Raw genomic sequence first — 57,671 nt, 5'->3', positions numbered from 1 at the left:
TTTCGGTCAATCTTACCGTTAGAAGTTTGGGGAAAGCTGTCTTTCCTAACACATCCTGCAGGAATCATGTAGCCAGGCAACCTCTCTCTCAAGAAAGCAATCATTTTCTGTTCCTGCACCTTACCCTCAGGGCTGACATAATAAAGCGACAAGTATTTTTGTCCGTCTTCATATTCGCCCACAATTACAGCCACCTGAGCTACTCCCGGCAATGCTGCCGCAACTGCTTCAATTTCACCGGTTTCAATTCGGAAACCGCTAATTTTCACCTGATCATCAATTCTCCCCATGAAAAAAATTTCCCCGTCTCCAGTGTAATAGCCTAGATCTCCGGTTTTATAAACCATCCTGGTAGTTCCATCTTTTAATGTCAATGGAAAGAAGGATTTCAGTGTCAATTCCGGTTTATTCAAATACCCTTCCGCAATACAAACCCCTGAAAAATACAATTCACCCTCTACGTTGGGCTCAGTGATCACATTCAGCTCACTATCCAAAATCAAGCTTTCAACACCGTCGATTGCCTTGCCTATACTGGGCAGATCATCCCAGCGGACAGGATCATTAGGCAGCTCCAGCTGAGTGACAATGCAAGTACATTCTGTAGGCCCGTACTGATTAAAAAGCTTGGCCTTTTTCATTTTTGAAAAAAGAGCCCTTACTGCCCGGGTAGACTTCAACTGCTCACCACAGGTCATCACTTCCTGCAAATACTCAGGATATACTGAAGAGTTTTCCGATTCATTTGCAATCCCCTGAAGTACTACAAACGGAAGAAAGAGACGCTGTATTTTTTGCTCGTTCAGTACCTGAACAAGCGCACTGTAATCCCTAAGTACCTCTGCATCCACTATCTGTAACGTACCCCCCGAGCATAAGGTGCTGAATATCTCCTGAACTGAAATATCAAAGGTCAATCTTGTAAACTGCAGAGTTTTCATCCCCGGTCTAGAGGCAGAATTCTTCTCTTGCCAGTTAATCAGATTGATAATGCCATCATGTGGCACACACACACCCTTAGGCTTGCCGGTAGAACCTGAAGTGTATAAAATGTAGGCTAACTTTGTATAACTTTTAGCTGATATGAAAGACTGTTCATCTAGCCCCACAACATTGACAGAAATTAGATCTAAAAAATCATTGTCATTACTTTTTAGATAATACTTTACATCACAATCCTCTACTATTTGATTGATTCTTGCTTTTGGAAAACTTGGGTCAATCGGAACATAGGTTTTGCCGGCGTTTAAAACAGCAAGCATATTGATGATCAGTTGAAATCCTCTGGATGTAGTCAGCGCTATTACTTCTTCATCGGGAGCCACGGTCAAAATAAGGCTGCTCAAAGCGGTCACCTTTTTCTCCAACTCTTTAAAAGTAAGATTCTCCACACCATTATCCAGCGCAATCTCCTTAGCATATTTAGCCCAAGAATGCCTAACCACGTCAATGATTGAATGATAAGAAGAAATTGTGCTACTGTTTTCCATTTGCTTCGTCAACTAAACGTCTTGTCAAAAATTTCTATTTTAAGTTCTATGAAGGCCGCATTGACCAATGAGTTTATAAATGACCAAAAACCAGTGCCTTGCGCTCTACTATTTAATTTATTTCACCAGAATTGAGTCTTCTTTGTCCAGTTTCTCAAAAATCCCTTTTACATCTTGCGAGGAATTTTTATCCAAAACCAAGATAGCGTCAGGAGTTTCAACCAAAATAACATTGGACACCCCTACGAAAGACACAAAGCGATTACAGCCAATTGTAAAATTCCCGTTTATGTCAAGTTCCAGTTCTTTTTTGTCTGCCAAATGTTCGGCTAGCGCATCAAAGGATCCCATATCGGACCATCTGAAATCCGATGGTATAACTGCTATGTTATCCGAATTCTCCATTACAGCATAATCCACACTTATCGATGGAATCAGCGAGTTGGATTCCTTTTCCAACACACCGTCATTCATTGCGTCAAATGCCGCTTTGGTCAATAAAAACATTTCCGGCTGATACGTTTTCAGCTCATCCAAAAATGTGGAAGCTTTAAAACAGAACATTCCACTATTCCATAGAAAATCACCTGCAGCCAAAAATTCTTCAGCAAGCATTTTCCCTGGTTTTTCGCGAAAACCAACTACTTCCTCCCCGTCACACTCAATATAACCATAGGCTGTTTCCGCTCTCGAAGGCTTAATTCCGAAAGTAACTAACTTTTCTTTTTTTGCAAGTTCTATTGCCCGATATACACTAGCATGATACTGCTCTTCATTTTCTATCAAATGATCAGAAGGAGTCACTAACAAAATATCATCAGGATTAGACATAAAAGCTGCAAATGCAATAGCAGGCGCAGTGTTTTTTGGCATTGCTTCAATCACTTCCCGATATTGACTTTTCTGAATTTTGGCAAGAATGTCACGCGAAAGCTGATAATTTTCCCCGTTACCTACTATAATTAAATCAGGATCTAAAAACTCATTTCTCTCGACACATAGTTGAAACAATGATTTCCCGGAAAATAAGTCTAAATACTGTTTAGGCTTTGTCTTTCGCGATAGCGGCCACAATCTGCTGCCTACTCCACCTGAAAGTACAACATGCTTTATTTTAAAAATGTCTTTCATTCTCGATTTTTTTTAAGAAAACAAGGCATTGCTATTGACCGAATTCCCCCATCTCCTGCGTTTGCTCGGGCAAGGTAAGAAGTAATTTTCAATAGTTAAATACAAAATCCATTTTTTAGTAGCTAAAAAACATTTTTTCTTATTTAAAATGATTAAAATGTGTTTCGAAATACACAGCAAAAGAGAGAATTCATCTTCATCACCACATGTCAAAATCATCAGAACATTTCATTCGTATCCATCCGGAAAATCCCGTCTTTAATCCGTGTGATTCTCTACTTGGGGCAGTTTATGATTTTTGGATAATAGCTCGTGTATTTTCAGGATGTTGGTATCCATAATATGGTCGTAGACGTATTTGAGCCATTGCTGTGGGTTTACTTCTTCATATTTACGCATGACAAAGAAGGAGTAGATTATGGCTGCCCGCTGTGCCGCCCTGTGTGATCTTGCAAACAGGTAGTAAAGCCATTTTCTTTTTCCCTTATCCTTCAATTAACAATTACCTGACAGGTGTGTTTTTGTTTGTTAATGAAAAAATCGCATCTTATCCAATGAAAAATTTTTCATCTTATTCTTTAATAAAATCCTATGGCTACTTACTACGTCTCCGAACTCCATGGAAATGACTCTAATGATGGTCTAAGCGAACTGACCGCCTGGCAAACTTCGGGAAAAATAGCTTCCGGGTCCTTCTCCGCCGGAGATGTAATACTTCTTGAAAGCGGTGGGATTTATGCTCCCTTTGCTTTCCCTTCTTCCGGCAATACCAGCAATCCCATCACCATCAGTAGCTATGGGACCGGTGAAAAACCTTTGATATTTGCCGGGGCTAAAATTGAGACCTGGACCAATGAAGGGAATGGCATTTATAGCTACGCCAATAATGGTTTCCAGAATGAAGTCAATGTACTCGTCTTTGACGGAGAGCTAAAGGCTAAAGGAAGGTCAACCGTCTCGGACGTATTTTACCCGATCACTGCCGGTGATCCTGACGACGAATGGGTAGAAACAAGTGATGCACTGCCTGCATTTTCCACAGGTATGCAAATAGTCCTAAGAAAAGAAAGGTTCATTTATCATGTGTTTAATGTAACTGACATTACAAACGGAGACCGGGTCGAATATAGCGGTGGGTTGACCCAGTACATCCCCCTCCCCGGCTATGGTTTTTTCCTTCAAAACAGCCTTTCCTTTTTGACCGGTCTTGGGGATTGGTCGTATGACACCAACAATGAACGGATATACGTGTACTTTGGAGGGGAATCACCTTCCAACCATGAGGTAGAGGTTTCTTTGGAGCAGCACGGCATATCCCTGATCAACCGGTCTTATGTGACTATTAAGAATCTGGCAATCCATGCCACCAATAATCACGGCATTCGGCTGGACAATGTAACGCACATAAACATCAACAATTGTAACTTTAGATATATCGGTAATGATGGCATAGTACAGGAAGGGTTTGCTTCCCATTATATCACTGTCTCTTCCAGCCTGTTTGAGGATGTCCTTTGCAACGGCATCTTCACTAACTACACCTGCTCCAATATGCTGGCAGAAAACAACAGACTGAATAATATCTACATGATAATCGGTGGAGCAGGGCAATATGGAAACAGCGATAACCGTGGATTCGGGATAGGTCTGCTTTTAGGAGAAAACAATACAGTAAGAAGAAACCACCTGACCAATATAGGATTCAATGGAATCGTCTGTGACGGGAATAATTTTCTGGTTGAAGAAAACTATATCAACAACGTTTGCCTTACCAAAGATGATGGCGGGGGTATTTACTGCAGTCTCGGAGGCACAAGCTACCAGTTGTCCATTCCTGGAAGTATCAGGAGAAATATAGTACTAAACGCCAAAGGGTATTGGCAGGGATCTCCCGAAATACATAAGGGATTGGCTCTTGGAATCTATATGGATGATACGCAAAATCTGGTAACCATAGAGAAAAATCTATGTGCTTATGCCAGCGACAGTGGTGTACATCTTCACAACTGTATCAGTATTATTGTCAGAAACAACATTCTTTTTGGAAATCGTCGGGGAATTGGCTTTATACAGGATTTCGGTCATGTAATCGAGGACTGTATTGTCACAGACAATATTATTTACACAAACGGTGGTCTGAATCAAACGTTGATGGAGGCCTTTTACACTAGTGGAACAGTTGATTTTGGGGTTATTGACAACAATACCTATAGATACGTCAAGGATCTGATCGATTTATTTAGAGCAACCGCTCCACCACCTCTCCCCTGGACTTTTGCCATCAATTTTGAGGAATGGAAGCAGTTTATTGGAGGAGATGCCAACTCCACACTCGAGCCATATCAAAATTATCTACCGGACAACTATCAGGAAACTTTGTTGTTTTCAAATGATTTTCCGGATGAAAACTCTGTGACACTTTGGCCTGTAGGCGGATTTAACTGGATGGATGGTCTTGATAGAGAATGGAACCCTTCCGGTTATGTCACATTAACAAAGGAAGTTCCTGGAAAAAAAAGTGTTTTTTTTGGCATTGGTACACTTGATCTTACACAAAAATACTTGATAAAACTGAGGGTTCGAGGTGTTGTTCAAAAATTCAGTATGCAAATCGAGCTGCCAAATTTTAGTTATGGCCCTTTTTCATTAATAAGCAGCAAACAAATCTACACCCATGATGAATTTACCGATTATGAATTTGTATTGCGTGGTTATGAAATTTATGAGGGAGCCAACATAAACCAATTAATTTGGTTGGTTGAGGAAGATTTTGAAACCATTGATATCGACAGCATTTCGCTTAGTGAAGTAGAGTTTGATTTCAAGCCCAACACTGCTGTAATTTATAATGAAGAGGCACGTCCAAAAACCTTTTATTTCGGACAAAACTACAAAAGAAATGTAGAGACCGATCAAATAGGTAATCGCTTTATTCTACAGCCTTTTGAGTTTGCCGTTCTTCAGGACAGCAAAGTGATCAATGCGTTTGATGATCTCTTTATTGCCAAAGAGGTAAGAACAGCTGTAAGCACCTATTTGCAAGAGCCCAGTGCGGAACAGGAATTTGCCCTGTGGGAAAAGCCGTTTAAATGGCTGGAAGCATACTATGCCCGAAGAAATGCGGCACATATCTATTTTACAGGATTTCTTTACCAAGGAAATTCCAACAAGACGTTTACGATATCTCTTCAAATAGACAGCACGAACTATCTTCCTATCGCAATGAATCTGGGCGATGATTTCGTGTCAGGTTACCTGGAAGCCCAAATCAAAATTGCCGTCAAAAATCCAAGTACAGTGGCAGTATCCACTTCCATCAATTGGGCTGATGTTGCTCATACGGGTATGTCCAAAAGTTACAGAAGAGCTCAGGATCTAGCTATTGGATTTTCGAATGCTTTTCCGATTGTACCTGTCGCAAAATTCAATAGTGCTGCCGGAACTCCCCAGTGGACACAGGAGCAAACTATGATTTATGTATACTAAATAAGACAATTAAAAACTAAGTAAATGAACTAGTTGTCTAAACAGTAACTTGATGGAGTTAATCTCCTTATAAACAAATCTCCCACCAATACCTTAAAACTGGAAATAAATTAAAACCATTCTCCTTACCCGCAAAAAACATGATAATCATGTTGCCAGATGTAAGTACTCCCACTATTAATATACCAGTTCTGTCTTGTTCGAGTTTACCCCCAAGACAGTCCAACCTTCAGGATAAATTCCTTCACTACTTGAATTCCTAACCCAAGGGAAAGGCATAATTACTTTCTTCTGCCTATTTTCTGCAAGCCATGCACCCCACCAGCCGAAGGAGCTGTTTGCAATGATAAAATGCTTGCACAAAGTCATCAAATACATATCTAAATAACTATTTGCTCCAGTATTGTGTGACAGGAAAACAAAATTTGAACCTTTGAAATTTTCTCTAGCCCATTTTATATCATCTGAAAAAACATAAAAAACCGGATTCTCAACATATTCACGCATCAACTTAAACGCTTTATCGTAATAGTCCAATAAATCAATTACCATCCTACTTTCTGCGAGCTCAGGCTTCATGTAGTCGCCTCTTCTCACATGAACAGCTACAGCATTTTTCTTAAGTATTTCACCGGCAATAGTTAAGTTTACCGTATCTATTGGCTTATTAAAGTTAAAGACCTCCCTGATAAGCTCATTTTGTGATTCAAAATATTTAAACGATTGCCATGTCCCTACCAAAAAAGCTGAATTCTGCTCAAAAACACCTTCATCATAGCCATACTCTTCTTTTTCTTTGTATAGATTCTTCTTTTTGACGAGCATCTTCTTCACTAGAGCCCGAACGGCAGACATATTGACATCAAGCAGCATCGGGCGAACTTGATTTATGGCAAACACCCTCACCCTATCTTCAATTGGGATTGGAACATTGAAAGCTTTGAGCAGCTCAAACCCTTGGTAATGCCTATTCAGCAAATAGTCACTTACCGAAATCTTGGTAGGAATTCCGCCTGCATCCATTGCAATAGCCAATGCATACTGAAACATCTGATTCCCCAGCCCGCCGAATATTGCTACACGATTCATATTATGTAATTTACTTTTAACCGCTTGATCTAAGCCATTCCGAGATAGGATCACCTATCTGTCAATTCATAAAATCTCACCACCCGTACAGCAGAATCACAAGCCAAACTCACTGAATACACGTCATCCATTATAAAATTTCTAATACTCCAGGTCGACGTAAATCCCGATATCTCAGAAGGCACAAAATTCAACCCATCGCAAACGTTTATATCCATCAATCGATCAGTCAATCCAATCCCTACCCCTTTTAAAAGGGCTTCTTTTCGTGTCCAATGTTTATAAAAGATATCTCTCGGAAATTCACTATTCAAAATCGAGCTTATCTCTACACTTGACATAGAAGTATAAATCAGATTGTACAAATCAACCTTGGAATCCATTAACTCTACATCTACACCCACAGGGTGCCGGTTTGCGAACCCAAACACTATATAATCACCTGAGTGCGAAATATTGAAATTCAAACTATAACCTGTCGGCAAAACTGGCTTTTTAAACTCCAAGTAATCAAAACCCACCTCTTGATCTGCAATTTTCAAATACTTGGCTATTATCTTCCGGAGAAATATTTTCCCCAGCAAGAACCGATTTCTATCCTCTTCATGTAAAAACGCTTCACTTTTACTAAGTTCAGCAGCAGTTAACAACCATCTGTTTTGCTCTATTTTATCTATAAAATCGGGAATGTAAATCCGCCAGATATCGAGATTCTTCTGAAGATTAAAATCACACTCATTTCTCCATTCCAACACATTAATCTGAGAGCAATAAGCTCTTCCTAATACCATCTTTTCATATGATTATAATGTTCTTTTCAGTAGTCAATACCTGCTCTCCGAAGTTGATTCGGGAGAATCTCGCAGGATTTATAATCATACCTCTCCCGAAAAGCAAGTTGGGGACAAGTTGTGTGTCGCTTGCGCCATGCCCGTCTGCCTCAGGCAGGCTCGATTTTATATATCCCATGTGGTAGGCTATATCCATTTTTCTTGAATGTTATGAACCAAGCAATTATTGAAGTACACAGAACAACGTCTTCATGGCATAAATGCACCTCCTAATTATGGACACCTTCACAAACAGCAACCTCCTTGGACAGCCAAGGATACTCTTCAGAAGTAAGACTTGAGTACATAGTCACCAATTCACCTAGCATAAGTTGCAGTGACTCCTCACTAAAAATCAATTCATGCCCGGTTAAAGTCAATAAATAGCCTCTATCCTCCGTTTGGATCAAATCGAGAACATATAGTGGCCCCTGAATCAAATTAAACTGATAAGGTCTATTTTGCTGCAAATGCCTCTTGAGAAATGCGTCTTTTTGATTGATTGCCATCTCTCTAATATCTCTCATCCTAATAGGGACTGTATAGTCGCTAAAGACAATAAGGTAGTCGCCTTCCGAACTCACTAAAGAGCGCATCTCCTCATGTTTTTCAATCAGCTTTACGAAAGCATCTTGAAGGATTTTAACAGACAAATCACCTTGCAGGCTTAAGTGTACCAACTTATTACTTGATCTATTTGCTGCTTCATCTGCTATTTGACCGGCAAACAAGACTTCTTTCTGAACAGAAGTAGTAGGCAATTTCTTTTCTATCGTAGGAAATACCGTTATCGGAACTTTGTTTGTGCTAGACATATTTTGGCGTTTTTTGTAGAAAATTCATTTTTAAGTGAAAAATTTTTAATCCATTCCTTACAAAGTCTTTTCTGATCCGGTTTAACAAACCGAAAAAAGAATGATAGACACATTCAGGAAATTCACTACACACTTACTCAATCAGCGATGTAAGAAAAACCAGAATATCAACCACTGCTCCTGACAACCCTATCACCAAAACCTGCGACCCACCCAATAAGTAAGACTGTGTGAAAATCGGACTGTAATGTTTTTTTTTAGTCAAGAGCCCCCTGAATTAAAAATTTCAATAAGCAGGTCAAAAACATGCTAATAGCCCAAGCCAAAAGGCTTTGGTCTATTAGCTGTTTTTGACAGAAATTCATTTTAATACTCAGAATTAGAAATCACGCTGAAGCCACCTTGTATAAGACAAATATCTCTCCTCAAAAGCTGTAAATCCGAGGTAACCATATCTTCGACCAAGGCTTTAAGATCATACTTCGGCTTCCAACCTAGTTTTTTGAATGCTTTTGCGGGATCACCGATAAGCAGCTCTACTTCAGTGGGTCTGAAATACTCAGGATCCACTTTCACCATAACCTCTCCCAGATTAGGCAATTCTTCTTTAGACTTGCCTAGTTTCTCTAGCGCAACTTCGTAATCGATACCACCTAAGACGCCCATTTCACTGACTCCTTTACCAATGAAGTCCAGTTTAAATCCTATTTGTCCAAAAGCAAGGTGCAAAAAATCCCTAACGCTGATTGTAACCCCGGTCGCTACCACAAAATCTTCGGGTTCGTCTACTTGTAGCATTCTCCACATCGCCTCAACATAATCCTTGGCATGCCCCCAATCTCTCAATGCATCCAAATTCCCAAGATAAAGCACACTTTCCATCCCCATCCCGATTCTGCTTACAGCACGGGTGATTTTTCTAGTCACAAAAGTCTCTCCACGCAAAGGCGATTCATGATTAAAAAGAATACCATTACACGCAAACATATTATAAGCCTCCCGGTAATTCTTTACAATCCAAAAGCCATACAGTTTAGCCGCCGCATATGGAGATCTAGGGTAGAAAGGAGTCTCTTCTTTCTGTGGAACTTCCTGTACCAAGCCATAAAGCTCAGAGGTACTTGCCTGATAAATTCTGGTTTTCTTTTCCATACCAAGCAGCCTAACTGCTTCTAAAATCCTAAGGATTCCCAGCCCATCTGCATTTGCTGTATACTCAGGAGTATCGAAGCTGACTTTCACATGGCTCATCGCACCAAGATTATAAATCTCATCAGGCTCACACTCTTTGATAATACGTGTAATTCCCATCGAATCAGTCAAGTCTCCATAGTGGAGAATAAACTTAGGATTCGACTCATGTGGATCCTGATACAAGTGATCAATTCGCTGGGTATTAAAAGAAGACGCTCTTCTCTTAATACCATGTACAGTGTAACCCTTGCTCAGTAACAGTTCTGCTAAATAAGCACCATCTTGGCCCGTAACCCCCGTTATTAATGCGGTTTTCATAAAGTATAGTTATTTAATTAATAAAATCAGATATGCATATCCACCATCTTCAAATTGCTTGTGTTCTGCAAGTACCAGTTGTATGTTTTTGTAATCCCTTCTGTTAAGGATACGCGCGGTTCCCAGCCCATCCCTCTTATTTTACTGATATCCATGACTTTACGTAGGGTACCATCCGGTTTATCCATATCCCAAAATATCTCTCCCTCATGGCCTACTACGCTTTGAATTCTTAATGCAAGGCTTTTAATTTCAATATCATAGCCAGTCCCCACATTTAGGACAGGATATGGCGTATCATTATCCAGCAAAAAAATAACCGCATCAGCAAGATCATCTACGTAAAGAAATTCACGTAACGGCCTACCCGTACCCCAAAGCTTTACAGGCTGATTGCCATTGATTTTAGATTCATGAAATTTTCTGATCATAGCAGGCAGGACATGCGAGCTGTTTAGATCAAAATTGTCAAATGCCCCATAGAGATTTGACGGCATAATAGAAGTGAACATTCTATTCTTCTTCCGAAAGATTGCCTCACAGGCCTTAATACCGGCAATTTTGGCTATGGCATAACTTTCATTAGTAGACTCCAGCGGCCCCGAAAGAAGATACTCTTCCTTTATGGGTTGGGGAGCTTTCTTGGGATATACACATGAGCTACCGAGGAAGAGGAAACGTTTCACGTTTTCTTCCAGAGAGCTACTGATCAGATTGTTTTGAATCTGTAGGTTTTCAACCAAAAATTCATATGGATAGCTGTCATTTGCCAAAATACCCCCGACTTTGGCAGCAGCGTCAATGACGATATCAGGTTTCTCCTCTTTAAAAAATGCGGACACTTCATACTGATTTCTCAAATCCAAATCCCTACTGGACACACCTATAAGATGCTCTGCGCCCCGGGCTTGCAAAAGCCTCCATATAGCAGACCCAACCATCCCACTATGTCCCGCTACGTAAATTCTCTTTTTCAAGAAATCCATAAAAACCCAATTATTAATTCAATTACTTAAATAAACGGTTCGCCGTTTTGCCTAAAATCTTCCATTCGCTTCATACAAAATCCTAAAATCTTCTTCTGTTGAATTTTTACCCATTTCGAACTGGAAAACAGATACTTAATCCAACTCTAGAACCCTCATCACAGTGAACATCGGCTTTTGTGCCTCTGCTAATTGCGTCAAATATAAAACTTGGATGTTGAAGTAAAAAATTTTAAAATACATTTTTAATAACTTGAAATGCTTTTTTTATAGTTTGAAATATATTTCAAGAAACTTAACCATACAATATTCCTAAAAAACTGAATTAATAGACTTAAAAAATTGAATATTTATAAAAATCAAAATTTTAAATTTTCTTAAATGCTTAAAAAATAAAACAACCATATATTCCATTACTGTTTTCCGCACAATTGCGACTTATTGCACCTACTCAGTGACTTTTAGACACTACCCAAGGTAGGTGTCATCTATACCTATCAAATAGCATGAGTACCAAATGTGGAATGCGCTCAGAAGATAACACTTGCTGCCCTATTCGCTCTTTCCCGCTCCGGGTTGAAAACTGAACCGGGAATACAGTACAGTGATTACCCTTACGGATGTAGTCTTTGCAGTAGGCTATATGTATCTCCCCCTCATTTACTCTAAGCTTGGCTTCCGCAAGCCTGGCAATAACGGCTGACTTCATATGTTCCGCTCCGAATCTTTTTCAAAGTCAGTCCAGCTCTCTTCATCGATGCCGGCTGTTACCGCCCTGTCTCACCTTGCTGTAAGTCTTTGCTACTTCGTAGTACACTATAGGTGCTGTCTTCTTTACGTGTACATCCATTTCGATACCCAATTGCACAGGTTGTCAGTATGAATATCCATCTGAATAACCCGAACCCTTCGCTATTCTCTCCTTTCAGAAAGCGTCTTCACTACTATACTACTATGGTCGGTCGACTTCTGTCCCCTCCACCTCTGTGATGTAACTCCACAGGACGGAGATCCCCGGTTCCGTACCTGAACCCAGAATCCTGTATGACGGCGGGCATGTGCCAGTAGTCAGGTAACCGCTTCGCTTGTCTATACATCCCCGGCAGGATGTGATTTTGCCCTGCGGCTCAGTGGTTTCGTCACTTCGTCAACAATTCATTTGCATTCATCTCATAATCCCACACGTAACAGTTGTACCGCCTTCTCCCGGTACGTTCACCACAGCAGTTTTACAGCTTTTGCAACTCTGGTTGGTTTGATAACCCCGCCTGAACAGCGTTACCGATACTCCGACCCTTTGGAAAACGGCATGTATCATCTCAAATACCGCATGTTACAGCCAATCCAGACGGCTGCAACTTCACTGCACAAGCCAAGGCGCACAAGTTATTGCAGCCATTAATTGCTTCAAAATCAGCCATTACATTGCTGTTTTCGAGTTCACCATATCCTTCGCGGCGGACTCGCTCTCCAAGCAGGCTGATTTTCTTGAAATTAATGTCCTTCCCGCTTAAAATCGGGACAGGCTATAACGCAGCCTAATGCATAATCCGGGTTTTATCCCTAAGAAAAGGCTTAATCCAATGTTCAAGTTGAAGATAAATTGACTTGCTGTCGAATCTCACAGATAGCAGCAGATCAATCAGCTGTAAGCAGATGGTTTTTATACCAATACAACTTATACAAAAAATACACCTCAGTGCCCCCAGTCCGCAGGCAAAAAACCAACCTTTCATAAACAAATTCTCTGCATGCCGGCCTTGAATTAATCAACGATCATTTTAATCAACCTATAGATTATCAGTAAACCAGAGGAAACTCATGTTTCGACAAAACAGCAAATATAAGTATTTCAATATTTAATAAAAATATTGAAATACAATATAAAATTAATTCAAAATATTACGTCATAAATTTAATTTTACAGAAATACGAATATTTTTTTTATAACAACTTAATTGCATTTCAAATAAATATATTTGTTATTTGTTAAAATTTTGAAGACCAAATGGCTCTCACAGGATTATTTCCAAACATCTCACGAATATGAATACGACAGGATCGGAATTTTTAGGCTACCCAATGTTCAACGGTCAATTGGGCGATCTCTTTCAAAAAGGGAAAACGATTATCAATACACTAAACCAATACAGCTTTTGCATCGCAGAGGAAGACAAAGCGTTTAAGAGTGCGTTGATGAGCTCTGATGTCCTATTGCCAGATGGAATTTCGATAGTACTATCAGCTAAATTTCTAAATGGAAATCAGCTTGAAAAAATAGCAGGAGCAGATCTTCATGACTTTGTATTAAAGTACCTAAACAATGTGTATGGGAGCTGTTTCTACCTTGGTTCTAAGCAAGAAACCTTGGATGCTATCCAACAGAAGTTGGGCAGATCATATCCTAATATTTCACATGCGAGCTATTCTCCCCCATTCAGAGACGAGTTTTCTGAAGAAGAGAACGAAGAAATGATTGCCCGTATAAATGAATTTTGCCCAGACGTATTATTTGTGGGAATGACTGCGCCAAAGCAAGAGAAATGGGTTCACGCCAACAGGGATAAAATTCAGGCTACCTACATTTGTACGATCGGGGCGGTATTCGATTTTTACTCAGAAACGATAGACAGACCCTCCGATTTCTGGGTCAGAAATGGACTAGAATGGTTTGGTAGATTTATAAAAGAGCCTAAAAGGCTTTGGAGAAGATATCTTCTCTATGGAGGCATTTATGTAAAATACATCGTCTTTTCAAAGCTAACCCACAAATTACGGTTTTAATAAAATGTCGCTCACGATAGATAATTTCATCGCCGTCAAAGATTTAAGCTGGAACAAAGATTTCATCTATAAGTCCTATTCGATCAATCATCTGGACTCATTCCAAGTTGCACTAAAAAGATTCGTTGACCTTTCTATCTTTACTTTGTTTTTTGTTTTTGTTGGCTGGTGGCTTTTTGTCATTATCGCATTATGCATTTCCTTGGAATCCAAAGGACCGGTTATTTTCAAACAGCTTAGGCACGGAAAAAACAACAGACCTTTTTACTGCTATAAATTCAGAACGATGAAGCATAAGGTCAGTAGTGAATTTCTTCAGGCGCAAAAAAACGACCCAAGAATTACCCGCGTAGGATCAATTCTTCGTCGAACCAGCTTAGATGAACTACCACAGTTATTCAATATTCTGATCGGTGAAATGTCCATAGTGGGGCCAAGGCCTCACGCACTATCAATGAACAGGGATTATTCCTATAAAATAAATGATTTCATGTTCCGTCATATGGTGAAACCAGGGCTTACGGGACTTGCGCAGGCAAACGGATTCAGAGGAGAAATAAAGGATGAATCAGATATGAATCATCGGCTAGCTTATGACTTTTTTTACATTAAAAAATGGAGTTTGACTTTAGATTTCATAATAATCCTGACAACATTTAAGTGTATTTTTTTCAACAATAAAAACGCATACTAATTTTCTCTTAATTAGAATCCCGCTGTCCGCACTGTCGTTAATCAAATTCTCTGTATAGTTCCCACTTGAAGTTGACACATTTTTAATTGCTTTTTCTTGTCATAAACTTTTGATACGACACTTCAAATTCAGCACAAGTTTCGCCTTTATTTGAAGTAATAGTTCAAACCTGTCCATAGATTTAGCAAACTTCAGGATTACTTAAGCTAGGGATTGAACCCTCTAGCTGGCATACACTAAAATGCTGTTACAGGACGGAAGAATCCCATCTCTGGACACACTGGGCCATTGAGACCAGTTTCACAACAATTTTCTGAATGTGTGAAATATGTAAGATATAGTCAAGATAGTACAACAAGTCCCATCCTGCTTTTTGGAACTTTGCATTTAATCTCATTTCAAAAAGATGCTGTTGTGAAAAACTGTTTTGACACACCCAGTCCAATTAATTTTGAGTTTTTCCATATCACTCTAAGAATGACACCTATAACTACACATACTACTATCCCCGTCTAGTGGTGAAATTCCAATAGCACTCGAAGCTTATACTAGAGTAGCAAATCCAATCTTATGAGAGTTTCAGTCCAACGAAAAAGCGTAAACTTCCTACCCGACTCCAGCCGGGTAGTCGCACGTTATTTTATAAACGGAGATCTGCGGACCCGTAATTTACTAAGCCGCATATTCCTGTTGACGGAGACTCAGGTGAATCAAGCCTTGGAACAGACCTTGCGGGAATTTGCCAGCCGACACAGGAATATTTCCCGTCTCTTTTATAAGCATTGTGAAAATATCCGTGGGATTATTGAAAGTATGGGAATCACCTATAATTCCCTCTCCAATGAACAAAGAATGCTTATCGGCTCCTATTGTACCATGGAGTTTTCCTTGGAGTCGGCTGCATTTTTCAACCCTTCTATAATTGCGGATTTTGATCAGTCCTATCTGGAACAAGGGGAGACACGGGTCATCATCTCCTTTCGCGCAACAGGTGAAGGACATATTTCTTCCCTAGTATTTAGAAGAGCTATCCTGGATGCGAATAACAACCTTCATTTATATAAAATCGGAGATTATATAGACAAGGCAGAGATTTCTCATAAACAACTCTACGATAAGAAGCGGTTTATTAAGAGACTTAAGGAAATGCATATTGAAGAACAGTACACCAAGAGTATCATGAACAGTCTTCCCGACCGGTTTGAGTACTATGTGCTGAAAAGCACAATCAGCAACTTGCTTCAAGACCAAGAACTATCGGCTAGCCAACGTGTAGCTTTCGAAGAGATTACCTGGCTGGTGGATTCTTTTTATGACGTCCAGTTTCATAAAGACTCCGACCTTACCGAACGAGTGATATTTCCTATTTCCGAATCTGAAAGTAACGGGATTGAAGATGCACGCTTTGTGAGATTTGTTGAAGACGATGGATCAACCAAAGTTTATGCTACATACACCGCATATAACGGGCATACCATTTTACCCAAATTGATCTCTACGGAGGATTTCTACACATTTCGCATCATGCCCCTACATGGGAATGGTGCTCAGGGGAAAAATTTAGCACTTTTCCCCAAGAAAATAAATGGAAAATATGCCATGCTTTCCAGAGTTGATGGGGTAAACAACTACCTTATGTACTCAGATCGACCCACTCTTTGGAACAATCCCCAACTTATACAGGAACCCAAATTCACTTGGGAATTTACCCAAATAGGTAATTGTGGATCACCGCTATGGACTGAAAAAGGGTGGCTGATCATCACGCACGGAGTCGGACCGATGCGCCGCTATTGCATTGGAGCTTCTCTTTTTGATTTGGAAGATCCTTCCAAGGAAATCGGTAGATTAGAAGAACCCCTGCTGATGCCCCTGGAAGAAGAGCGAAATGGCTACGTCCCCAATGTCGTCTATTCCTGCGGATCTATAATCCATAATAATAGCCTTATCCTTCCGTATGCTGTTTCGGATTACTCCTCCACCTATGCCGTAGTGGCGATGGAAGAGCTTTTTGCCGCATTGATGAACTAATTTACGATCTTCCTTCCACTACTCTTTCATAAGCCTTTTCGTAGGATTGTATCATACAATCCCTGCTGAAATTCTTCACTGCGTGAGTTCTGCACATTTCAGGACTAAGTTGGTCAAGGTTGTTCACGGCTTCTGCCGCTTCTGCCACAGAGTGAACCAAATAGCCGGAAACACCGTCAGCTATTAACTCCGGCATGCTGCCCCGTGAAAATGCAATAACAGGGGTGCCACACATCATCGCCTCGAGAACGCTTAATCCGAAGGGCTCTTCAAATGAGATAGGATGAAGTAATGCCTTGGCGCCTCGTAAGACCAAATCCCTGTCTTCCTTGCCCAGATTACCCAAATACTGGATGGAAACTCCATTTATATGAGCTTCGATCTGTGTTTTAAAATAATGTTCATCCTGAATGAGACCCGCAATTTTTAGGGGCATGTTGGCTTTTTCAGCTATCGTGATCGCTTTATCCAAGCCTTTCTCCGGATGTATTCTGCCAAAATACAATAAATATCCTTCCTTGGTCTTTTGGAAGGTAAATAGTGACGGATCTACGCCATGATAAATGGTATCCAAATAGGTTAATTCACTACTTCTATCAGTATTTGAAATTGAAATATAGGCTGATGAAGCATTGTATTTTTTGTATACCGGGATGATTTTAGGAGAAGAGAAGCCGTGAATGGTCGTAATCATAGGCGTTTTGATCAACTTGGAATAGGTAAGCGGAAGAAAATCAAAATGATTATGGATGATGTCAAAATCATCTGCCTGCTCCATCAAGCTACTGATGTGCAGGCACTCCATAACTTTAGGATCGCAGGAGCGATCCATTTCATAAGGCAATTTACAGACTGCTTCCAACTTTGCAGCAGTAATTGAATCCCCACTCGCAAAAAGACTCACTTCGTGCCCCTTTTTCACCAAGGCTTCAGTTATCGTAGATGCTACCTGTTCCCAAGGTCCGTAGCTTTCGGGGGGTGTTCTCCAAGCTATTGGAGATAAAACAGCAATTCTCATAGCTCTTGGAATGAGGGCTCTTTCTCCCAGGTCTTTAATAAATCGGCCTGATAAAATTCCTCATAGGCCTGAAGTACTGTCAAATGAGATATAAGATAGGCCAGTGAGCTCTCCGCCCCTTGATTACGATTGATTCCGTAATTCTCAAAACCATCACAACAGCCCTTAGTCTCAAAATCATAGAGACTCATACGCAAATCATTTTCACCCAAAAACCACATAAAAGAATCAAAGAGTTTGTTCAGGTATTCCTTCGTGCCGGTAAGTAAAAAGGCCTGATGGAACATTAATACCATTGCCATGGCATCAATGGGCTGTTGGGCAAAGAAGGATCGCTCCCCGTCTTTGGCAAACCACTTATCATTTCCTATCACTGACAGTGTACCGTCTTTCAAGGTGTGTTCTTCGAGGAACTCCATGGAAGCCATAGCAACTTTAATCACCTCCCGATCCGGTATTATTTGAGCGGAATGCAACAGTGCCAGAGGTAATATCCCGTTGTCATAAGCAAGCAACAACTCAAACCACTTCCAGTTCTCCGAATGGTTCAGGTTATATTGGGCTATTAGTTTATCGGTCAAGTTCTTCAATACCCCCATCATCGGCTCGTCAGAAGAATTCGTTTTTAAGTAATAACATATCCCAATAATTGTATTGGCGATACTTCGTATGGATTTAAGTTTGTCGAAGTTAGGCAATGCATCAAAAAACACAAGTTTACCGGTTTGATAATAGGCATCGTTGGGAGCATTGCCTATCAGATATCCCAAGGACCAAATCGTTCTTCCAAAAGAATCTTCAGACCCTACTTCATCCAGAAAATTGCGGTTGAAACTCAGGAAATTTCTAAAGCTCCCATCTTTGTTTTGCATGTAGTGGATGTAACTAAGGTACACAGGCATAAACTCTAATGCCTGCTCATCTTTTTTCTGCTTATAGGTCATCGAAACCATCAATAGCGCACGTGCATTATCATCCAGGCAATAGCCCTCTTTTAGATTGGGGATCCCGAATTTTGCATGTTGGATAATCCCGGTATCATCCGTCAGTCTTTTGATATGCGTAAGTGAAAAAGCGGGAAGCAAAAGCAAATCGATCACAGTTTCCTTTTTGTCCACCGGCTGCTTTGGAAAGGAAAGCAAACTGTTGCAAAGGTGTAGGTACTTTTTACCGACTTTTGGCCAAGTAACATTTTTCCCATGTTCATAGGCATTGGACTGAATCTGCCGTAACGTTTCGGGATGATCAAATAAGTGATTTAATGTCGAGGCCAGTCCCGCTATATCGCCAAAATCAAAAAGTCTTCCCCTATCTTCCGTAAGTAATTCTGCAGCATGCCAATAAGGCGTGGAAACCACAGCGCATCCGGCTCCCATGGCATAAGAAAGAGTTCCGCTGGTAATTTGGGCTTCATTGAGATAAGGGGTGATGTAAATATCACAGGCACTCAAATACTTAAATAGCTCAATCTCACCGATAAACTCATTAAGCATCAGCACATGAGACTGAAGATTGAGGTTTTTGATAAGTAACTGCAAGTAGGTGCGGTACTCTTCACCTGCATGTCTCAATACGTTAGGATGGGTTTTGCCCAGCACGATGTAAAGTGCATCCGGATGACTGTTAATAACTTCGGGCAAGGCCTGAATGACAGTTTCAATCCCTTTGTTGCGGCCGATAAAACCAAATGTGAGAATTACTTTTTTCTTGGTCAGTTTAAAATCTCTTTTTGACTCAGCCCTGTCAAAATGTATATCCGGAACGCCGTGCTCTATCAAAACAATTTTCTCCTGAGCCACATCATAGATTGTTGTTAAAAAAAGTATGGCTTTATGGCTCATCACAACCACTTTATCAGCCATTTTGCAGATTTCCTTAAGGATTGCTTTCTCGTTATAAGAGGGTGTTTCCAAAATTGTATGAAGCGTTACAATGCAGGGTATATCCAAGCGATGCAAAAGCGGCAAAATATAAACTCCACTTAATCCCCCAAAAATCCCAAACTCATGCTCTAAAATACAAACATCCGAACCGCTTAAATTGATAAAATTTGCCGCTTCCAAGTAATCACTCTGCTGCTCCTGCTGAATTTGAAGTTTCACCTCCGTTGGATAGACGTAATTTTGGCCACTGTCATTCATTGCCACAACTACTACCTCGTTGTTTCGCCCCCCAAATTTATCAACACCCAACATGGATTTTGTCAGGTTTTGGGTAAATGTGCCTATTCCACATTCCCGTGGAGGATAAGTACCTATGTAAGCTAGTTTCATTTTAATTTGTTAAAGCACTAGTACGAAATTCCAAATTGTATTTCGAGCTGACTATGCTGTGTTTGAGTCTGATATAAAATCGATTTTCACCGTGTTTGATGGCGGAGAAAAAAAATGTCATGTACTCCCTATTTCAATCAACTGATGAATTGACGGGCAATAAAGGTATAAAAGTCACTTAGGTGTTCCGTTACATAAAACACCAAGAGGCTTACATAAATCCCACATTTACTCAGACAAAAAAGTTTTTAACTTATAATACCAATACATATTTGAGCCTAGGATGTCAGTCTAATTCCCCTGTCCGCAGCGAGATACCTATCAACCGATATCCATCTTCTGTTTTTAAAAAGTTGAAATGATCTTGGACTAATTCACCTGAAGCATTTTTTGCACTTATCACCACGTTCATCACTGGGTATTGTATTTCTTTTGCTCCACCACAGTTATTAAAATAGAGCTCAAACGCATCGCTTTGATAGATATAAGGGTTCAATCCATCGACAAAAATGCTATAATCGGCGTTGTCGCTCATTAAGTACAAAAGCTTGCTATTTATCAACTCAAAATCCCTGTCTACAACTAGCTCCCTTGTTTCCGACACCCAGCCATGTTTGTCGCTATAGTAAGCTATATTTTCATGGCAAGTTTCAGTAAGTTCTTCTTTGATAAAATCCCTCGCTATAAACCCTTTTAACACTTTCAAAATAACAAACAAAAGATACCTCCACAAAAAACTTCATTAGGGAAGACTTCTCTGTAGAGGATCAGGAGCTTCAGGCTTGCTTTAAGATGCGGCTATTCCAAAACTATAGCAATTTTGATAATCGCAGACCGAGGCTCCAAGTAGTAGATTCCCTCCGGGAAACTCCGCATATATGGACCTGGAAGAATAAGCGACAGCCGCTCCATTTACATATAGAAACAGGTATTCAACGGTTACAGTTTCCGTAGAGGCATCATAGGTTCCTTCAATGGTCACCGTCACATTACCGTCTTCATATGAGGTGAAAGTTTCATAGAAGGGTGTAACCATCTGACACGCATCAACGGATCTTTCCGGCACACTACTTCCCACCGTGGGCTGAAAACATAACACTGAAACAATTAGTGCGAATAACATTTTAAAGTTTTTCATGGAAAATAAAGTTTACGTTTGAATTAAAAATACATGCTTAAACTAAGTTATTTTTTTGTAACAACAAAGTTGTAACAGCCCTTAATCTTTAAACCCCACTTTACAATAGTCCTTGCTCTTCCAGACGTGTCCTGGTTTCGGCATTATCTGCCCAAAATTTCTTCTCTACTCCCTCCCAGATTTTTTTGAATTCCGGGTGATTTTTGATTTCATCTGCAATAGGATCCTGATTCAAAAATAAAATCACCCAATACTGGATATGATCCTCCTCAGAAAAGAGTCGAAAATGGGACAATGCTTTTTCAAAATCTCCTTCATGCACATAATACATGGTTAAGCCCAAGTTTTTATAGGCAGTTTGGTCATTATCCAGATAGTTTCGATAGCTCTCTATGAATCCTCGTCCTTCCTCCTTTTTTCCCATTTTTTCATATACCACTCCAATAAGCATATTTTCGTGGACGTATACATTCAGGTTATTGTTCTCCCTGAACCGATTGAAACGCTCATAGTAGTAATAGGCCGAATCATAATCTCTGAGATAATAACTGACTTTCCCCAGATCCTGCAGAATATCAAAGCGGGAGGTATCTTTGTCAAATTCGATTTTCAACAATCGCCGCGTGTGACCCAGATCATAATCCTGTGCATAGCTCACAAATGCCTTGACATAACGGGAATACATATTGCCTGGGAAATAGTTTAAAGATTTGTCCAGGTAATCACTGGACTCATCTACAAATCCTGTTTGGATCAAGGCATTTCCCAATCTTAAATAAAAGTAACTGGCAGCCACAGAATCACTTGATCCTGCATCCAATTGCACTCCTCTGAGTGCATACTCAAGGTACTTTTCAGTATCAGGAAGGTGATTGGCATAAAAGTCGGCAAGCAGTCCGATGAGCAGCGAAGAATTGGGTCTGTATTCCAATCCTTTTTCAAGAAATGGTAAAGCTTGACTATATTCTTTTTTGAGAAGGTAGTACATGGCTTTAGCAATCAGGCTTTCGCCCAAGGATGGATCATAAAGCATGGCTTTGTCTGCATAAGCTCCCAACTGATCCAGATGGACCTTCTCTGCTTTGAATAAATCATAATAGTAAAAAGCCATTCCGGCACAGGCATAAGCCAACGCAAAATGTTCATCCTCCCGAATTGCTTCTTCAAAGAAGCGGACGGATTCCAGCAAGTTATCATCCCCGCCTATATTCAATAGATCTAATCCCTTCATAAAAGAGTCGTAAGCTTTCAGGTTCTCTGTGGGCTCTTTTTCTATTCTGGATTTTTCTTCAGGAGTAATAACTGCCTGTATTTCCTTAGCTATGTCTTTGGAAATTTCCTGTTGAAGGGTAAAAATATCATTGACCTCTCTCCTATACTGCTTACTCCATAAATGGCGATCTCTAGCTCCATCAATAAGCTGTATATTCAGCACTATTTTGTCTCCAACTTTTTGACCACTGCCTTCCACAAAATAATTTACGTTCAGCTCATCGGCCATTTCCGGAATGGATTTATCGCTCTCTCTGTATTTTTCAGCGGAAGTCCTACTAAGCACCCTCAGGTCTTTTATTTTCTGTAGATTATTCAGCGTGGCCTCCATCAGTCCGTTAATGAGGTAAACATTCGTGGAATCAGCACTGTCATTTTTAAAGGGCAGTACGATGATGGATTTTTCCCCACTGAGTTTTTCTTCAAAAAAGTCTTGACCCATCCAAATCCCTACCATTACAAATAACAGGATAATTCCCGGCGCTGCCAGTATCCATTTTCGGTTTCTTAACGTAGAAGCCGGTTGGTCCGAACTTTTCTCAACAACAATACCGGAATGCTTGCCCACCTCCCCCGGCGGATAACCATAAAACTCCCGAAAGCACTTAATAAAATAAGAGGGACTGTTGAATCCTACTTGATGGGAGACCTCAGAAACATTCCAGGAACTGCGGCGAAGGAGCTCCATCGCCTGCTCAAGACGAACCTGATTAATAAATTGACTGACGGAAAGATTTGTTGTTTTCTTAACCTTCCTCAGCAGATTGGATCTGCTCATATGCATCTCCTCGGCCAACTCGGCCACACCAAATTCCTCTTCGGCGATATGCAAAGTTATCTTTGCTATTAACTGATCCAGAAATTCTTTTTCCCGAGGAGGTGATTCGGACATACTATTCTTTAATTATAAATCGCTATAAAAATTTAGCCAACCACGTTAAAACCCCTATCTAAGTGCTGAATTTAGGCTTTTTGCATCATTTTTTATATCGCTGCGCCATAATTGATATTCAAACGGTAAATGCTTATGCTTTTGGAAGCATGGCTGTTTAGTCCGGCCATGACCGGTTGTTTTACTTTGTGCTATTCATACAAAACAAAATTCCTATGCAAAAACTTGTATTTCAATCCCAGATTTTCACCACGTTTATCATGGCAATGCTCCTGTTAGCCTCCTGTGGTACATCTTCAAAAAAAGAAGGCGCTCCCGACATAGACTTGCACACAGCAGTAGTTACCGATAATACGGAAGCTGTAAAACAGCATATCGCAGCCGGAAGCAACCTTAATGAAAAAGATCCTTTTGGGGGCTCAAGCCCATTAATCACGGCAGCCATCTTTGGAAAAAAAGATATGGCCGTCTTGCTTTTGGATGCAGGAGCAGACATTAACTTCCAAAACAATGACGGCTCCACCGCATTAATTTCCGCGGCTTTTTTTGGACGTCCTGAGATAGTCCGGCTGTTGTTGGATAAGAATGCGGACAAAACAATCAAAAATAAATACGGTACCACAGCTTATGATAATGTAGCGTCGCCATTTGCCGATGTAAAAGAAGTCTATGACGTCATGGGCGGAATGTTGGAACCCATGGGTCTCAAACTGGACTATGCCTATCTTGAGAAAATCAGACCGGAAATCGCAAAAATGCTGAGCTGATCTCATGGAAAACCCAACGCAAAATAGTGGTAGACGATACGATATTGATTGGTTGAGGGTGATAGCAATCGGCCTGCTCCTGATCTATCATGTTTCCATAGGATTTCAGTCCTGGGGCAGAATGATCGGCTTCATTACTTCAAAAGAACCTTGGGCTGCCTTGTGGTGGCCCATGGCTCTTCTGAACATCTGGAGAATCCCACTCCTGTTTTTCGTTTCAGGAATGGGGCTATATTTTGCCATGCAGTCCCGCAATTGGAGCCAGCTGATATGGGAACGAACCAGAAGAATTCTATTACCCTATGTGTTTGGCATGTTCGCAATTGTCCCTCTACACCTACTTGTTTGGCGTTTGTACTATGGGATGGATCTAAAGTATTCATGGAATCCGGGGCACCTTTGGTTTTTGGGAAACATCTTTAGCTATGTGATTCTTTTATCTCCGGTCTTCTACCTGATCAAAAAAAATGAATCAGGTAAGCTAATATCTTGGCTCAAAAAAGCTCTTAGCAAACCTTGGGGACTTGTGCCTGTGTTAGCTGCTTTCGTGGCAGAATCAGTTTTGATCAATCCCTTTCCTTTCGAACTCTATGCGATGACCTTGCACGGATTTGTTTTGGGGCTTCTCGCATTCTTTTTTGGTTTTTGCTTTGTCCTCAGTGGAGACGGTTTTTGGAAAATGATCCAAACGTATCGATGGGTATTCCTACTAGCTGGATTGCTGTTGTTTGTAGCCAGAATAATCCCCCTCATTACCAGCTTCCCTCCTGCCTATTTATTGTCGATTGAATCATTTTTTTGGATTTTAACTGTTTTCGCCTTTGGTAGTCTCTACCTTAAAGGACCAAGCAAGACCCTGTCCTATCTGAGTGAAGCTGCCTATCCCATATATATACTGCATATGCTGTTCTTGTATTTGGGATCCCTTTGGGTATTTCCGTTGGTAATTCCTGTTCAATTACAGGTTGGATTGGTTTTATTGGTGACGTTTGCAGGTAGTTTTGGCGCATTCGAATTGATACGAAGGATACCTTTTATCAGGCCTCTATTTGGAATAAAGTACTATTCCATCCCTCATAAAAGATAAATTATGAATTGACAAAAGTAAAACCTGGGGAAATTTCTTCACAGGTTTTTTAGGCGTAGGGAAATAGAAATCCTTTCTTCTTAAGAGAAGTAACTCGAATGGTTAGAAAATACTCCAATCTATACCACCCACAGCTTTACCTTTCAATCCCTTACCGTATGAGCACTACTAAAATTCCAAAATTCACATCATATTACCCTTCAATCTCCTGAAGCAATTCCGCATACCAAGCCTCGCCATATTTTCTGGTCAGAGCATCTTTCAAGAATTTGTAGATCGGGATTTTCAGGCTGGAACCGAGCTGGCATGCTGGATCACAAATATGCCAGCGATCATAATTCAGCGCTTCAAACTGATCATATTTGGTGACACGGATTGGGTACATGTGGCAGCTAATTGGTTTTTTCCAAGAGATTTTTCCATCCAGATAAGCCTGCTCTATGCCACATTTCAGAATCCCACGATCATCATAAAGGGCGTAAGCACATTCCCGATTGTCTCCTATGGTGGGTGTACCTTTATCACCGTCCTTGTCAATCACCCACGTTCCTTGCTTAGCAATTGCCTGTCGACCTTCTTCTGTAATGTAATCTTTGACAATCGGGTAAATATCCTCGATGATCTTAGTTTCCTCATCTTCCAAAGGAGCTCCTGCATCGCCTTCCACACAGCAAGCGCCCTTGCAAGCCTCTAGATCACAGACGAAAAAATTCTCTTTAATATCGTCCGAAAGCACAGTATCCCCTACTATTATCATGGTTTTCTTTTTTAGCCTGCAAAGTTAAGCAATCAAACCCTAGTCATTGGAAAAAGATGGACGAAATGACACAGAAAAAGAAGTACTTAAATAATCACCTGTCTTGCTTTGCTATCTTTAAGGATATTTATCAAAACCGATAACCGGAATTTACCGTACTTTGCAACGTGCAAGTCGTCTTGTCGCTGTCCCATTTATAGGAGAGAGGAAAGTCCGGGCTACATAGAGCACCATACTTCCTAACGGGAAGGGGGCTGATCGGTGACGGTCAGTTTACAGCCAGTGCCACAGAAAATATACCGCCATTCGGCTTCGGGGCTTGCCCTGATCTTGTCGAAGGTAAGGGTGAAATGGTGGGGTAAGAGCCCACCGTCCCGATGGTGACATCGGGAGCAAGGCAAACCTTATGGGTTGAAAGATCAAATAGGTTCCGCGCCGGATTTAGTTCCGGGAAAAGTTGCTCGCTTTTATGCGGAATGGGTAGATCGATGGATCCCGATTGCAAAGTCGGGGCTAGATAAATGACAGGAAACCAATCCCGGAAACGGAAGAGGAAACAGAACCCGGCTTATAGACTTGCACTTTTTTGTTTTATATTAGAACTATGTCAAAAATACTGATCATTGATGACGAGAAAGTCATCCGCGCTACATTACGTGAAATTCTAGAATACGAGAAATACAGTGTTACCGAAGCCCAAGATGGCGAAGAAGGCTTAGCCAAATTGCAGGAAGAAGACTTTGATCTGGTACTCTGTGATGTAAAAATGCCCAAAATGGACGGCATAGAAGTATTGGAAAAGGCCAAAGCACTGGAGAAATCGCCGCAATTCATTATGATCTCGGCACATGGAAGTATAGAAACTGCTGTAGAAGCTACCAAAAAAGGCGCATTTGACTTCATACCCAAACCACCGGATCTTAACCGTCTTCTATTGACTGTCCGTAATGCGCTGGACAAGAAAAATCTCGTTACAGAAACAAAAGTATTGAAAAAGAAGCTTTCCAAGAAGCTGGATATGGTAGGAGAATCTGCCGCCATACATCAAGTCAAAGAAACCATCGAGAAAGTAGCTCCTACGGATGCCAGAGTTCTAATCACCGGTCCAAATGGTACAGGCAAGGAACTTGTAGCTCACTGGGTGCATGCGAAAAGCAATAGATCCTCTGAGCCCTTTGTAGCCGTGAACTGTGCAGCTATCCCTTCAGAACTAATTGAAAGTGAACTTTTTGGACATGAAAAAGGAGCTTTTACCTCAGCTCATAAGCTGCGTCAGGGAAAATTTGAACAGGCACAGGGAGGCACGCTGTTTCTAGACGAAATCGGTGATATGTCCCTTTCCGCCCAATCTAAAGTACTTCGCGCACTTCAGGAAAACCTGATCAATCGCGTAGGTTCAGATAAAGATATCAAAGTAGATGTTCGTGTGTTGGCAGCGACCAATAAGGACTTAAAAAAAGAGATTGAGGAGAACAGATTCCGTGAGGATTTGTACCATAGACTAAGTGTAATTTTGATACAAGTTCCCGCGTTGAAAGATCGAAAAGATGATATTCCTTTGCTAGTAAATAAATTTTTGGACGACATATCCCAAGAGAATGGAGATGCTAAAAAAAGCATAAGCAAAGCTGCACTGGCAAAATTGCAAGAGTATCCCTGGACTGGAAATATCCGTGAACTTCGAAACGTAGTAGAAAGACTGGTGATTTTGGGAGAGCCCGAGATCAGCTTAGAGGATATAAAAAAATACGCTGACTATTAAGTCAGCGTATTTTTTCAGCTATTGGCATCCTGAGATGTGGGTGCCTTCGCATATGCAGGGCAGGGTTTGCTGGAAGCGCAAGCCCCTAAAGCTAAAACCCCAATTAACAATGCTGCAGTGGCTAGTTTTTTCATGTGCTTATAATTTGTTTTTAGGTCACAGTAATCTTGCAAGCTGGATAATCATCCATCTGTGTCGCTTTCGACATGCTCGATTTCATGGTTATTTAAGATATGCAGTTCAAATATGTTCAATTAATCCTTAGATAGCAATTATTGCACCAAGAGGTTACACCCTCTTATTTCACTGTTGTCAAACCTCCCCAAAACTTCCAGCATTCCATTTTCGTCAAATCTTCCCAAATCCTGGGTTTCCAGAAATGCACAGGAATGGAAATTTGCCAAGTCGATCACATTGATTCCTCCCTGAGATCGCTGCGAAATGGAAAGTGGATCATTCACATCCCTAAGCATAATACGCATAGAATTAGGAAGTATATATTTTCCTTGGCCCTTAGAATAGGCCTGCGACATCAATTCCGTCATTCCGTATTCAGAATGTATGACATCTACACCGAAAAAAGGCCTCAGAATATCGTGTACCTCCTCCCGGATCATTTCCTTTCTCCTTCCCTTCATTCCACCTGTTTCCATGACAATAAGATTTGGTGGTGAAGTAAAATCCTTTCCCGATTCGGCTAAATCCAACAGGGCAAAAGTCACACCGAGCAATAGAATTTTTCGATCATCTTTTGCCAGCATTTGCATTTTATTCAGCAATTCATCCTGATTGTAGAGATAAAACCCAGAATGCCCAGAATTGCTTTCCCGAATAAAATGATCTGACATACTGACTAGGCTACTGCCTTTTCTTTCCAGATATGCAGGCAAAAGTGCCAATACATGAAACTCTTTCAACTTCCCGAAATTGCTTTCAAATATGTGCTGGGCATGAGCCAAATACCACTCCTCTGACCAGATATAATGACGGCTGGTGATCATACCTGTAGTTCCGCTGCTGGAGAAAAAATCAGTATAACCTTCTTCATTTCCAGATACAACTTTATGATCTTTAAAAAACCGAATGGGTAAGAAAGGGATTTGATCCAAAGTTTTCACAGACTCCGTATCTATTCGCCTGGCCTTAATATATTTCTTGTAAATTGGATTAGCTTGTGACTGGTATTGAAAAAGTTCAAGCGCAAGATTTTCGAATTCATCCGATTTCAACTTACTTAGCTTATCCGAAAAACTTTTAAAATCCTGCATCGTTTTATATTTTGCAACAACCAACCAAAGTATTGGTTTAATTTGGTGGTAAATTTACTTTCGCCCTATGCGTTTAAAAAGCTATTTAGGAATATTCTTTTTGCTGATTCTTGCAGCTGCCTGTATCAATCCTCCGGACAATTTTCCCTCAGTCCCTAAAATCACCTTTGAATCAATCGAATACGCACCTACTTCAGGTTCTGATTCATTGATTATTGGAATTGATTTCGAAGATGCAGAGGGAGATTTGGGTTTATCGGGTACAGATAATGCCCCTCCCTTTCATGAATTTGATTTCCAGCGAACTTCAGCAGGAGAATTGATCACTTATAGCACGAGGCCTCCCGATGCTCCATCTTACAACCAGCTGGATTGGTTGGTAAACCCTTTGGTAGGAAATGTCAAAGTAAATGACACTATTTGGGTAAAGCAAAACCCTAACCAATTCAACATTTTCATAAAGTTCTTTATTAAGAGAAACGGACAATTTACAGAGTTCAGATGGCAAGACCCCCCTTTTTACACTACATTTAATGGACGTTTTCCCAGAATACTCACCACTGAAGAAGGTCAAGCCGTAGAGGGGAATATAAAATATGGAATGCTTTCTTCCGGTTGGGAGTCTATATTTAGAAATGATACGCTACAAATTGCTGTGGAAATTCAAGACAGGGCTCTAAACAAAAGTAATGAAGTATTTAGCCCAGAAGTCACGCTTAGCCAAATTACACGACCGTCTAACTAAAAAACCCTATTCCAAGGACTTTTGAATTTTGATTAACCGGAAACGTGCGCTATACTAAACCTAGGTCAATCTCAAACCCTTCTTGCAAACCTGGAGGCAATAAAACTGCCTAGGATAAGCTGCTGAATATGGTAAAGCATCACAGGAAGCAAAACCAATCCCAAGATGGCTGGGTCCGGGAAAACCACTTTTCCTATCACCACTCCTTGGACTAAAGATTTTTTAGAACCGCAAAACAACGCAGTCACACGGTCTTCCCAGCTGAAGCCCAACAATCTGCATAATCCCTCGATAACTAACCAAACCAGAACAAAGAGTCCCAACATGGTAGCTCCCACTTCCAATAAGACACTCATCTTATAAGGAGAGAAAATCTGCCGGGAAAAGGATTCTGCAAAAGATGTAAATACGATGATCATAATCACGGTCTGATCTATGTATTTGAGTGCCGGGAGATGCTTTTTGATTTTCGGAAAAAGCCACTTATGAGATACAATCCCAAATACCACAGGAAGCAATACCTTGACCGACAATTCCCCTAAAGTAGGAATAAAATCCATCTCAATATCAGCAGAATCTGCCAAAATCCCCATCCAAGCGGGAGTAATCACCACACCGAGCAGGCTGGAAATACTTGCATTGAATATAGCTCCTGGAATATTCCCATGAGCAATGGAAACCATAACCACAGATGCGCTCACCGTAGACGGAAGTACTGAAAGGTAAGTGATCCCCAACTGGAAATCCTTGTCGATCCAGCTCATAAAAGGTACGATCGCAAGCACAAGCAGTGGAAATATCACAAAGGTAGTCAGCTGAATAAGTACATGCAGCTTCCAATTTCTCAAACCTGCTTTCAGCTGAACAGGATCAAGTTTCACACCATACAGAAAGAATACTAACCCAATCCCTACATTGATAATAGGCTTCCAGGGTACGGGAGATTGATTAGAACCTACAAAAGGAAATATCCAGGCCAGTAAAATCGCCGCAAATAAACCTAACAAAAAACCGTTAATACCTACTTTATTCAGCGTTTTCGCTAATTTTTGAACCATCCGAGTGTTAACTGTTTATTGCTAATCGTTTGAAATTGTCACAAAGAATAGCAGTTGCAATAGCCACATTTAAAGACTCCGCTTGGCCAAATCCCGGAATCGTCACTTTATCAGTCACAAGTTCACCCAACTCCTCCGAAATGCCATTTGACTCATTCCCCATTAGAATAACTCCGGCAGAGATTTGCGGCAATTGATGGACATTCTTACCGTGGAGAAATGCGCCATAGATGGGAACATTCCATTGGCGAAAAACTTTATCCAGATCTGCATAGAAAAAATTAACCCTTGTAAATGACCCCATGCTGGATTGAATCACCTTAGGATTATAAAAATCTGCAGTTTGCGGTGAAAACACAAGATTTTTGATGCCATACCAATCCGCAATTCTAATAATTGTCCCAAGATTGCCGGGATCGCGTACATCATCAAGCCCAATTACAAATTCATTTCCCGGAAAATCAAAAGGACTGTTAGACTTCATGTGTACAACAGCTAAGGCACTATCATTGCTTTGATATTGACCAAGGTTTTCCAGTTGGTTTTGCGTAGCCAAAATCACTTGGGGGCACGAGTTCTCAATTAGGATTCTATTCCTTTCGAAAAAAGATTCTGTTGCAATAAGTAACTCTACTCCAAAACTGGAGCTAAGTACTTCTAAAACACTCTTTTCGCCTTCCACAAAGAACTTTTGCTCCTGATTTCGGATTTTCTTTTGATGTAAGGATTTAATAAACTTAACTGTATTTTTGCTAAGCATTCGGATTGACTCTGCCATTTTGAAATTCTCCAAATATATACTTTTTATCTGTGTCCTCTGGGGCATGTATGCTTGCTCATTGAGCAAAAACTTACCTGAAGGAAAATACGTCCTAAGAAGCAACAAGCTGAAAGGTGTAGAAAAAGCAAATCACTTAGAGATTCAAGGATTGTTTTTTCAAGAACCCAATACTACAATCCCTCTTACAAATTCATCTCTCGGTGTAAGTATTTATCGGTTGGGTAAGGTGTTTTATGACAGCACAAAAGTAAGCGAGAAACTAATCTTAACTAATTCTGAGCTTCAAGAAGCCAAAGATAGTCTTAACGAAAATCCGGAGGAACGAAAACTCCTCAAAAAACGGGACAAGCTCCAGACAAAAACACAAGACTTAGAAAAAATGGCGGAGTACGGAAATTTTCTGATGAGGACAGGAAATCCCGTTACCATTCTCGACAGTGCACTTACTGAAAAAACGGTCACAGAAATAGACAATTACCTGTACAACAAAGGTTTTTTGGATGCTCAAGTCGCCTATGAAGTAAATGTGAAGAAAAAAAAGGCCGAAGTAATCTACACCATTCAAGAAAAAGAACCCTATTTGCTTGATTCCATCTATACCAGTTCTGATAATGAAGGAATATTAAGTCTGATCGATATCTCCAAAAGTGAGTCTTATATAAGAAAAAGAGACAATTACGACCAGGGTAATTTCACAAAGGAAAGGAATCGCTTGGAAGAACTTCTCAAGAATAATGGATACTTCATGTTCACAAAGAGTTTTATCGATTACAATCTCTACTATGATACCACTTCGAAGAAAATCAACGTAGAGCAGCGAATCCTCAAGCCTTCCTTCGCAGAAAAACATGAGGTTTATAGGGTAGATTCTATCACCTTCAAAATCAGTCCTCCCAGTGATGCTTTCGTGGATGAAAAGGAGCAAAGAAATTACCGCAACATTGATTTCACATTTTACAGAGATCGTTTTTCCGCCAAATTGCTCAGTTCTAGGATTTTGTTCGATGAAGGACAAGAATATAAGAGATTAGACATAGTAGAAACCCAAAAACAGCTCAGTAACCTTGACCTTTTTAGATACATCAATATTTCATTTGACACGGTAGGAACCAGTCTTACCGCTAGGATTTCGACACAACCCAACCAAAAATATCAGCTTACCAACCAGCTGGGATTGAGTATTACCGAACAATTACCGGGACCTTTTTTTAGCATAGTTTTGAGAAACAGAAACTTCTTCAGAGCTGGAGAAATATTGGAGTTCAATACAAGGATAGGGTACGAAGGTGTTGCTTCAGCCACTGATCAAGGAGTCTATCAAAGCAAGGAATTCGGTACTTCAGCTTCCGTGATTTTCCCAAGGTTTCTAATTCCATTTTACGGGGAAAGCTTACGGAAATTCGGAAGATACAACCCTAATACGCGTGCCCAGATCGGCTATAATTACACTAATCGCCCCGAATACACCCGATCCGGATTGAATGCCCTTCTTGCATATACCTGGGTAACTAGAGGAAATAGGCAGCAATTCACGGTAAATGCGGCAGATATCAATTACATACGTACTCCAAACATTTCAAATGAATTTGCCCAAGTTCTACAGGATCTCGAAAGTCAGGGGAATAATTTAATCTGGTCTTTCTTACCCTCTTTTATAAGTAGCATTTCAGCTCAATCGATTATCAATTTCAACAACTACGGCAATTATAATTCATCTAACAAAGCCTCTTTGCTCAAATTATTTGTAGAAAGCGGTGGAACTACATTGAATTTTGGAAGACCTCCCAGCAATAGCGAAACTACTGATTTCGCCAGATTTCAATGGCTTAAGCTTCAGGCAGATTTCAGAAGATATTATCCCCTAGACCAAAAAACAACCCTGGCATACAGAGCCAACTTCGGAATTGCAAATCCCTACGGTGTAAGTAATGGGATCTTGCCATATGAGAAATATTTCTTTGCCGGTGGGGGCACAAGCATCAGAGCTTGGCAAGCCAGAAGACTTGGACCCGGCAGTTATACACCGCCCATCGGGGATAGAGGAAGATATGATTATGCCTTTGAGCAACCGGCAGAAATGATCATGGAGACCATGCTGGAATATCGGAGAAATTTAGTAGGCTATTTCGATATGGCTGTTTTTGTGGATGCGGGAAATGCGTGGGTAATTGGTGCAGACAATTCCCGGCCGGGTGCTGATTTCAGGTTTGATCGATTTTATAAAGAAATAGCTATCGGAACAGGATTGGGCTTGCGAATGGATTTTAACTTCTTGGTGGTTCGTCTCGATTTGGCCACCAAAGCTGTAGACCCGTCTATGCCGGAAGGCGAACGATGGGTGCTGGACAATATATCATTCAACCGACTTTTTGGTCTAAAAGGCCAAACTGTTCTTAACTTTGGTATAGGTTATCCATTCTAAGGAAAAAACAATCAACTATGTCGCGAAAAAGTAAAGAAGAAATAGCTGAAATTTACCGTCAGATGCAGGATTATATCTGCAAAGAACTGGAATTGGCTGATAGTGGCGGAAAATTCATAGAAGATAAGTGGCTAAGATCTGCGGGAGGTGGCGGCAGAACCAGGATTTTCAAGGATGGAAACATTATTGAAAAAGGAGGGGTTGCTTTTTCAGCAGTACATGGCCCTACTCCCGATAAAATTCTGAAAAAATTAAATCTGAAAAAAGCTGATTTTTTCGCAACCGGTGTATCTATTGTCTTGCATCCCAAAAGCCCGATGGTACCGATTATCCACATGAACATCCGATACTTTGAGATGGATAATGGAGAGCATTGGTTTGGAGGAGGAATAGATTTAACTCCTCATTATATCGATGGAAATGACGCAAAATATTTTCATCAGGAAGTAAAGAATGTCTGTGACCAATATAATTCTACTTACTATCCTAGATTTAAAGACTGGGCGGACGACTATTTCTACATCAAGCATAGAGATGAAACCCGGGGAATTGGAGGGATTTTCTACGACAGATTGAAAGCAAAAGATGACAACGAATTTGAAAACATACTTCAATTCAGTTTGTCATTAGGACGCTTGTTTCCGAAAGTATATGGATATTTTATGAAGAAAAATTCCCAAATAAACTACGGAGAAAACGAGAAATCTTGGCAAAACCTTAGAAGGGGCAGATACGTGGAATTCAACTTGGTATGGGATGCGGGCACCAAATTCGGACTGGACACCAATGGACGTACTGAGAGTATTTTGATGAGTATGCCTCCTATAGCTGAGTGGGAATACATGCATGAGCCTAAAGTAGGAACCAAGGAAGAATACACCCAAAACCACCTCAAAAAAAGAATTGACTGGTTATCTTATGTAAAATGATCGAGCAAATCAAAACTTGGGATGAGGAATTGTTCCTTTGGCTAAATTCCTTTCATACAGACTCGCTGGATGCGGTCGCTTTTCAACTATCCCAAACACTTGTTTGGGTTCCGTTTTATGCTGTCTTGATTTACTTCATCTATAGAGTAGAACCCAAGGCCAGCTGGTGGGTATTTGGAGGGATAGCGTTGACCATTCTGATTTCCGATCAAGTGACTTCAGCTTTTATGAAACCTTTTTTCGAAAGGCTAAGACCCTGCCATGATGAGCGATGGGATGAAGTGATTCACAATTATGGCAGATGTGGAGGCTTATTTGGTTTTGCTTCCTCCCATGCTGCCAATACCTTTGGGTTGGCGCTTTTCCTAAACCTTAAAATGAGAGGCAAGCTCCAGTTTCTTCCATGGCTGTTTTTATGGGCCGCAGTAATATCCTACACCAGAATTTATCTAGGAGTACACTATCCCGCTGATGTATTGGTGGGGGCAGTGGTAGGGCTCCTTGCAGCACTTTTATCTTGGATTTTAGTGGTTTTTATCAAAAGAGAGATTCTTAAAATACTACTGAAATAGTACTTGATGGAAAATGTAGGCCTTATAAATGGCTACCTGAACGGAATTAAGTTTTTTTTGCCTTTGCTTATCATGGGTTTTTCTACATATTCCCAAAGACAGTAGTTCCGAACTGTCTTTGGGACCGGCTCAGCGTATCAGGAAATACTTCCAAGACTGCACGTAAAGATATTGGATTTGTTCAGAGAGCAATTATTGCTTAATCCTGATGGAATTCGACAGGAAGGAACTTCAGAGATTCCAGAGGCATATGCCTGCAATTACATATCCATTGTATTTGCACCAACTGTATATTGAAGCGTTTGCAAAAACACCTATTTTACTCCAAAAATCCCTTCGAGTGTTCGAAACAAGATTCATATACTCAAATATGATCACTTTCTTAAAAAAGTCAACTCAGGGAAGGGTTACCCATTTCAGGATTGTTAAAGGCGATTTCCATGGGGCTATTGAGAATATTCTCGGTGCTATTCACGTTATTTGTGCCTGCGAAAAAACGTCCATCCTCTCAAAATGAGATTAAGCGAATAATCTTGCACATGAAATTATTTTATTTTCTCCTGTTCATTAGTTTTTTCACATTCATAGTATGTGGTTTTGCCCAAGAGAGTGACAGTATTCAAGCATCCCAAATGAAAAAAGAGTCTTTTCTGAATCACACTTCAAAGGGGTTTGTTCTTAAAAGTGAAGATGGAAAATATGAAATGCAGATAGGAGCCAGACTCCAGCTAAGATTTGCCTTGCCGGATGATCAAGATCCGATTACGTTTGCTGACTTTCGTAATCAGGATCAACGGGTTTTTAAAATAAACAGAGCACGATTAAAAGTCGGCGGGCATGCCTACCAGCCTTGGATTAAATACTACTTTGAATATGAGCTATCGAGAAGCTTATTGCTTGACTACCGGGTCATGATCGAAAAATGGCCTTGGCTAAACTTTAAAGCAGGTCAATGGAAAGTAGAATTTACCAGAGAGCGGTTCATAAGTAGTGGTGATCAGCAAATGGTAGATAGATCACTGTTGAACAGAAAATTCACCGTAGATAGACAGCAAGGTGTAGAGGTTTATGGGAATCTTGATGGGGGTGGAATAGCAAATTTCAACTATTGGGCAGCTGTATTTACAGGCATGGGGCGTGCAGCCACTCAAAATGACGATTCCAAAATGATGTATTTTGGTAGATTCCAATGGAATTTCCTTGGCAGGGAAGTGCCTTTCTCCGGAGGTGATCTGAAAATCTCACAAAAGCCGGCGGGGCTTGTAGCCATTGCGGCTATCACCAATACCAGCCCCTACACTCGTTTTTCTACCTCCGGAGGAGGAAATCTCTCAGGATTTGAAGGGACCAACGACGCTCAATATGTAGTAAAACAATATCAAATTGAGACAGCTTTTAACTACAAAGGCTTCTCTTGGGCTAGTGAATTCCATCGCAAAAACATCTATGATAACTTTGATGAAATCAATACTGATTTGGGCGGATTCTACTTGGCAGCAGGATATTTCCCTTCACAACTATTTAATTTTTGGCCTGACCCTTTGGAAATTGCTACAAGATATGCTGTCATACGTCCAGACTTGGCTATTGAAAGCAACAAACAACAAGAGTTGGCCTTAGCTTTCAATTGGTTTTTTGCGGGGCATAAGAATAAATTGACAACTGAAGTGACACGGTTTACATTTGAAGATAAAGATTTACCCCAAGACAACGAGTTGCGTTTCCGACTACAACTAGACATCTCATTTTAATGACCCGGATTAATGACACGGATCCTGATTTTTGCTCTGCTATTTTGGACCAGCCTGCCCTTGCTTGCACAAGATTCAATAGTCTATAGACCAAATCAGATTCGGGATTTTAAGCTGGTCCCCTTGCCTGCAATTGCTTCAAACCCTGCCAATGGCTGGTTATTTGGCATTGCCCCATCAGCTACATGGAGGATGGGAGATCCTAAAAGCACCCATCTGTCTAATCTCGTGGGAAATCTAATGTACACGACCAAAAAACAATGGCTGATCAGCTCTAGGAGTACTATTTTCCTTGCTGAGGATAGCTGGATTCTTTTAGGTGACTGGCGCTTTTTCATTACATCCCAGCCTACCTTCGGATTGGGAAGTTCTAGCCCAGCTTTAGCAGCGCTATATTTTTAGACATCACGCAAAGAATATGGACTTAGTCTTCTAAGCCATTGATGACAATGGGGATTGAATAATTGTCCTCTTTGTTACTATCTTATATCATAGATTTTTAAAAGCTATTTCCCTGTTTCCTGCATTACTATAACCTCTTGTAAAAAAGATATACATCAAACACACTATGGCTTTAATTCACTGAAAGCAATGTTTTATTTATGTCATTTATACATTTTTTTATTAGCTTACTGAGTGTTTTAACAAATCACACTAATAAACCCTGCCCAAATGACCGAAGTAAACCGCTTGGTGGAGGTTCCTGACCAAAGGAACTTATCTACCCTAAAAGACTATGACATCCCCCATCAGGAGTGCCTTTGGGATGCATTCAGGTCTGGCTGTGAATCCAGCTTCATCCGCATATATGAAATTTATGTATCTGACTTATTTGATTACGGGTGCAAGTTTTCCGATGATGAGGAATTGGTAAAGGATGCCATTCAAGACCTATTCGTAGAAATCCGGACCAACCGTCAAAAATTAGGCAAAACAGGCTCTATAAAATTCTATTTGTTTAAAGCCTTGAGAAGAAAAGTAGTCCGTGAAAAGAACACCTTGCTTCACAAAGTAATCCCGTTAGATCAAATCACCCATTTTGAGTTAACTTTTTCCCACGAACAAATTTTGATCAATCAACAGATCCAAGAAGAACAGGTTAAACAACTAAATACCGCGCTCAAAAAAATGACAACACGGCAAAGAGAAATGGTCTATTATTATTTTTTTGAGGATTTGAGCTATGAGCAGATCAAAGAAATTATGGGATTTTCCAGTCTAAAAGCTACCAGAACCCTATTGTACCGCACCATTGATTTTTTAAAATCTACGCTCATCAAAAAATAATTTAAAAATTTTCGGATTTTCGTGATGGTTTTCTTGAGGTTTCTTCCTGTTATATACGGAGGAGCACAAAAAAATCCATGAAAGACCAAGTTAGTGAACTTTTAAAGAATAAAGAATTTGTACGTTGGGTCAAAAAGCCTGATGAACATACGGACCGTTACTGGCAAAAATGGTTGGATGTGCACCCTGAGAAGCGTGAGGATTTTTTCGCCGCAAGGGAAATGGTGCTGGGTATCCAAATTACCCGTAATGAACTCCCTGACCTGGAAAAAGAGAAAATACTTTTAGAGATTTTTCGAAAAGAAAGCCAACCCACTGATAAAGAAAAAAGCAAACAGGCTTCCACATTACCTCCGTGGAGCAATCATCTTGCTTTGGGGGCAAAGGTAGCTGCTGTCTTTTTACTTGCATTTTTTTTGTTTCTTGGATTGCCTCAACCTCCTTTTTCACCGGAAAAAAGCACTAAGGAAGAATCACCTATTACTACCATTCAAAAACAGACCCTGAGAGGTCAAAAAAGTAAATTTAAACTTCCAGACGGCACCTTGGTTTGGCTCAATTCAGACAGCAAACTGGAATTCACTTCAAACTTTCCCGATTCACTGAGAAGTGTACATCTTATAGGCGAGGCTTATTTTGACGTAGCCAAAGACCCCGAACGTCCTTTTCAGGTAGTCACAGGTAGCCTATCGACTACTGCATTAGGAACCGCTTTTAACATCAATACCTTCCACAAAGACCGGTTAAATGTGGCACTTGTACACGGTAAAGTAAAAGTGGAAAACAAAGACACACAGGAAAAGATCCTGCTTTCCCCCGGACAAAGACTCCAATACATCAAAACTGAACAGAAAACTCTGGTAGACGAATTTAAAGGAGATTGGGTAACCGGTTGGAAAGATGGAATTCTACACTTTAAGGAAACTCCTTATTTAGAAGTCATCGAAGAACTGGAAAGGTGGTATGGCGTGAATATCCAAACAACAGGAAGTCCAACACAATCCTGGCATCTCACCGGAAGGTATAATAATGAGAGTTTGAAAATGGTGCTTGATCGCATGTCTTATGTAGAAAGGTTTGAATATGAGATTAATGAAAAAAAAATACAGATCAAATTTTAACCCAAATAACCATGAAAATTAACAGCTCATAAAAAAACCATCCGCCGAGGCGGATGGCCAAGTCAAAAGGGGTAGTATGAATGCAAGTACATTGGGGAATGGACGCATCCTCTACCCTGTTTTCTGAACTTTACTAAACTCAAAATTATGAATTTAAAATTACAAAGGACAATCTATATGTTGTCGAAGTATTTCCTATATGGAATATTTATCCAAATGATATTTATCTCATTGGTAACCGCCGGAGAGGTAAATGCGCAGTTGAAGTCCATCGATGAGGTGTCCATCGATCTGGGCAGCAAGGAAATGACTCTGAAACATTTCATTTCCACGGTGGAAAAACTAACTGATTTTAACTTTTCTTATGACAAAAGGCATGTAGACCGCAATGAGGTTTACCGCTTCTCGTCTTCTCAAAACACCATTGAGGACCATTTAAGGGAAATTGTCTATCAGTCAAACCTTAGCTTCAAACAGGTCAATCATAATATAGACATCAGCCAATCACCTTCAAAAACGCAACAACAGGTGGTGATCTCTGAAGCAGTAATAATAACAGGAAAAGTTACGGATTCCGAGGGTGAACCCATTCCAGGAGTCGTCGTGAGCATTCAGGGAATTTCCTCAGGCACTGTAACTGATATTGACGGTAATTATTCCATAGAAGTAGCCGAAGGGGCCACCTTGGTATTTTCATTTATAGGATATGAAACCACCACTGTGACAGTGGGCAACCAAACTGTCATTGATGTCCAATTGGATGAAAATCTTTTAGCATTGGAAGAAGTAGTGGTAATTGGATATGGCACCCAAAAGAAGGGAGATGTAACCGGTTCAGTAGCTTCTGTAAAAGCGGAAGATTTTGTCAGGGCACCGGTTAAGGATGTGGGGCAATTGATTCAAGGTAAAGTGGCAGGATTGACTATTGGATCCACCAGTGGGGACCCTACCAGCGGGGTGCAGGTATCGCTTAGGGGCAATACAACTATTTTAGGTGCCAGTTCGTCTCCTTTGATTTTAATAGATGGGATTCCCGGTGACTTCCGGACAGTTGCTCCCGAGGATATAGAATCTATTGATGTACTTAAAGATGGTTCCGCAGCGGCGATTTATGGTGTACGCGGAAACAACGGGGTGATATTGATCACCACCAAAGGTTTTGATAAGAATCAAATCAATTCTGTTGAATACAGTGTACAAATGAGCACAGATCAGGTTTACCGACAACTGGATATGCTTACGGCAGCTGATTATAGAAAGCAAATAGCAGATGGGACTCGGGATGCGAGTTGGGATAACGGTTCTGATACCGACTGGTTTAAAGAAGGAACAAGGAGCCCCTTTTCACAAATTCATAACCTGACCTATCGTGGAGGCAAAGCGCAAACCAGTTACCTCATTAATCTCAACTATCGCGATATGGAAGGCATCATGCTTAAATCTGACAACAAAACCTTTAGTGGCCGTGTTGATATCAAGCACAAAATGCTTAATGATAAACTGGTATTTAATATAGGTATACTGGGAAGACAAAATTCATTCACTACCACAGGAGATAATACCAGTTTTAGTGGTTGGACCTACCGTCAAATGACTATTCAGAACCCCACTTCTCCAATCAAAACGGAGGATGGCAGATGGTTTCAGGAAGGGATCTTTGACTATGAAAACCCCTTGTCCAGATTATACGAAAGCGATGGTCGTAAGAGAAGCCAATTTACCAGGTATAATAGTACTATAGAATATATGCCTTTAGAAGGACTAAGCCTAAAAGCGATGTTTGCCTATGATAAGTTCAATGATGCCCGGGGTTACTCTGAGACCAAGAACCATATCAGCAATATACGGGACGGCCGTAACGGTTATGCTTCAATAGGTAACAGAGATGCCTCAAATAAGTATTCAGAGCTTACTGCCAATTATTCAAAAGTATTCGGTGGACATGAATTTTCGGTACTCGGAGGATATGGTTATCAAGAAAACGAGTGGTTTGATATGTCGATGAGTAACTTTGACTTTCCAACCGATCAAGTTGGATATGCAGATATTGGGGCAGGAAAAGCCCTTGCAGATGGGTTAGCCAGCCAGAGCAGCTCCAGAGGAAAAACCAACCTGATCAGTTTTTTCGGTAGAGTCAATTACACCTACAAAGATAAATATTTGCTTTTGGCCAGCGTACGTCGTGAAGCAGCAAGCCAACTGTATGGTGCCGAAAAACCATGGGGAACTTTCCCTGCTTTATCATTAGGGTGGAGAATACATGAAGAAGGCTTTATGGATAATATCAGTGTTGTCAATAACCTGAAGCTAAGAGCTGGGTACGGTGTCACCGGAAACGCTCCGGCCGATCTTTTTTTAGGTGTTGCTACACTAGGTTTCTCAGACTATTACTTGGTCAATGGTGCCTGGGTACGCTCTTTGGTTCCTACAAGGAACCCAAATCCATATTTGAAATGGGAGGAAAAGAAGGAATTTAACGTAGGTGTTGATTTTGAATTGTTTAATAATAGGGTATATGGCACGGTGGATTATTACGTAAGACGAATTGATGGATTGTTGTACGACTACCAGGTACCTAGTCCTCCCAATATTTATCCGTCTACAAGAGCGAATGTTGGTATGATGGAAAATAAGGGGCTTGAAGTCAGTCTGTCAATAGAACCGGTAAAAACAAAGAATGTAAATTGGACTACACAGTTGTTATACTCCACCAATACCAACAAGCTTGTAAGCTTATCGAATGATTTGTACAAATTAGAGACGAATTATTTTCCGACGGGACATACCGGAGTACCTATCCAAACACATACACACCTTGTAGAAATAGGAGGTGAAATAGGTAATTTTCACGGTTACAACGTAGCAGACATATCGGATGATGGCTATTGGATTTACGAAAACAGTGTAGGAGAAGAGGTGGCGTATGGCGATTTTAACAGAAGTTTCGATGAAAAGCAAATAATAGGAAATGGTATTCCTGATTTCCATGCCGGCTGGAACAACACCGTTCACTATAAGAATTTTGATTTTGGCGTGACCATGCGAGGTTCCTTTAAGTTCCAAATTATCAACTTTCAAAGGATGTATTATGAGAACCCGGGAGATGAGCGGTACAACCGTCTGAAATCAGCATATGAACCTGTTTTTGGAAAGACGATATTAAATGAAAATGTCCCTCTGGAATATAACGATTACTATGTGGAGGATGGGGACTTCGTAAAGATCGATAATATTACTTTGGGGTATAATGTCAACCAGCTCAAATCGAAGCATATCCACTCCATAAGATTTCATGTTTCTACACTTAACACCTTCATTATCACCAAATACAAAGGTATAGACCCTGAGGTAAATTGGAACGGTTTGTCTCCAGGCATTGATGATAGGGATAAGTATCCAACTACCCGGACATTTACAATTGGAGCTAGTATAAAATTCTAAATTCAGAAAAATGAAAGCAATAAAAATATTTCTCTTATCAGCTATTCTACTGAATAGCATCGGTTGCACAGAACTGACAGATGAAAGTTACAGCACACTGATCGCTAAAGACTTTGAGGTTACAGAAAGTGAAGTAGGTTCCATAATTGCATCCGCATACGTTCCCTGGAAAGACCTTTTCGGAGGATGGGGGAGCTACTTTTGGGCACAAGATGTCAGCTCTGATGCATTGGTTATCCCAAAAAGACCATGGGGCTGGGTAGATGCCGGTGATTACAGAAGACTCCATGAGCATAAGTGGACTGCAGATGATCTGGTAATTGTTGAGTGTTGGAGGAGAGCTTATAGAGGGATTACAACCACAAACAGGATAATTTATCAAATAGATAATGATCTTGTTCCTTTGGGAGAGTTCAAAGAAAGTGCATTGGCTGAACTTAAGGTGCTAAGGGCCACCTATTATTATGTCCTCTTGGATATGTATGGAAACATACCGATTGTTACAAAATTCGATGTTCCCGAGGGATTTCTTCCTGAACAGAACACGCGAAAAGAAGTGTTTGACTTTCTGGTAAAAGATATTACTGACAATATCGATTTGCTAGTTGAGGAAACAGGCAATGCTTCATATGGTAGAGTTAATAAATGGGTGGCACATACTTTATTAGCCAAACTTTATCTGAATGCGGAAGTGTATACCGGTGAAGCCATGTGGGATAAATGTATAGAACAATGTGATATTGTAATAGCATCCAGCAAATATGAGTTGGAAAGCAATCAAAAGAATAATTTTGTTGTTTACAACGAGAATTCACAAGAGATCATCTGGTCATTGATTTTTGATGAAAACTATACAGCTGGTTGGAATGTATTTGACCATCATATGCAGACACTTCCTCAAGAGGCTCAGGACACATACAGCCTTCGATTTTCTCCTTGGGGAGGAATATGTGCCATTCCACAATTTATTGACACCTTTAACCCATTGGATGAGAGGTATACTGAAAACTGGCTAAAGGGACAACTGTATGATAGAAACGGCAATAAGCTAACGGTTCAAAATGGATCTTTAAAAGGTGAGGATTTAATTTTGATTAACGATTTGCCTGCTGTTGATACGTCTCAAGCTGTTCATGGTTTACGTCTAAGCAAATTTGAAGTAGAGCAAGGTGCCGGTGTAATACCGAACAATGACTATACATTTTTTAGATATGCCGATATTCTGATGATGAAAGCGGAAAGTTTGCTGCGTACCGGAAATGGCGGTGAGGCCGCTGCTATTGTGACACAGGTAAGAGAACGTAGCTTTAGAAATAATCCCGCGGAAGCACCTGTTACCGCAGCAGAACTCATGGGAAGTAGTAGGTATGATTATGGACGTAGGGATGTGCATGCTACTACCCATGAAGGCGGGGATGACATCCTCTATGGTCGGTTTATGGATGAGTTAGGATATGAGTTTTTTGAAGAGTGCCGACGAAGACAGGATATGATCCGCTTCGGGGTGTTCACTACCAAGTCTTGGTTTTCTCATGAACCCAATGGAGATTACAGGATCCTTTACCCCATTCCCCAGGAAGAAATCAATAAAAACAGTAATTTGACACAAAACCCTGGTTATTAATCAATGTTTAAAAGCTTATAAATAGTTGAAATTGGGTTTATTTTAGTTCAAGGTTCCCGAATATTTGGGAACCTTGAATTTTTTCCAAAGAAACGAAAAATTCACCAACTAGACAGAAATTTTCAGTGATTTTATCTAACTTTAAAATCACCCCCATCATTCTCCTTAAAATCAGATACTTAAACACACTAAAGCGCACTAGTTTTATCTGTTTTCAACCCCAATAATTCTATATTTTAATAATCGAATTCAGGTTACAAGATATGCCCTCATACCTCCAGACTTGGCTATTGAAAGCAACAAACAACAAGAATTGGCCTTAGCTTTCAATTGGTTTTTTGCCGGGCATAAGAATAAACTGACAACTGAAGTGACACGGTTTACATTTGAAGATAAAGATTTACCCCAAGACAACGAGTTGCGTTTCCGACTACAACTAGACATCTCATTTTAATGACACGGATTAATGACACGGATCCTGATTTTTGCTCTGCTATTTTGGACCAGCCTGCCCATGCTTGCACAAGATTCAATAGTCTATAGACCAAATCAGATTCGGGATTTTAAGCTGGTCCCTTTGCCTGCAATTGCTTCAAACCCTGCCAATGGCTGGTTATTTGGCATTGCCCCATCAGCTACATGGAGGATGGGAGATCCTAAAAGCGCCCATCTGTCTAATCTCGTGGGAAATCTAATGTACACGACCAAAAAACAATGGCTGATCAGCTCTAGGAGTACTATTTTCCTTGCTGAGGATAGCTGGATTCTTTTAGGTGACTGGCGCTTTTTCATTACATCCCAGCCTACCTTCGGATTGGGAAGTTCTAGCCCAAACGAACCTACCGAAAACCCAAAACAAGCAGATGTCTGGTGGGGAGAACAGCAAATGGATTACAACTGGGTACGATTGTACGAGACAGTGCTAAAGCGAATATCTACTTCCAAGTTTTATTTAGGCGTAGGCTATCATCTTGATATCTACTCGAAAATTGATAATTTTATGAAGGATGGGATCACCCAAGAGCTTACTTTCTCCAATGATTTCTACAATCATACCAAAGGGTTCAAGTTAGATAAAAACACACTTTCAGGGATTACATTGAATGCAGTAATGGAAAACCGGGATTTGGCAGTATCGCCCTATGAGACCAACTTTGCCTTAGTTTCTTACAAAATCAATCCGGAGTTTTTAGGCTCGAATCAATCTTCTTCCACCCTCCTACTCGACTATCGCCATTACTTCCCTTTAAGTGAAAAACGGAAACGTCATTTATTGGCCTTATGGAGTTATGTCAATTTCCTTGTATCGGGCGATCTACCATATATGGCCTTACCTTCGATTGGCTATGACATGTTTGGGCGTTCAGGTAGAGGATATTCGCAAGGTCGCTTCAGGGGAGAAAGCATGGTGTATTCAGAAGCAGAGTATCGGTTTCCATTACAGAAAAAAAAGGAAACTTTTGGTGGGACAATTTTCTTGAATGCAGCCAGTTTCGCAAGTAAATTCACTAATGAAAACCTATTTAAAAAAATCAACCCCGGCTATGGTCTAGGGCTTCGAGTGATGATTAACAAAGCAAACAGAACTACTATTACTGCAGACTATGCTTTTGGACAAAAAGGGAATTCAGGATTTTATCTAAATATAAACGAATCTTTCTAATCACCTAATAGATCACCGGCTACTTCATAAAAGAAGGAGGTTAAAGATCATCCTTAAGAATTTTCCAAAAGAAAAAAGCCCCAAAAGAAAAACGGTCTTTCGGGGCTTTTATAATAAGTAAGAAAAACTAAAAAATTTCCTTGGCAATTTTATATGTTGTATCTGCTTTACTCATGGTATAAAAATGTAAGGAAGGGACATTCTTTTTCACCAGTTCTTTACACTGCTGAATAGCCCATGCTATCCCCACTTCTTTGACTTCTGCGTTGGTTTTGCATTTCTCCAACTCATCCATTAAAGCATCCGGCAAGTCCAAAAAGAAAGTACGCGGGAGCATGGTGATTTGGCCCATGGTAGTAATTGGTTTGATTCCTGGAATAATAGGAACAGTGATTCCTGCCGCCCGTACCTGATCTACAAATTCGAAGTATTTATCGTTATTGAAAAACATCTGCGTCACAATGTACTCAGCACCTTTTTTAACCTTTTCCTGTAGATATTTAAGATCAAACTTCATGGAAGGAGCTTCAAAATGCTTCTCCGGATATCCCGCCACCCCCACGCAAAAATCTGTCTGAAAACCAATTTCAGTTTCCTCATGCAAATAGCGTCCTTGGTTCATTCTCATAATCTGCTCTACCAATTCACTGGCATAGCCATGGCCATCAGCTTCAGGTATAAACTTTCCCTCACTCTTAGGAGCATCTCCGCGAAGAGCAAGCACATTTTCTACTCCGATGAAATTCAAATCGATCAATGCATTTTCTGTCTCTTCCTTGGTAAATCCGCCACAAAGCAAATGCGGAACTGCATCAATCTGAAAACGATTCATGATCGCTGCGCAAATCCCTACAGTTCCCGGACGTTTTTTTGTACTGATCTTCTCTAGCAATCCATTTGGGTGTTTCTTATAAATATATTCTTCTCTATGATAAGTCACATCTACAAACGGAGGATTAAAATCCATTAAAGGTGCTATACCTTCAAGCAATTCTTTAAGACTTTGGCCTTTCAGCGGAGGCAGTATTTCAAAGGAAAACAGGGAGCTTTTAGCGTTCCCCAAGTGTTCGGTTATTTTCATGAAGTAGGTTCTACTAGGGTTAAATTAGGTTGATAAGCTAGGTTTGGAGAAAGCAATCGCTCCGCATCCTTAAGAGAAATCCCTTTGCGTTCTGCGTAGCTAGCCACTTGATCCTCTCCTATTTTTCCAAGACCAAAATATTTACTTTCGGGATTCGCAAAGAAATACCCCGAGACTGAGGAAGTGGGATACATCGCAAAACTTGAAGTCAGCTCGATCCCAATCTCATTTTCCATATCCAATAGTTGCGAAATTGTGACCTTCTCCGAATGCTCAGGACAAGCCGGATACCCGGGAGCAGGTCTGATACCCGGATATTCTTCACGTATCAAGGAGTCATTCTCCAAGTTTTCATTCTGGGAATAGCCCCAATAATCCTTTCGAACGAGTTCATGGATATATTCGGCAGCAGCTTCTGCAAGCCTGTCTGCGATAGATTTAAACAAGATATCATTGTAATCATCACCGGCTTTTTGGAATTCAGCCAACTTGGTCTCCATACCGATACCTGAGGTCACTGCAAAGCATCCGATATAATCTGTTTGGGTAGGATGTAAATAGTCCGCTAAAGAACGGTTTGGAATGCCTTTGCCCTTTTTCCCTTGCTGGCGCAAAAAATGAAAGGATGCGGCCTGAATACCATCTACACCAAAGACAATTGCATCATCATCTTTTCGCTGCACCGGATACAGACCAAATACCGCATTTGCAGATAGCCACTTTTCAGCTATTGCTTTATCCAGCATTTCATTCGCTTCATCATAGACTTTTTTTGCCTCAGCCCCAACTACGGGGTCTGAAAATATCTTAGGGAATTTCCCGCTGAGCATCCAGGTACTAAAGAAAGGTGTCCAGTCAATATACTTGCGGACAATATTCAGATCCAAATCTTTAAGGACGGTTCTACCAAGTTTATTGGGTACTACAGGCTCAAATGAATCCCAATCAATCTCTACAGGATTGGCTTTCGCCTCCTCGTAAGAAATCAATTGCTTCACAGACTGCTTGGCTTCATGCTCTACTCTGAGCTGTTGATATATTTCCTTGTATTTTATCCGGTAAGCATCTTTGGTCTCCTCAGAAATAGCCTCACCTGCGATAGGCACAGACTTACTAGCATCCATCACATGGATTACAGTTCCACTATACACCGGATCGATCTTCACTGCAGTGTGGATTCTGGAAGTAGTCGCACCCCCGATCAGAAGCGGGATTTTGATTCCCTGACGCTCCATCTCCGATGCCACATTGACCATCTCATCCAAAGAAGGAGTAATAAGACCGCTCAAGCCAATGATATCTACTTTATTCTTGACAGCTTCATCTATGATTTTCTGGGCATCCACCATCACTCCCAAATCGATGATTTGGTAGCTATTGCATGCCAGTACCACTCCTACTATATTCTTGCCTATATCGTGCACGTCTCCTTTTACAGTTGCCAAAAGAATCTTTTTCAGGGAAGATTCTTCCTGCCCTTCTTCCGGCAGCGGCATAAACGGCTCTAAATAGGCCACCGCTTTCTTCATCACACGGGCAGATTTCACTACTTGGGGAAGGAACATTTTCCCCTCTCCAAAGAGATCTCCCACCACATTCATACCATCCATCAATGGCCCTTCTATCACCTTCAGGGGGCTTTTAAGCTCAATTCTAGCTTCCTCTGTATCTTCTATTATAAAATCCAAAATACCTTTCACCAGCGCATGTTCCATTCGTTTGGAAACAGGGTCTGAGCGCCATGCCTCATTTACTACTTCCTTTTTATCCGCTGACTTTACTGTTTCTGCGAAATCAAGCATACGCTCGGTAGCATCTTCTCTACGGTCGAAAAGTACATCTTCAACCCGTTCAAGTAAGTCCTTAGGAATGTCATCATAGATTTCCAACATGGTTGGATTCACGATCCCCATATCCATCCCACTCTTGATGGCATGATATAAGAATGCCGCATGCATAGCTTCTCTCACAGGATTGTTTCCCCTGAAAGAAAAACTTACGTTACTGACTCCGCCACTTACTTTGGCTCCGGGAAGATTCTCTTTAATCCATTTGGTCGCATTAAAGAAGTCCAATGCATTCTTACGGTGCTCATCCATGCCAGTCGCAACCGGGAAAATATTAGGGTCAAAAATGATGTCTTGGGGATTAAACTTCACTTGATCCACTAGGATCCTATAGCTCCTCTCACAGATTTCCACTCTTCTATCATAGGTATCAGCCTGTCCATACTCATCGAAAGCCATCACCACCACTGCCGCACCGAATTTTTTTACCGTTTTGGCTTGTTGGATAAATTCTTCTTCCCCATTTTTCAGGGAAATAGAATTGACAATGCCTTTTCCCTGAACACACTTCAATCCCGCCACGATAATTTTCCATTTGGAACTATCGATCATGATGGGGATTCTTGAGATCTCCGGTTCAGAAGCGATCAGATTCAGGAATTTGACCATGGCAAACTCCCCATCCAACATGCCTTCATCCATGCAGACATCCAGTACTTGAGCTCCTCCACGTACCTGATCCAAGGCCACTTCAAGTGCCTCGTCATAATTTCCATTCAAAATCAATCGGGCAAATTTCTTCGAACCGGTAATATTCGTCCGTTCGCCTATATTGACAAAATTAATTTCGGGTGTAAAAACCAATGGCTCTAAGCCGGATAGTTTCATGTAATTATTTCTAGCCATCTTCTCAGTCCAACGTTTCCTCTAGTTCCACTTGTAATTTTCTCGGCTGAAAATCAGCAGCCATCTTTACCAAAGCTGAAATATGCTCAGGTGTGCTGCCGCAACAGCCCCCCAAAATATTCAGCATTCCTTCTTTCAAAAAGTCCCTTATCTGATCCGCCATTTCATCTGCCCCCTGATCATATTGTCCAAATTCATTCGGCAAGCCTGCATTCGGATAAGCACTCACATAGAACGGTGATTCCAGCGCCAACACTTTTAAATAGGGTCTTAATTCTTTGGCCCCCAAAGCACAGTTCAATCCAACTGACAGTAAGGGAACATGCGATATGGAGATCAAAAATGCTTCAGTAGTCTGACCCGAAAGTGTACGCCCGGAAGCATCGGTGATTGTACCGGAGATCATGATCGGGATACCTCCTTCTTTAGGATCCAACGGAATATTTCTTTCTTCAAACACATCCTGGATAGCATACAGAGCAGCTTTGGCGTTTAATGTATCAAAAATCGTCTCTACCAATAGGATATCTGCTCCACCATCCAACAACCCGCGAACCTGCTCTGCATAGGCTTCTGCCAACTGATCAAAAGTGATTGCACGATAGCCGGGGTCATTCACATCCGGCGAAAGCGAAGCCGTTCTGTTGGTCGGCCCTATCGCCCCCGCCACAAAGCGGGGTTTATCCGGATTCTTTGCAGTGAATTCGTCAGCTACCTCCCTTGCTAGCTTTGCAGACTCCACATTAATAGTATATGCTAAATGCGAAAGATCATAATCTGCCTGTGCAATTGTGGTGGCAGAGAAAGTATTGGTCTCAATAATATCTGCTCCCACCCTGAAATACTCAGCATGGATCTCCCTGATTATTTGGGGCTTACTCAGAGACAATAAATCATTATTCCCCTTCAGGGATTTGGGATGTTCGGCTAGCTCAGGAGTTCGAAAATCCTCCTCGGTCAGGGTATATCGTTGAATCATGGTTCCCATGGCTCCATCGAGGATTAAAATTCGCTTAGAAAGTTCTTGAAGCAGGGATTCCGTTCTGTTTTGCATACTGATTTTTTGTTAATCAAAAAGCTTGTCGAGCAAAACCGGAGAGAAGTACGATGTACTAGTCCGCTCATCTGTTCCCGATATATCGGGATGGGAGTTAGCACCTTATTTCTAGGTTGCTAAGACGTCGTTGGGCCCTTCCCTCGGTCTTTCTCGATAAGCAACCCAAAGTTAATAGCATTTTGATAATAAAACAGGAGAATCTCCTAAAAGGATTTACTAAAAGATGAATTACATTGTCAAATGAATAAATCAGGGTCTTACCCCTACCCCGAAACTCAAATAAGGTCCTGCCATATAACCCGACATACTCAAATCGCCTAGCTTATAATTTGCTAAAGGAATCTCGTATCCCGCTGCTACGGTGAGCACCAAGTCAAAAAGTTTTCGTCTGGTCATAGGAATCCCGTATTCTGCAAAGACTTCTGGCTTCAGCATCAGCCCGCTATTCCTCAAATACCCATCAAAATCTCTCTGCTCAAATAGTTCCGGAAAATCAGGCTTATCGTTAGTCAAAAGTGTATAGCGTATATTGCCATATCCAAGACCCACTAATGTCCCCAAACCAAAATTTCTATATTCAATCAAATTATATCCTATATTTCCATAGACTCTCAAGCTGTTTAGAGAATGTCTTTTTTCGTCGTTTGCCTTTCCATCCAATGCGAGATTATAAAGTTCTGCACCGTAAAGGAGACGCTCTGTATCACCCAAAATCCTTAACCCCCAGTTGGAAGGCGTAGTATTCAATGGATTCAGACCTGCTTCTTTCAACCTGGCATTAAATCTCTTCGGGATGGTGAAGTGAACTCCTCTTATCAGTGAGACACCTATGCTTGCATCTTTATAGAAGAAATTCCTATCGGGTAATGTGATACCGGCACCTAATCTTATAAATGCTCCACTCTGGGCGTTGTCAAAGTTGATTCCATTCATATTCCATTTCCCTTCCAGAGGACTGAATGAATACCCCATCTTGGTTATAATCTGTAGTGCTTCTCTTCTACCGGGCAAGTCAAAATCATAGCTAAGTTGAAAACCGATTTCAGTCAGGAAATTCCCATAATTCAACGTCCCTTTTTGTATATCTTTTTCCCTAAGCACAAATCCCTGCTCCGGTTTTGCCAAAAAAGCATCAAGATCTCTTGTGCGCTCGGTGGGTAGCATTTGAAAGTTAAGGAATCCAACTCCGATGGACATATAGTGGATTAGCTGAAATCGTGATTCTTCGGTAAATGCATAGCCTACATTTAGCAATGCCCTGGAAGTCCTGTAGTTCATAGAAAAATCATCGAGCTCACTTACTCCCCCTCTATTGTGCAATACATCCATTCCAAGCACAAAATCATTGATTCTTGCCTGATAGCCTAATCCTATTGTCTGATACCTATTTCTCAAACCGGATAAGCCACGGTCTGCCAGTATGTTGTCAAACTGATTAAGACGGGCTCCTGAAGTACCCGCTAAGGCATAGAAAGTGGAGCGTTTTGTTATTAATTGTTGTGCCTGAGTATCAACAACACCAAAAAAAACAAAAAGCAATAATATGAATCTATTAAAAAGGGGCATTGAATAGTGGATTTGTGTAAAGCTGGGCAGATTCAAACCTGTCAGGCAAAATTAATGCTAAACCTGTATTAACCGATATCTTTCGAATTAAGATATTCAGTTAATTTCCCATACAGTTCCTCAGGAGTGAATGGTTTTTCCACATAATCATTAATACCAATCTGCTCCATCTCAGCCTTGATCTCATGATAAGAACTAGCCGTTAGAACTAAAATGGGGATTTTACTTTTGAGCAAATCCTTGTTTTCCCGTATCCGTTTTGCCACTGCAAAACCATCCACTACCGGCATTTGTATATCTATGAGTACGACATCAAACTCCCCCTGTTCAAACTCGTCAATCGCCTCCTGTCCATCCGAAGCAATCACTAGTTTGCCCATATGCCATTTCTTCAAGAATTTCCTAATCAATAGCTGATTGACCATATTGTCTTCGGCCACCAATATAGACGAATAGTGCAAGTAATTCTTTCTGGACTCTAAATCACTTGTTTGGGTATACTTGTCTTCTTCCACTCTAAATGAATTTCAATATAAGATTGAAAATAGCCTCAACACTGCTCATTGATAACTCTTGGATTTTTGAAGCTTGAAGTTCACTCAATCTTTTCACAATAGCTAATCCAAGTCCACTTCCTCTTAATCCCAGACATTAAATCCTTAGGGGAGCAAATTCCAAATAGCATCTTGATAGATCAAAAGAAATAACACCAAATTTTCTGCAAACCTTTTCCCTCATATATTCGTGAACTCCGACAGTAAAACACATTTTAAAAATATAAGCAGCATATCACAATGATCGTAACAACCACTAACTCACTGGATGGCTACAGCGTGGAACAATACTTAGGAATTGTTTCAGGAGAGACCATTATAGGAGCCAATGTATTCAAGGATTTTTTCGCAAGCATCACTGACATAGTCGGAGGACGATCTTCTGCCTATGAGCGTGTTCTCAGAGAAGCAAAAGCCACTGCTATGACCGAAATGGAAATGCAGGCTCGGGCTTTCGGCGCAAATGCAATACTTGGAATTGACTTAGACTATGAAACCATCCGAGATGGAATGCTAATGGTCACAGCCAGCGGCACAGCGGTGAAAGTGCTAAAGAATTAAAGCAAAGTCCTGAAAATTCAGGACTTTTTTAGTTGCACCAAGACCTTTTCCACTGTAGTTTTTTTACAAAAATGATCTCCCACTATTACATTTGGAGCTGTTTTGCACATATCTATACACTTAGTTTTGATGAATTTGCAAGTACCTCTCAGTGGAGCTTCATCAGTGGCCTCTTTTAGTCCTTTATATAATTTTTTGGCCCCCTCTTTTTTACAATCGGATCCGTTACATATAAAGATTAGTTTTCTTGAATGTTTCATTACCCTACCGAAATAGCCTGCATCATCAATCCACAAAGGTACGCACCATACGTACCTGCAGCATAACCCAACACAGCCAAAAGTACGCCAACAGGCGCCAGCGACGCATCGAAAGCTGCAGCGACAATCGGAGCCGATGCTGCTCCTCCCACATTGGCCTGCGACCCTACCGCTACATAGAAGAACGGAGCTTTGATAAAATAGGCTACAATGAGCATAATTAGAATATGGAAGAACATCCACACAATACCTATCAGAAAAAACACAGGATTATCCAACACAGCTCCCAAATCCATCTGCATACCTACAGTAGCTACCAAGACATACAGCAAAACACTGCCCATACGAGAAGCACCTGCCCCTTCAAGATTTCGCGCTTTGGTAAAAGATAAAAGCAATCCTAGGGTAGTAGCGACTACCACTATCCAGAAAAAAGTTGAGTTAAGTGAGTACTGTTCCAATTCAGGATAATTTTCACCGATGTAAGGTGCCACAAAATCAGCAATCAAGTGAGCAACCCCGGTAACTCCAAATCCTATACCTAGAATAGCCATCGTGTCTTTCAAACTCGGAATCCGCATAATTCCCTCCCTGAATTTTTCAATTTTGTCCCTCAGTTCATAAATAGCACTACTATCAGCTTTAAATAACTTATCGATCTTATCCGGTTTAGCAGCCCAATATAGAAGTATGGCCATCCAGAGATTGGCAACCAGCACATCCACAGCGATCATCTGACTGAAAAGAACCGGGCTTGGTTCAAATACTCGTAGCATCGCTGTCTGGTTGGCACCGCCACCGATCCAAGAACCGGCAATAGTGGACAGTCCCCGCCAGATCTCATCGGGTCCGTTCCCTCCCAATAAATCCGGAAAGAAAAAGCCAACAGTCAGCAAGGCCAAGGGTCCTCCGAGCATAATACCAACCGTTCCGGACAAAAACATGACAACAGCCTTTGGTCCTAGCTTCGATATCCCTTTGATGTCAATACTTACAGTAAAAAGAACTAAAGAAGCAGGAAGAAGATACCTGCTGGCTACTCCGTACAGTTGGGAGGTTTCCCCTGAGATGATTCCAAAAGAATTGGCCAGCGCAGGAATAAAATAACATAGTAAAACTGTAGGAACGACACGGTAGAATTTCTTCCAAAACGGTTTATCACTGGCTGAGGTAACAAAAACAAGTGCCAGAATAGCCATAAGCAATCCAAAAACTACTGCATCATTTGTAAGCAAGGGGGTATTTTCTTCCATTATATCCGGGCTAATCAACTGCAACAATACCAACAATTGGCCAAAAAGCCCAAAGTCTACCTCTTTCCATTTTCGAGAATCTGCAGCAGCTCACTGAGAATCATCGCCGTCGCTCCCCAAACCATCTCCTTATCTACCTCAAAATATGGCGTGTCCAGACGGAAATTATCACTGAATTCCAAAATCTTTTGCTTACGAAAACTAGGCTCATAGAGTGTGCTGACCGCAGTTTGGATGATTTTAGATACTTCTCTTTCTTCCGGCACAAAGTCCGGTATAGCTTCAGAGTAGCCCAAAACGGGTGTTACCAAAAAATTACTCGCAGGAATGAACAATGTACTCATCCTTCCAATCAGGTTAACTTGCTCAGGATGTACACCTACTTCTTCCCAAGCTTCGCGAAGGGCCGTTTCTATTTCGTCCCCATCCTCTTTCTCCATTTTTCCGCCTGGAAAAGCAATCTGTCCACTGTGTACTCCTTCATAATCAGGTCTCTTGATCAGAGGAAAAAACGCCTTTTTTTCATTGGGATAAAGGAGTATCAACACAGCACCTCTGCGATGATTATCAGGAAGTTTTGTATCAAACCTTCTCATATCCACAGGATTTGGCGACATGAAAAGCTGCGCTTCTTTTCCGGGAAGTGGATGCTCCATTCCTTTTTCCAACAAATTCAAAACACTCCCGAAATCCATATTAAACCAAATCTAGCTGTTTGATTTTATTACTGATGTAGGATTGCGGGACATAAGACTCAGAGGCTTTTTCCAATTGAAACTGCTTCAGGATGTGGGTTTCTACATTTATAAGCCAGACCATCGGTCTAAATCCATTCATTCCCTGAAAATAACCTAACACCAAAAATTCGCTTTCATTCAGCCACATTCCATCCTCAAACATTCCTGAAGGCCCCATAAAAAGTAAACGTTCCCTCATTCCGTCTTGTCTATACCACACTACCTCCGAGTCCGGATTCAAGAAAGGCGAATCAATACTTTCGTGCGCTTCCACCTTATAACTGTAAATATCCATAGTGCCATCTCCTGATGGATGGGGAAATTGATAGGGAAATAGAGGATCTCCTTTGAGAATAGGATTTTTCTCAGGCATCTCCATAGGATCTATGGAATCAGTCATGGTCAATTGGAATTGAGAAGCTTCAAACATTCCAATTTCATTTTCCCAGTGAGAATGCCAAAGCTCATTTTGGGCTAATGCCACATCTATCTGGGATCGATTTCGTTCTAGCTCTTCTTCATCTACAGAAAAATTGTCTGCGCTTACGTCAGCTTGTTCATTTTTGCTGTCGCAGGCAAAAAAAGACAAAAAAGCTAAGCCAAAAATGGCAAGATAAACGAATGTGATTTTCGGGCTCCTCATGAAAGTTTTAATTGATAAGGTTAAGCTAAGTCAGGACGACCAAAAAACAAAAAAGGTTGGGACATTGACCCAACCTTTTCCTGCTCTCAAACCTATTAAACCTATTGTAGATATTCGTTTTATGAATACCTTCGAAAATTAGAAAATGTTTTCATATACTCCAAACAATCGATTGCGAAAGATTTTCAAAATTTTATTTTCCTTTATACTTTTTTACTATAAACCCTTAAAAATCAATGAAATTATATCTTACCTAAGACCTGAAAAAAATAGGGTCTAACTTTAGCTTTTCATTAAGTTTGAATGAATAAACTTCTATGGCTTCAACTCTCACAGCTCAACTTGCACGTAAAATAGAAACAGGCTTCATCACTTACATGGAGCTTTTCAACACCTACACCAGATTGGCTCCAAAGTATTTCAGTGAGAAAGCTTGGCATGCCACACATCTGAACAGTAAGCAGCGCCTACGTCTATACAAGGATCTACTGTTTCCACTGGCAACAGAATGTTCAGAAATGCTAGGAGATAAATCAACTGACTTCTCAAATTGGAAAGAAATAAAATCAGTGTACCAATCGCTGATTGCAGGCAGGCCTGATATAGAATTGGCAGAAACATTTTTCAACTCGGTGATCCGGAAAAGCTATCCAAAATTGACCATCAATGAAGAATTGATGTTTGTCATGGAAGGGTTCGACTCATGCGCTGTCAGAGAGTCGGATGAACTTTTAAGAACCTATCCCTCATTCTTTGGTCTGGAAAAAAATATCAGGCAAATCCTCGATGA

Annotated in this window: 48 protein-coding genes, 1 other RNA gene and 1 riboswitch (2 of these 50 running past the window's edge); of the genes, 21 read left to right on the top strand and 28 right to left on the bottom strand. The window is 40.7% G+C overall.

Annotated elements, in window-relative coordinates:
- The 3 genes from ID165_RS06340 to ID165_RS06330 all read right to left on the bottom strand — a co-directional run.
- Positions 1-1,490: the start of a polyketide synthase gene (locus tag ID165_RS06340; protein WP_192349526.1), read on the bottom strand. The gene continues 4,930 nt to the left of window position 1, outside the view; the window shows 1,490 of its 6,420 coding nt (coding positions 1-1,490); the start codon lies at positions 1,488-1,490; the stop codon falls past the left edge of the window.
- Between the two features lie 117 nt (positions 1,491-1,607).
- Complete coding sequence (locus ID165_RS06335; protein ID WP_192349525.1) at positions 1,608-2,621, bottom strand: mannose-1-phosphate guanylyltransferase; 1,014 nt, start codon at positions 2,619-2,621, stop codon at positions 1,608-1,610.
- Positions 2,622-2,879: 258 nt separating this feature from the next.
- Positions 2,880-3,116: a hypothetical protein gene (locus ID165_RS06330; protein ID WP_192349524.1), complete on the bottom strand. Its 237-nt coding sequence runs from the start codon at positions 3,114-3,116 to the stop codon at positions 2,880-2,882.
- Positions 3,117-3,212: 96 nt separating this feature from the next.
- On the opposite strand from ID165_RS06330, the gene ID165_RS06325 reads away from it, so the two are divergent.
- Positions 3,213-6,107 (top strand): right-handed parallel beta-helix repeat-containing protein, encoded by a 2,895-nt coding sequence (locus ID165_RS06325; protein ID WP_192349523.1) that lies wholly within the window; start codon positions 3,213-3,215, stop codon positions 6,105-6,107.
- Between the two features lie 177 nt (positions 6,108-6,284).
- On the opposite strand, the gene ID165_RS06320 is transcribed toward ID165_RS06325, so the two are convergent.
- The 7 genes from ID165_RS06320 to ID165_RS06290 form a co-directional block, all read right to left on the bottom strand.
- Complete coding sequence (locus tag ID165_RS06320; protein WP_225587008.1) at positions 6,285-7,250, bottom strand: alpha-1,2-fucosyltransferase; 966 nt, start codon at positions 7,248-7,250, stop codon at positions 6,285-6,287.
- Positions 7,247-7,987 (bottom strand): 4'-phosphopantetheinyl transferase superfamily protein, encoded by a 741-nt coding sequence (locus ID165_RS06315; protein WP_192349521.1) that lies wholly within the window; start codon positions 7,985-7,987, stop codon positions 7,247-7,249. The genes ID165_RS06320 and ID165_RS06315 overlap by 4 nt, the downstream gene beginning before the upstream one ends.
- A gap of 4 nt (positions 7,988-7,991) precedes the next feature.
- On the bottom strand, positions 7,992-8,183 hold the full coding sequence (locus ID165_RS06310) for a hypothetical protein (RefSeq protein WP_192349520.1): 192 nt from the start codon (positions 8,181-8,183) through the stop codon (positions 7,992-7,994).
- A gap of 73 nt (positions 8,184-8,256) precedes the next feature.
- Positions 8,257-8,841, bottom strand: a complete 585-nt coding sequence (locus ID165_RS06305; protein ID WP_192349519.1) for a condensation domain-containing protein — start codon at positions 8,839-8,841, stop codon at positions 8,257-8,259.
- 366 nt (positions 8,842-9,207) lie between these two features.
- Complete coding sequence (gene gmd / locus ID165_RS06300; protein ID WP_192349518.1) at positions 9,208-10,353, bottom strand: GDP-mannose 4,6-dehydratase; 1,146 nt, start codon at positions 10,351-10,353, stop codon at positions 9,208-9,210.
- Positions 10,354-10,379: 26 nt separating this feature from the next.
- The gene (locus ID165_RS06295) at positions 10,380-11,339 is read right to left on the bottom strand and encodes a GDP-L-fucose synthase (protein ID WP_192349517.1); all 960 of its coding nucleotides are present in this window, start codon (positions 11,337-11,339) and stop codon (positions 10,380-10,382) included.
- A 484-nt stretch (positions 11,340-11,823) separates the two neighbouring features.
- Positions 11,824-12,048: a hypothetical protein gene (locus ID165_RS06290; RefSeq protein WP_192349516.1), complete on the bottom strand. Its 225-nt coding sequence runs from the start codon at positions 12,046-12,048 to the stop codon at positions 11,824-11,826.
- Between the two features lie 1,337 nt (positions 12,049-13,385).
- On the opposite strand from ID165_RS06290, the gene ID165_RS06285 reads away from it, so the two are divergent.
- The 3 genes from ID165_RS06285 to ID165_RS06275 all read left to right on the top strand — a co-directional run bounded on the left by ID165_RS06285 (position 13,386) and on the right by ID165_RS06275 (position 16,848).
- Positions 13,386-14,123, top strand: a complete 738-nt coding sequence (locus tag ID165_RS06285) for a WecB/TagA/CpsF family glycosyltransferase (RefSeq protein ID WP_192349515.1) — start codon at positions 13,386-13,388, stop codon at positions 14,121-14,123.
- Between the two features lie 4 nt (positions 14,124-14,127).
- A complete protein-coding gene (locus ID165_RS06280) occupies positions 14,128-14,817 on the top strand; it encodes a sugar transferase (RefSeq protein WP_192349514.1) in 690 nt (229 codons plus the stop codon).
- Between the two features lie 570 nt (positions 14,818-15,387).
- Positions 15,388-16,848 carry a glycoside hydrolase family 130 protein gene (locus ID165_RS06275; protein ID WP_192349513.1) on the top strand — a complete coding sequence of 487 codons (1,461 nt, stop codon included), beginning with the start codon at positions 15,388-15,390 and terminating at the stop codon, positions 16,846-16,848.
- 1 nt (position 16,849) lies between these two features.
- Here ID165_RS06275 and ID165_RS06270 read toward each other — a convergent pair whose 3' ends face one another.
- The 5 genes from ID165_RS06270 to ID165_RS06250 form a co-directional block, all read right to left on the bottom strand.
- Complete coding sequence (locus tag ID165_RS06270) at positions 16,850-17,866, bottom strand: glycosyltransferase family 4 protein (protein ID WP_192349512.1); 1,017 nt, start codon at positions 17,864-17,866, stop codon at positions 16,850-16,852.
- Positions 17,863-20,139 carry a glycosyltransferase family 4 protein gene (locus ID165_RS06265; protein WP_192349511.1) on the bottom strand — a complete coding sequence of 759 codons (2,277 nt, stop codon included), beginning with the start codon at positions 20,137-20,139 and terminating at the stop codon, positions 17,863-17,865. The genes ID165_RS06270 and ID165_RS06265 overlap by 4 nt, the downstream gene beginning before the upstream one ends.
- Before the next feature lie 286 nt (positions 20,140-20,425).
- On the bottom strand, positions 20,426-20,845 hold the full coding sequence (locus tag ID165_RS06260; RefSeq protein ID WP_192349510.1) for a hypothetical protein: 420 nt from the start codon (positions 20,843-20,845) through the stop codon (positions 20,426-20,428).
- An 81-nt stretch (positions 20,846-20,926) separates the two neighbouring features.
- Complete coding sequence (locus ID165_RS06255) at positions 20,927-21,277, bottom strand: hypothetical protein (protein WP_192349509.1); 351 nt, start codon at positions 21,275-21,277, stop codon at positions 20,927-20,929.
- A 100-nt stretch (positions 21,278-21,377) separates the two neighbouring features.
- Positions 21,378-23,441: a helix-turn-helix domain-containing protein gene (locus tag ID165_RS06250; protein ID WP_192349508.1), complete on the bottom strand. Its 2,064-nt coding sequence runs from the start codon at positions 23,439-23,441 to the stop codon at positions 21,378-21,380.
- A gap of 215 nt (positions 23,442-23,656) precedes the next feature.
- Here ID165_RS06250 and ID165_RS06245 point away from each other — a divergent pair, with 215 nt between their 5' ends.
- Together ID165_RS06245 and ID165_RS06240 are read left to right on the top strand one after the other, a co-directional pair.
- Positions 23,657-24,208: an ankyrin repeat domain-containing protein gene (locus ID165_RS06245; protein ID WP_192349507.1), complete on the top strand. Its 552-nt coding sequence runs from the start codon at positions 23,657-23,659 to the stop codon at positions 24,206-24,208.
- Positions 24,209-24,212: 4 nt separating this feature from the next.
- Complete coding sequence (locus tag ID165_RS06240; protein WP_192349506.1) at positions 24,213-25,295, top strand: acyltransferase; 1,083 nt, start codon at positions 24,213-24,215, stop codon at positions 25,293-25,295.
- A gap of 193 nt (positions 25,296-25,488) precedes the next feature.
- Here ID165_RS06240 and ID165_RS06235 read toward each other — a convergent pair whose 3' ends face one another.
- Positions 25,489-26,052, bottom strand: a complete 564-nt coding sequence (locus tag ID165_RS06235) for a DUF3109 family protein (RefSeq protein ID WP_192349505.1) — start codon at positions 26,050-26,052, stop codon at positions 25,489-25,491.
- Between the two features lie 166 nt (positions 26,053-26,218).
- Here ID165_RS06235 and rnpB point away from each other — a divergent pair.
- Positions 26,219-26,639: RNase P RNA component class A (gene rnpB, locus ID165_RS06230), an RNA gene on the top strand.
- A 17-nt stretch (positions 26,640-26,656) separates the two neighbouring features.
- Entirely contained in the window at positions 26,657-27,814 is a 1,158-nt protein-coding gene (locus tag ID165_RS06225; protein ID WP_192349504.1) for a sigma-54 dependent transcriptional regulator, read from the top strand.
- Positions 27,815-28,086: 272 nt separating this feature from the next.
- On the opposite strand, the gene ID165_RS06220 is transcribed toward ID165_RS06225, so the two are convergent.
- Positions 28,087-29,082, bottom strand: a complete 996-nt coding sequence (locus ID165_RS06220; protein ID WP_192349503.1) for an acyl transferase — start codon at positions 29,080-29,082, stop codon at positions 28,087-28,089.
- 67 nt (positions 29,083-29,149) lie between these two features.
- On the opposite strand from ID165_RS06220, the gene ID165_RS06215 reads away from it, so the two are divergent.
- The gene (locus tag ID165_RS06215; protein WP_192349502.1) at positions 29,150-29,827 is read left to right on the top strand and encodes a hypothetical protein; all 678 of its coding nucleotides are present in this window, start codon (positions 29,150-29,152) and stop codon (positions 29,825-29,827) included.
- 71 nt (positions 29,828-29,898) lie between these two features.
- Here the strand turns inward: ID165_RS06215 and ID165_RS06210 are convergent, their stop codons facing one another.
- Positions 29,899-30,885 (bottom strand): bile acid:sodium symporter family protein, encoded by a 987-nt coding sequence (locus ID165_RS06210; protein WP_192349501.1) that lies wholly within the window; start codon positions 30,883-30,885, stop codon positions 29,899-29,901.
- Positions 30,886-30,892: 7 nt separating this feature from the next.
- Positions 30,893-31,645, bottom strand: a complete 753-nt coding sequence (locus ID165_RS06205) for an RNA methyltransferase (protein ID WP_192351340.1) — start codon at positions 31,643-31,645, stop codon at positions 30,893-30,895.
- A gap of 19 nt (positions 31,646-31,664) precedes the next feature.
- Here ID165_RS06205 and ID165_RS06200 point away from each other — a divergent pair, with 19 nt between their 5' ends.
- The 10 genes from ID165_RS06200 to ID165_RS06155 all read left to right on the top strand — a co-directional run bounded on the left by ID165_RS06200 (position 31,665) and on the right by ID165_RS06155 (position 46,476).
- On the top strand, positions 31,665-34,088 hold the full coding sequence (locus ID165_RS06200; RefSeq protein ID WP_192349500.1) for a BamA/TamA family outer membrane protein: 2,424 nt from the start codon (positions 31,665-31,667) through the stop codon (positions 34,086-34,088).
- A 17-nt stretch (positions 34,089-34,105) separates the two neighbouring features.
- Entirely contained in the window at positions 34,106-35,017 is a 912-nt protein-coding gene (gene hemF / locus ID165_RS06195; RefSeq protein WP_192349499.1) for an oxygen-dependent coproporphyrinogen oxidase, read from the top strand.
- Positions 35,014-35,589 (top strand): phosphatase PAP2 family protein, encoded by a 576-nt coding sequence (locus ID165_RS06190; protein WP_192349498.1) that lies wholly within the window; start codon positions 35,014-35,016, stop codon positions 35,587-35,589. Before hemF ends, ID165_RS06190 begins: the two co-directional genes overlap by 4 nt.
- Before the next feature lie 539 nt (positions 35,590-36,128).
- Positions 36,129-37,340: a porin gene (locus ID165_RS06185; protein WP_192349497.1), complete on the top strand. Its 1,212-nt coding sequence runs from the start codon at positions 36,129-36,131 to the stop codon at positions 37,338-37,340.
- Between the two features lie 12 nt (positions 37,341-37,352).
- The gene (locus ID165_RS06180) at positions 37,353-37,742 is read left to right on the top strand and encodes a hypothetical protein (RefSeq protein ID WP_192349496.1); all 390 of its coding nucleotides are present in this window, start codon (positions 37,353-37,355) and stop codon (positions 37,740-37,742) included.
- A gap of 270 nt (positions 37,743-38,012) precedes the next feature.
- On the top strand, positions 38,013-38,627 hold the full coding sequence (locus tag ID165_RS06175; RefSeq protein ID WP_192349495.1) for an RNA polymerase sigma factor: 615 nt from the start codon (positions 38,013-38,015) through the stop codon (positions 38,625-38,627).
- A 77-nt stretch (positions 38,628-38,704) separates the two neighbouring features.
- Positions 38,705-39,748, top strand: coding sequence for a FecR family protein (locus ID165_RS06170; protein ID WP_192349494.1), 1,044 nt, complete (start codon positions 38,705-38,707; stop codon positions 39,746-39,748).
- Between the two features lie 147 nt (positions 39,749-39,895).
- Positions 39,896-43,189 carry a SusC/RagA family TonB-linked outer membrane protein gene (locus ID165_RS06165; protein ID WP_192349493.1) on the top strand — a complete coding sequence of 1,098 codons (3,294 nt, stop codon included), beginning with the start codon at positions 39,896-39,898 and terminating at the stop codon, positions 43,187-43,189.
- Positions 43,190-43,199: 10 nt separating this feature from the next.
- Complete coding sequence (locus ID165_RS06160) at positions 43,200-44,813, top strand: RagB/SusD family nutrient uptake outer membrane protein (RefSeq protein ID WP_192349492.1); 1,614 nt, start codon at positions 43,200-43,202, stop codon at positions 44,811-44,813.
- Between the two features lie 514 nt (positions 44,814-45,327).
- Positions 45,328-46,476: a BamA/TamA family outer membrane protein gene (locus ID165_RS06155; protein WP_225587007.1), complete on the top strand. Its 1,149-nt coding sequence runs from the start codon at positions 45,328-45,330 to the stop codon at positions 46,474-46,476.
- A gap of 127 nt (positions 46,477-46,603) precedes the next feature.
- On the opposite strand, the gene metF is transcribed toward ID165_RS06155, so the two are convergent.
- The 5 genes from metF to ID165_RS06130 all read right to left on the bottom strand — a co-directional run bounded on the left by metF (position 46,604) and on the right by ID165_RS06130 (position 53,388).
- On the bottom strand, positions 46,604-47,557 hold the full coding sequence (gene metF, locus ID165_RS06150; protein WP_192349490.1) for a methylenetetrahydrofolate reductase [NAD(P)H]: 954 nt from the start codon (positions 47,555-47,557) through the stop codon (positions 46,604-46,606).
- Positions 47,554-50,250, bottom strand: coding sequence for a methionine synthase (gene metH / locus ID165_RS06145; RefSeq protein ID WP_192349489.1), 2,697 nt, complete (start codon positions 50,248-50,250; stop codon positions 47,554-47,556). Before metH ends, metF begins: the two co-directional genes overlap by 4 nt.
- A gap of 4 nt (positions 50,251-50,254) precedes the next feature.
- Positions 50,255-51,304 (bottom strand): homocysteine S-methyltransferase family protein, encoded by a 1,050-nt coding sequence (locus tag ID165_RS06140; RefSeq protein WP_192349488.1) that lies wholly within the window; start codon positions 51,302-51,304, stop codon positions 50,255-50,257.
- A 64-nt stretch (positions 51,305-51,368) separates the two neighbouring features.
- Positions 51,369-51,467: riboswitch (SAM riboswitch) on the bottom strand.
- Between the two features lie 89 nt (positions 51,468-51,556).
- Positions 51,557-52,873, bottom strand: coding sequence for a hypothetical protein (locus ID165_RS06135; RefSeq protein ID WP_225587006.1), 1,317 nt, complete (start codon positions 52,871-52,873; stop codon positions 51,557-51,559).
- A gap of 68 nt (positions 52,874-52,941) precedes the next feature.
- Positions 52,942-53,388, bottom strand: a complete 447-nt coding sequence (locus ID165_RS06130; protein ID WP_192349487.1) for a response regulator — start codon at positions 53,386-53,388, stop codon at positions 52,942-52,944.
- A gap of 279 nt (positions 53,389-53,667) precedes the next feature.
- Here ID165_RS06130 and ID165_RS06125 point away from each other — a divergent pair, with 279 nt between their 5' ends.
- Positions 53,668-53,988, top strand: a complete 321-nt coding sequence (locus ID165_RS06125; RefSeq protein WP_192349486.1) for a YbjQ family protein — start codon at positions 53,668-53,670, stop codon at positions 53,986-53,988.
- A gap of 17 nt (positions 53,989-54,005) precedes the next feature.
- Here ID165_RS06125 and ID165_RS06120 read toward each other — a convergent pair whose 3' ends face one another.
- Genes ID165_RS06120 through ID165_RS06105 form a run of 4 tightly spaced genes read right to left on the bottom strand, consistent with a single transcriptional unit; the run spans position 54,006 to position 56,881 of the window.
- Positions 54,006-54,248: a (2Fe-2S) ferredoxin domain-containing protein gene (locus tag ID165_RS06120; RefSeq protein ID WP_192349485.1), complete on the bottom strand. Its 243-nt coding sequence runs from the start codon at positions 54,246-54,248 to the stop codon at positions 54,006-54,008.
- Entirely contained in the window at positions 54,248-55,501 is a 1,254-nt protein-coding gene (locus ID165_RS06115; RefSeq protein WP_192349484.1) for a DUF819 domain-containing protein, read from the bottom strand. The genes ID165_RS06120 and ID165_RS06115 overlap by 1 nt, the downstream gene beginning before the upstream one ends.
- A gap of 56 nt (positions 55,502-55,557) precedes the next feature.
- Positions 55,558-56,196 (bottom strand): CoA pyrophosphatase, encoded by a 639-nt coding sequence (locus ID165_RS06110; RefSeq protein WP_192349483.1) that lies wholly within the window; start codon positions 56,194-56,196, stop codon positions 55,558-55,560.
- A gap of 1 nt (position 56,197) precedes the next feature.
- Positions 56,198-56,881: a hypothetical protein gene (locus tag ID165_RS06105; protein ID WP_192349482.1), complete on the bottom strand. Its 684-nt coding sequence runs from the start codon at positions 56,879-56,881 to the stop codon at positions 56,198-56,200.
- Positions 56,882-57,198: 317 nt separating this feature from the next.
- Between ID165_RS06105 and aceK the strand changes: the two genes are divergently transcribed.
- A protein-coding gene (gene aceK / locus ID165_RS06100) for a bifunctional isocitrate dehydrogenase kinase/phosphatase (protein ID WP_192349481.1) crosses the window boundary here: on the top strand, positions 57,199-57,671 show its 5' end (the start). Its footprint extends 1,255 nt past the window's final position; the window shows 473 of its 1,728 coding nt (coding positions 1-473); its start codon is at positions 57,199-57,201; its stop codon lies off the right edge, out of view.

It is taken from the genome of Algoriphagus sp. Y33 (genome assembly GCF_014838715.1).
In the GTDB taxonomy this organism is placed as follows: Bacteria; Bacteroidota; Bacteroidia; order Cytophagales; family Cyclobacteriaceae; genus Algoriphagus.
This window is presented reverse-complemented; position numbering and strand designations above follow the sequence as displayed.

Coding starts and splice junctions, on each gene's coding strand:
- ID165_RS06335 (WP_192349525.1), bottom strand. CDS start 2,621: ATGAAAGACATTTTTAAAATAAAGCATGTTGTACTTTCAGGTGGAGTA.
- ID165_RS06325 (WP_192349523.1), top strand. CDS start 3,213: ATGGCTACTTACTACGTCTCCGAACTCCATGGAAATGACTCTAATGAT.
- ID165_RS06315 (WP_192349521.1), bottom strand. CDS start 7,987: ATGGTATTAGGAAGAGCTTATTGCTCTCAGATTAATGTGTTGGAATGG.
- ID165_RS06310 (WP_192349520.1), bottom strand. CDS start 8,183: ATGGATATAGCCTACCACATGGGATATATAAAATCGAGCCTGCCTGAG.
- ID165_RS06305 (WP_192349519.1), bottom strand. CDS start 8,841: ATGTCTAGCACAAACAAAGTTCCGATAACGGTATTTCCTACGATAGAA.
- gmd (WP_192349518.1), bottom strand. CDS start 10,353: ATGAAAACCGCATTAATAACGGGGGTTACGGGCCAAGATGGTGCTTAT.
- ID165_RS06295 (WP_192349517.1), bottom strand. CDS start 11,339: ATGGATTTCTTGAAAAAGAGAATTTACGTAGCGGGACATAGTGGGATG.
- ID165_RS06290 (WP_192349516.1), bottom strand. CDS start 12,048: ATGAAGTCAGCCGTTATTGCCAGGCTTGCGGAAGCCAAGCTTAGAGTA.
- ID165_RS06285 (WP_192349515.1), top strand. CDS start 13,386: ATGAATACGACAGGATCGGAATTTTTAGGCTACCCAATGTTCAACGGT.
- ID165_RS06280 (WP_192349514.1), top strand. CDS start 14,128: ATGTCGCTCACGATAGATAATTTCATCGCCGTCAAAGATTTAAGCTGG.
- ID165_RS06275 (WP_192349513.1), top strand. CDS start 15,388: ATGAGAGTTTCAGTCCAACGAAAAAGCGTAAACTTCCTACCCGACTCC.
- ID165_RS06270 (WP_192349512.1), bottom strand. CDS start 17,866: ATGAGAATTGCTGTTTTATCTCCAATAGCTTGGAGAACACCCCCCGAA.
- ID165_RS06265 (WP_192349511.1), bottom strand. CDS start 20,139: ATGAAACTAGCTTACATAGGTACTTATCCTCCACGGGAATGTGGAATA.
- ID165_RS06255 (WP_192349509.1), bottom strand. CDS start 21,277: ATGAAAAACTTTAAAATGTTATTCGCACTAATTGTTTCAGTGTTATGT.
- ID165_RS06250 (WP_192349508.1), bottom strand. CDS start 23,441: ATGTCCGAATCACCTCCTCGGGAAAAAGAATTTCTGGATCAGTTAATA.
- ID165_RS06245 (WP_192349507.1), top strand. CDS start 23,657: ATGCAAAAACTTGTATTTCAATCCCAGATTTTCACCACGTTTATCATG.
- ID165_RS06240 (WP_192349506.1), top strand. CDS start 24,213: ATGGAAAACCCAACGCAAAATAGTGGTAGACGATACGATATTGATTGG.
- ID165_RS06235 (WP_192349505.1), bottom strand. CDS start 26,052: ATGATAATAGTAGGGGATACTGTGCTTTCGGACGATATTAAAGAGAAT.
- ID165_RS06225 (WP_192349504.1), top strand. CDS start 26,657: ATGTCAAAAATACTGATCATTGATGACGAGAAAGTCATCCGCGCTACA.
- ID165_RS06220 (WP_192349503.1), bottom strand. CDS start 29,082: ATGCAGGATTTTAAAAGTTTTTCGGATAAGCTAAGTAAGTTGAAATCG.
- ID165_RS06215 (WP_192349502.1), top strand. CDS start 29,150: ATGCGTTTAAAAAGCTATTTAGGAATATTCTTTTTGCTGATTCTTGCA.
- ID165_RS06210 (WP_192349501.1), bottom strand. CDS start 30,885: ATGGTTCAAAAATTAGCGAAAACGCTGAATAAAGTAGGTATTAACGGT.
- ID165_RS06205 (WP_192351340.1), bottom strand. CDS start 31,645: ATGCTTAGCAAAAATACAGTTAAGTTTATTAAATCCTTACATCAAAAG.
- hemF (WP_192349499.1), top strand. CDS start 34,106: ATGTCGCGAAAAAGTAAAGAAGAAATAGCTGAAATTTACCGTCAGATG.
- ID165_RS06190 (WP_192349498.1), top strand. CDS start 35,014: ATGATCGAGCAAATCAAAACTTGGGATGAGGAATTGTTCCTTTGGCTA.
- ID165_RS06185 (WP_192349497.1), top strand. CDS start 36,129: ATGAAATTATTTTATTTTCTCCTGTTCATTAGTTTTTTCACATTCATA.
- ID165_RS06180 (WP_192349496.1), top strand. CDS start 37,353: ATGACACGGATCCTGATTTTTGCTCTGCTATTTTGGACCAGCCTGCCC.
- ID165_RS06175 (WP_192349495.1), top strand. CDS start 38,013: ATGACCGAAGTAAACCGCTTGGTGGAGGTTCCTGACCAAAGGAACTTA.
- ID165_RS06170 (WP_192349494.1), top strand. CDS start 38,705: ATGAAAGACCAAGTTAGTGAACTTTTAAAGAATAAAGAATTTGTACGT.
- ID165_RS06165 (WP_192349493.1), top strand. CDS start 39,896: ATGAATTTAAAATTACAAAGGACAATCTATATGTTGTCGAAGTATTTC.
- ID165_RS06160 (WP_192349492.1), top strand. CDS start 43,200: ATGAAAGCAATAAAAATATTTCTCTTATCAGCTATTCTACTGAATAGC.
- ID165_RS06155 (WP_225587007.1), top strand. CDS start 45,328: ATGCTTGCACAAGATTCAATAGTCTATAGACCAAATCAGATTCGGGAT.
- metF (WP_192349490.1), bottom strand. CDS start 47,557: ATGAAAATAACCGAACACTTGGGGAACGCTAAAAGCTCCCTGTTTTCC.
- metH (WP_192349489.1), bottom strand. CDS start 50,250: ATGGCTAGAAATAATTACATGAAACTATCCGGCTTAGAGCCATTGGTT.
- ID165_RS06140 (WP_192349488.1), bottom strand. CDS start 51,304: ATGCAAAACAGAACGGAATCCCTGCTTCAAGAACTTTCTAAGCGAATT.
- ID165_RS06135 (WP_225587006.1), bottom strand. CDS start 52,873: ATGCCCCTTTTTAATAGATTCATATTATTGCTTTTTGTTTTTTTTGGT.
- ID165_RS06125 (WP_192349486.1), top strand. CDS start 53,668: ATGATCGTAACAACCACTAACTCACTGGATGGCTACAGCGTGGAACAA.
- ID165_RS06120 (WP_192349485.1), bottom strand. CDS start 54,248: ATGAAACATTCAAGAAAACTAATCTTTATATGTAACGGATCCGATTGT.
- ID165_RS06115 (WP_192349484.1), bottom strand. CDS start 55,501: ATGGAAGAAAATACCCCCTTGCTTACAAATGATGCAGTAGTTTTTGGA.
- ID165_RS06110 (WP_192349483.1), bottom strand. CDS start 56,196: ATGGATTTCGGGAGTGTTTTGAATTTGTTGGAAAAAGGAATGGAGCAT.
- ID165_RS06105 (WP_192349482.1), bottom strand. CDS start 56,881: ATGAGGAGCCCGAAAATCACATTCGTTTATCTTGCCATTTTTGGCTTA.